The 56239-nt window shown below is 32.9% G+C and carries 72 protein-coding genes, 2 tRNA genes and 1 pseudogene (2 of these 75 only partly in view); 13 read left to right on the top strand and 62 right to left on the bottom strand.

Features of this window, described 5'->3' with window-relative positions:
* From ACF91D_RS20310 to ACF91D_RS20165, 30 genes and pseudogenes are all read right to left on the bottom strand, one after another.
* Window positions 1–329, bottom strand: partial view of a DUF2951 family protein gene (locus ACF91D_RS20310; protein WP_326034951.1) — the 5' portion only. 37 nt of this gene lie to the left of the window's left edge; the window shows 329 of its 366 coding nt (coding positions 1–329); the start codon lies at window positions 327–329; its stop codon lies off the left edge, out of view.
* A 43-nt stretch (window positions 330–372) separates the two neighbouring features.
* Complete coding sequence (locus ACF91D_RS20305; protein WP_107540944.1) at window positions 373–534, bottom strand: XkdX family protein; 162 nt, start codon at window positions 532–534, stop codon at window positions 373–375.
* Complete coding sequence (locus ACF91D_RS20300) at window positions 509–919, bottom strand: DUF2977 domain-containing protein (protein WP_196583746.1); 411 nt, start codon at window positions 917–919, stop codon at window positions 509–511. Before ACF91D_RS20300 ends, ACF91D_RS20305 begins: the two co-directional genes overlap by 26 nt.
* Window positions 919–2361, bottom strand: a complete 1443-nt coding sequence (locus ACF91D_RS20295; protein ID WP_327620653.1) for a BppU family phage baseplate upper protein — start codon at window positions 2359–2361, stop codon at window positions 919–921. The genes ACF91D_RS20300 and ACF91D_RS20295 overlap by 1 nt, the downstream gene beginning before the upstream one ends.
* 14 nt (window positions 2362–2375) lie before the next feature.
* Entirely contained in the window at window positions 2376–4313 is a 1938-nt protein-coding gene (locus ACF91D_RS20290; RefSeq protein ID WP_327620654.1) for a phage baseplate protein, read from the bottom strand.
* Window positions 4314–4329: 16 nt separating this feature from the next.
* Entirely contained in the window at window positions 4330–4869 is a 540-nt protein-coding gene (locus tag ACF91D_RS20285) for a hypothetical protein (RefSeq protein ID WP_196583749.1), read from the bottom strand.
* Between the two features lie 15 nt (window positions 4870–4884).
* Window positions 4885–6477: a phage tail protein gene (locus ACF91D_RS20280; protein WP_327620655.1), complete on the bottom strand. Its 1593-nt coding sequence runs from the start codon at window positions 6475–6477 to the stop codon at window positions 4885–4887.
* Window positions 6478–6485: 8 nt separating this feature from the next.
* Window positions 6486–7310: a phage tail domain-containing protein gene (locus tag ACF91D_RS20275; RefSeq protein WP_196583751.1), complete on the bottom strand. Its 825-nt coding sequence runs from the start codon at window positions 7308–7310 to the stop codon at window positions 6486–6488.
* Window positions 7310–11821 carry a peptidoglycan DD-metalloendopeptidase family protein gene (locus tag ACF91D_RS20270; RefSeq protein ID WP_392437617.1) on the bottom strand — a complete coding sequence of 1504 codons (4512 nt, stop codon included), beginning with the start codon at window positions 11819–11821 and terminating at the stop codon, window positions 7310–7312. Before ACF91D_RS20270 ends, ACF91D_RS20275 begins: the two co-directional genes overlap by 1 nt.
* 27 nt (window positions 11822–11848) lie before the next feature.
* The gene (gene gpGT / locus ACF91D_RS20265) at window positions 11849–11977 is read right to left on the bottom strand and encodes a phage tail assembly chaperone GT (RefSeq protein ID WP_392437627.1); all 129 of its coding nucleotides are present in this window, start codon (window positions 11975–11977) and stop codon (window positions 11849–11851) included.
* A 93-nt stretch (window positions 11978–12070) separates the two neighbouring features.
* Window positions 12071–12367 (bottom strand): annotated as a pseudogene (gene gpG, locus ACF91D_RS20260) (phage tail assembly chaperone G); the annotation flags it as partial.
* Window positions 12368–12382: 15 nt separating this feature from the next.
* The gene (gene gpG / locus ACF91D_RS20255; RefSeq protein ID WP_101049655.1) at window positions 12383–12742 is read right to left on the bottom strand and encodes a phage tail assembly chaperone G; all 360 of its coding nucleotides are present in this window, start codon (window positions 12740–12742) and stop codon (window positions 12383–12385) included.
* 76 nt (window positions 12743–12818) lie between these two features.
* The gene (locus ACF91D_RS20250) at window positions 12819–13004 is read right to left on the bottom strand and encodes a hypothetical protein (protein ID WP_029376956.1); all 186 of its coding nucleotides are present in this window, start codon (window positions 13002–13004) and stop codon (window positions 12819–12821) included.
* A gap of 18 nt (window positions 13005–13022) precedes the next feature.
* Window positions 13023–13652: a major tail protein gene (locus ACF91D_RS20245; protein WP_101049657.1), complete on the bottom strand. Its 630-nt coding sequence runs from the start codon at window positions 13650–13652 to the stop codon at window positions 13023–13025.
* Window positions 13653–13664: 12 nt separating this feature from the next.
* A complete protein-coding gene (locus ACF91D_RS20240; RefSeq protein ID WP_029376954.1) occupies window positions 13665–14069 on the bottom strand; it encodes a hypothetical protein in 405 nt (134 codons plus the stop codon).
* Between the two features lie 2 nt (window positions 14070–14071).
* On the bottom strand, window positions 14072–14476 hold the full coding sequence (locus tag ACF91D_RS20235) for an HK97-gp10 family putative phage morphogenesis protein (RefSeq protein ID WP_119603799.1): 405 nt from the start codon (window positions 14474–14476) through the stop codon (window positions 14072–14074).
* Window positions 14473–14802: a hypothetical protein gene (locus ACF91D_RS20230; RefSeq protein WP_327620657.1), complete on the bottom strand. Its 330-nt coding sequence runs from the start codon at window positions 14800–14802 to the stop codon at window positions 14473–14475. The genes ACF91D_RS20235 and ACF91D_RS20230 overlap by 4 nt, the downstream gene beginning before the upstream one ends.
* Window positions 14792–15133: a head-tail connector protein gene (locus ACF91D_RS20225; RefSeq protein ID WP_327620658.1), complete on the bottom strand. Its 342-nt coding sequence runs from the start codon at window positions 15131–15133 to the stop codon at window positions 14792–14794. The genes ACF91D_RS20230 and ACF91D_RS20225 overlap by 11 nt, the downstream gene beginning before the upstream one ends.
* An 18-nt stretch (window positions 15134–15151) precedes the next feature.
* Window positions 15152–16480, bottom strand: coding sequence for a phage major capsid protein (locus tag ACF91D_RS20220; protein ID WP_327620659.1), 1329 nt, complete (start codon window positions 16478–16480; stop codon window positions 15152–15154).
* A gap of 40 nt (window positions 16481–16520) precedes the next feature.
* Entirely contained in the window at window positions 16521–17084 is a 564-nt protein-coding gene (locus ACF91D_RS20215) for an HK97 family phage prohead protease (RefSeq protein WP_029376949.1), read from the bottom strand.
* Window positions 17077–18306, bottom strand: a complete 1230-nt coding sequence (locus ACF91D_RS20210) for a phage portal protein (RefSeq protein WP_029376948.1) — start codon at window positions 18304–18306, stop codon at window positions 17077–17079. The genes ACF91D_RS20215 and ACF91D_RS20210 overlap by 8 nt, the downstream gene beginning before the upstream one ends.
* On the bottom strand, window positions 18306–18497 hold the full coding sequence (locus ACF91D_RS20205; RefSeq protein ID WP_029376947.1) for a hypothetical protein: 192 nt from the start codon (window positions 18495–18497) through the stop codon (window positions 18306–18308). The genes ACF91D_RS20210 and ACF91D_RS20205 overlap by 1 nt, the downstream gene beginning before the upstream one ends.
* An 11-nt stretch (window positions 18498–18508) precedes the next feature.
* Window positions 18509–20260, bottom strand: coding sequence for a terminase large subunit (locus ACF91D_RS20200; RefSeq protein WP_327620660.1), 1752 nt, complete (start codon window positions 20258–20260; stop codon window positions 18509–18511).
* Complete coding sequence (locus ACF91D_RS20195) at window positions 20253–20738, bottom strand: phage terminase small subunit P27 family (RefSeq protein WP_204194837.1); 486 nt, start codon at window positions 20736–20738, stop codon at window positions 20253–20255. The genes ACF91D_RS20200 and ACF91D_RS20195 overlap by 8 nt, the downstream gene beginning before the upstream one ends.
* Before the next feature lie 160 nt (window positions 20739–20898).
* Entirely contained in the window at window positions 20899–21249 is a 351-nt protein-coding gene (locus ACF91D_RS20190; RefSeq protein WP_099089015.1) for an HNH endonuclease, read from the bottom strand.
* A 568-nt stretch (window positions 21250–21817) separates the two neighbouring features.
* Window positions 21818–22264, bottom strand: coding sequence for a transcriptional regulator (locus tag ACF91D_RS20185; RefSeq protein WP_029376943.1), 447 nt, complete (start codon window positions 22262–22264; stop codon window positions 21818–21820).
* A 13-nt stretch (window positions 22265–22277) separates the two neighbouring features.
* Window positions 22278–22505, bottom strand: coding sequence for a DUF1514 family protein (locus ACF91D_RS20180; protein ID WP_327620661.1), 228 nt, complete (start codon window positions 22503–22505; stop codon window positions 22278–22280).
* The gene (gene rinB, locus ACF91D_RS20175) at window positions 22505–22639 is read right to left on the bottom strand and encodes a transcriptional activator RinB (RefSeq protein ID WP_325999757.1); all 135 of its coding nucleotides are present in this window, start codon (window positions 22637–22639) and stop codon (window positions 22505–22507) included. Before rinB ends, ACF91D_RS20180 begins: the two co-directional genes overlap by 1 nt.
* 2 nt (window positions 22640–22641) lie before the next feature.
* Window positions 22642–22875, bottom strand: a complete 234-nt coding sequence (locus tag ACF91D_RS20170) for a hypothetical protein (protein WP_208145784.1) — start codon at window positions 22873–22875, stop codon at window positions 22642–22644.
* Between the two features lies 1 nt (window position 22876).
* Window positions 22877–23077 (bottom strand): DUF1381 domain-containing protein, encoded by a 201-nt coding sequence (locus ACF91D_RS20165; RefSeq protein ID WP_358246412.1) that lies wholly within the window; start codon window positions 23075–23077, stop codon window positions 22877–22879.
* Between the two features lie 118 nt (window positions 23078–23195).
* Between ACF91D_RS20165 and ACF91D_RS20160 the strand changes: the two genes are divergently transcribed.
* Window positions 23196–23531 carry a magnetosome magnetite crystal formation protein family gene (locus tag ACF91D_RS20160; protein WP_119603811.1) on the top strand — a complete coding sequence of 112 codons (336 nt, stop codon included), beginning with the start codon at window positions 23196–23198 and terminating at the stop codon, window positions 23529–23531.
* 66 nt (window positions 23532–23597) lie between these two features.
* Here the strand turns inward: ACF91D_RS20160 and ACF91D_RS20155 are convergent, their stop codons facing one another.
* The 18 genes from ACF91D_RS20155 to ACF91D_RS20070 all read right to left on the bottom strand — a co-directional run bounded on the left by ACF91D_RS20155 (window position 23598) and on the right by ACF91D_RS20070 (window position 31589).
* Window positions 23598–23909 carry a MazG-like family protein gene (locus ACF91D_RS20155; RefSeq protein ID WP_268559921.1) on the bottom strand — a complete coding sequence of 104 codons (312 nt, stop codon included), beginning with the start codon at window positions 23907–23909 and terminating at the stop codon, window positions 23598–23600.
* Window positions 23902–24258: a thermonuclease family protein gene (locus ACF91D_RS20150; protein ID WP_327620662.1), complete on the bottom strand. Its 357-nt coding sequence runs from the start codon at window positions 24256–24258 to the stop codon at window positions 23902–23904. Before ACF91D_RS20150 ends, ACF91D_RS20155 begins: the two co-directional genes overlap by 8 nt.
* 70 nt (window positions 24259–24328) lie before the next feature.
* Window positions 24329–25069, bottom strand: a complete 741-nt coding sequence (locus ACF91D_RS20145; protein ID WP_327620663.1) for a DUF3310 domain-containing protein — start codon at window positions 25067–25069, stop codon at window positions 24329–24331.
* Window positions 25070–25420, bottom strand: coding sequence for an SA1788 family PVL leukocidin-associated protein (locus tag ACF91D_RS20140; RefSeq protein WP_327620664.1), 351 nt, complete (start codon window positions 25418–25420; stop codon window positions 25070–25072).
* Window positions 25420–25608, bottom strand: coding sequence for a hypothetical protein (locus ACF91D_RS20135; RefSeq protein WP_327620665.1), 189 nt, complete (start codon window positions 25606–25608; stop codon window positions 25420–25422). The genes ACF91D_RS20140 and ACF91D_RS20135 overlap by 1 nt, the downstream gene beginning before the upstream one ends.
* Entirely contained in the window at window positions 25601–26011 is a 411-nt protein-coding gene (locus ACF91D_RS20130; protein WP_327620666.1) for a RusA family crossover junction endodeoxyribonuclease, read from the bottom strand. Before ACF91D_RS20130 ends, ACF91D_RS20135 begins: the two co-directional genes overlap by 8 nt.
* 10 nt (window positions 26012–26021) lie before the next feature.
* Window positions 26022–26240, bottom strand: coding sequence for a hypothetical protein (locus ACF91D_RS20125; protein WP_122062668.1), 219 nt, complete (start codon window positions 26238–26240; stop codon window positions 26022–26024).
* Complete coding sequence (locus tag ACF91D_RS20120) at window positions 26241–26402, bottom strand: hypothetical protein (protein ID WP_327620667.1); 162 nt, start codon at window positions 26400–26402, stop codon at window positions 26241–26243. It lies immediately after the preceding gene.
* Window positions 26399–27184, bottom strand: coding sequence for an ATP-binding protein (locus ACF91D_RS20115; protein WP_327620668.1), 786 nt, complete (start codon window positions 27182–27184; stop codon window positions 26399–26401). The genes ACF91D_RS20120 and ACF91D_RS20115 overlap by 4 nt, the downstream gene beginning before the upstream one ends.
* An 11-nt stretch (window positions 27185–27195) precedes the next feature.
* Complete coding sequence (locus ACF91D_RS20110) at window positions 27196–27972, bottom strand: conserved phage C-terminal domain-containing protein (RefSeq protein ID WP_327620669.1); 777 nt, start codon at window positions 27970–27972, stop codon at window positions 27196–27198.
* On the bottom strand, window positions 27965–28636 hold the full coding sequence (locus ACF91D_RS20105; protein ID WP_327620670.1) for a putative HNHc nuclease: 672 nt from the start codon (window positions 28634–28636) through the stop codon (window positions 27965–27967). The genes ACF91D_RS20110 and ACF91D_RS20105 overlap by 8 nt, the downstream gene beginning before the upstream one ends.
* 28 nt (window positions 28637–28664) lie before the next feature.
* Window positions 28665–29099, bottom strand: a complete 435-nt coding sequence (locus ACF91D_RS20100) for a single-stranded DNA-binding protein (RefSeq protein WP_327620671.1) — start codon at window positions 29097–29099, stop codon at window positions 28665–28667.
* The gene (locus tag ACF91D_RS20095; RefSeq protein ID WP_327620672.1) at window positions 29099–29761 is read right to left on the bottom strand and encodes an ERF family protein; all 663 of its coding nucleotides are present in this window, start codon (window positions 29759–29761) and stop codon (window positions 29099–29101) included. The genes ACF91D_RS20100 and ACF91D_RS20095 overlap by 1 nt, the downstream gene beginning before the upstream one ends.
* Window positions 29754–30008, bottom strand: coding sequence for a DUF2483 family protein (locus tag ACF91D_RS20090; protein ID WP_122063393.1), 255 nt, complete (start codon window positions 30006–30008; stop codon window positions 29754–29756). The genes ACF91D_RS20095 and ACF91D_RS20090 overlap by 8 nt, the downstream gene beginning before the upstream one ends.
* Before the next feature lie 64 nt (window positions 30009–30072).
* A complete protein-coding gene (locus ACF91D_RS20085; RefSeq protein WP_327620673.1) occupies window positions 30073–30252 on the bottom strand; it encodes a hypothetical protein in 180 nt (59 codons plus the stop codon).
* A 12-nt stretch (window positions 30253–30264) separates the two neighbouring features.
* The gene (locus ACF91D_RS20080; RefSeq protein ID WP_327620674.1) at window positions 30265–30588 is read right to left on the bottom strand and encodes a DUF771 domain-containing protein; all 324 of its coding nucleotides are present in this window, start codon (window positions 30586–30588) and stop codon (window positions 30265–30267) included.
* A gap of 11 nt (window positions 30589–30599) precedes the next feature.
* Window positions 30600–31340: a phage antirepressor KilAC domain-containing protein gene (locus ACF91D_RS20075; RefSeq protein ID WP_327620675.1), complete on the bottom strand. Its 741-nt coding sequence runs from the start codon at window positions 31338–31340 to the stop codon at window positions 30600–30602.
* Between the two features lie 18 nt (window positions 31341–31358).
* Entirely contained in the window at window positions 31359–31589 is a 231-nt protein-coding gene (locus tag ACF91D_RS20070; RefSeq protein ID WP_325996141.1) for a helix-turn-helix domain-containing protein, read from the bottom strand.
* 166 nt (window positions 31590–31755) lie between these two features.
* On the opposite strand from ACF91D_RS20070, the gene ACF91D_RS20065 reads away from it, so the two are divergent.
* The 5 genes from ACF91D_RS20065 to ACF91D_RS20045 all read left to right on the top strand — a co-directional run bounded on the left by ACF91D_RS20065 (window position 31756) and on the right by ACF91D_RS20045 (window position 35092).
* Window positions 31756–32088, top strand: coding sequence for a helix-turn-helix transcriptional regulator (locus tag ACF91D_RS20065; RefSeq protein ID WP_327620676.1), 333 nt, complete (start codon window positions 31756–31758; stop codon window positions 32086–32088).
* Between the two features lie 11 nt (window positions 32089–32099).
* Window positions 32100–32564 carry an ImmA/IrrE family metallo-endopeptidase gene (locus ACF91D_RS20060; RefSeq protein WP_327620677.1) on the top strand — a complete coding sequence of 155 codons (465 nt, stop codon included), beginning with the start codon at window positions 32100–32102 and terminating at the stop codon, window positions 32562–32564.
* A gap of 85 nt (window positions 32565–32649) precedes the next feature.
* The gene (locus ACF91D_RS20055; protein ID WP_327620678.1) at window positions 32650–33447 is read left to right on the top strand and encodes a hypothetical protein; all 798 of its coding nucleotides are present in this window, start codon (window positions 32650–32652) and stop codon (window positions 33445–33447) included.
* A 62-nt stretch (window positions 33448–33509) separates the two neighbouring features.
* Window positions 33510–33788 carry a hypothetical protein gene (locus ACF91D_RS20050; RefSeq protein ID WP_392437605.1) on the top strand — a complete coding sequence of 93 codons (279 nt, stop codon included), beginning with the start codon at window positions 33510–33512 and terminating at the stop codon, window positions 33786–33788.
* A 242-nt stretch (window positions 33789–34030) separates the two neighbouring features.
* Complete coding sequence (locus ACF91D_RS20045) at window positions 34031–35092, top strand: tyrosine-type recombinase/integrase (protein ID WP_069793884.1); 1062 nt, start codon at window positions 34031–34033, stop codon at window positions 35090–35092.
* A 173-nt stretch (window positions 35093–35265) separates the two neighbouring features.
* On the opposite strand, the gene ACF91D_RS20040 is transcribed toward ACF91D_RS20045, so the two are convergent.
* From ACF91D_RS20040 to ACF91D_RS20030, 3 genes are all read right to left on the bottom strand, one after another.
* Window positions 35266–35354: transfer RNA gene (locus ACF91D_RS20040), tRNA-Ser, on the bottom strand.
* A 2-nt stretch (window positions 35355–35356) separates the two neighbouring features.
* A tRNA-Asn gene (locus tag ACF91D_RS20035) sits at window positions 35357–35431 on the bottom strand.
* A 153-nt stretch (window positions 35432–35584) separates the two neighbouring features.
* On the bottom strand, window positions 35585–36148 hold the full coding sequence (locus tag ACF91D_RS20030; protein ID WP_101051341.1) for a competence protein ComK: 564 nt from the start codon (window positions 36146–36148) through the stop codon (window positions 35585–35587).
* Window positions 36149–36400: 252 nt separating this feature from the next.
* On the opposite strand from ACF91D_RS20030, the gene ACF91D_RS20025 reads away from it, so the two are divergent.
* Window positions 36401–36619 (top strand): IDEAL domain-containing protein, encoded by a 219-nt coding sequence (locus tag ACF91D_RS20025; RefSeq protein WP_017722274.1) that lies wholly within the window; start codon window positions 36401–36403, stop codon window positions 36617–36619.
* Window positions 36620–36719: 100 nt separating this feature from the next.
* On the opposite strand, the gene lplA is transcribed toward ACF91D_RS20025, so the two are convergent.
* A complete protein-coding gene (gene lplA, locus ACF91D_RS20020) occupies window positions 36720–37706 on the bottom strand; it encodes a lipoate--protein ligase (protein WP_318760207.1) in 987 nt (328 codons plus the stop codon).
* A 199-nt stretch (window positions 37707–37905) separates the two neighbouring features.
* Here lplA and ACF91D_RS20015 point away from each other — a divergent pair, with 199 nt between their 5' ends.
* Window positions 37906–38091: a YkvS family protein gene (locus ACF91D_RS20015; RefSeq protein ID WP_002483735.1), complete on the top strand. Its 186-nt coding sequence runs from the start codon at window positions 37906–37908 to the stop codon at window positions 38089–38091.
* Window positions 38092–38096: 5 nt separating this feature from the next.
* On the top strand, window positions 38097–38699 hold the full coding sequence (locus ACF91D_RS20010; protein WP_039067718.1) for a CPBP family glutamic-type intramembrane protease: 603 nt from the start codon (window positions 38097–38099) through the stop codon (window positions 38697–38699).
* Window positions 38700–38747: 48 nt separating this feature from the next.
* Here ACF91D_RS20010 and ACF91D_RS20005 read toward each other — a convergent pair whose 3' ends face one another.
* The 4 genes from ACF91D_RS20005 to ACF91D_RS19990 all read right to left on the bottom strand — a co-directional run bounded on the left by ACF91D_RS20005 (window position 38748) and on the right by ACF91D_RS19990 (window position 44988).
* Entirely contained in the window at window positions 38748–40256 is a 1509-nt protein-coding gene (locus ACF91D_RS20005; protein ID WP_327620680.1) for a bifunctional metallophosphatase/5'-nucleotidase, read from the bottom strand.
* Window positions 40257–40621: 365 nt separating this feature from the next.
* Entirely contained in the window at window positions 40622–41980 is a 1359-nt protein-coding gene (locus tag ACF91D_RS20000) for a TrkH family potassium uptake protein (protein WP_069792983.1), read from the bottom strand.
* An 18-nt stretch (window positions 41981–41998) separates the two neighbouring features.
* Window positions 41999–43780 carry a S1C family serine protease gene (locus ACF91D_RS19995; protein ID WP_069792989.1) on the bottom strand — a complete coding sequence of 594 codons (1782 nt, stop codon included), beginning with the start codon at window positions 43778–43780 and terminating at the stop codon, window positions 41999–42001.
* A gap of 584 nt (window positions 43781–44364) precedes the next feature.
* Window positions 44365–44988, bottom strand: a complete 624-nt coding sequence (locus ACF91D_RS19990; RefSeq protein ID WP_039067721.1) for a flavodoxin family protein — start codon at window positions 44986–44988, stop codon at window positions 44365–44367.
* A gap of 402 nt (window positions 44989–45390) precedes the next feature.
* On the opposite strand from ACF91D_RS19990, the gene ACF91D_RS19985 reads away from it, so the two are divergent.
* The gene (locus ACF91D_RS19985; protein WP_069792984.1) at window positions 45391–45717 is read left to right on the top strand and encodes a four-helix bundle copper-binding protein; all 327 of its coding nucleotides are present in this window, start codon (window positions 45391–45393) and stop codon (window positions 45715–45717) included.
* 142 nt (window positions 45718–45859) lie between these two features.
* On the top strand, window positions 45860–46132 hold the full coding sequence (locus tag ACF91D_RS19980; RefSeq protein WP_039067724.1) for a hypothetical protein: 273 nt from the start codon (window positions 45860–45862) through the stop codon (window positions 46130–46132).
* A gap of 248 nt (window positions 46133–46380) precedes the next feature.
* Here ACF91D_RS19980 and ACF91D_RS19975 read toward each other — a convergent pair whose 3' ends face one another.
* The 6 genes from ACF91D_RS19975 to ACF91D_RS19950 form a co-directional block, all read right to left on the bottom strand.
* Entirely contained in the window at window positions 46381–47808 is a 1428-nt protein-coding gene (locus ACF91D_RS19975; RefSeq protein WP_327620681.1) for an aldehyde dehydrogenase family protein, read from the bottom strand.
* A gap of 362 nt (window positions 47809–48170) precedes the next feature.
* Window positions 48171–49418, bottom strand: a complete 1248-nt coding sequence (locus ACF91D_RS19970; protein WP_327620682.1) for a cytochrome P450 — start codon at window positions 49416–49418, stop codon at window positions 48171–48173.
* 263 nt (window positions 49419–49681) lie between these two features.
* Window positions 49682–50479, bottom strand: coding sequence for a TerC family protein (locus tag ACF91D_RS19965; protein WP_327620683.1), 798 nt, complete (start codon window positions 50477–50479; stop codon window positions 49682–49684).
* Between the two features lie 363 nt (window positions 50480–50842).
* Entirely contained in the window at window positions 50843–52405 is a 1563-nt protein-coding gene (locus tag ACF91D_RS19960; RefSeq protein WP_069792986.1) for a peptide chain release factor 3, read from the bottom strand.
* Window positions 52406–52417: 12 nt separating this feature from the next.
* Window positions 52418–52657 carry a YueH family protein gene (locus ACF91D_RS19955; protein ID WP_327620684.1) on the bottom strand — a complete coding sequence of 80 codons (240 nt, stop codon included), beginning with the start codon at window positions 52655–52657 and terminating at the stop codon, window positions 52418–52420.
* Window positions 52647–54131, bottom strand: a complete 1485-nt coding sequence (locus ACF91D_RS19950; protein WP_327620707.1) for a UDP-N-acetylmuramoyl-L-alanyl-D-glutamate--L-lysine ligase — start codon at window positions 54129–54131, stop codon at window positions 52647–52649. The genes ACF91D_RS19955 and ACF91D_RS19950 overlap by 11 nt, the downstream gene beginning before the upstream one ends.
* Before the next feature lie 442 nt (window positions 54132–54573).
* Here ACF91D_RS19950 and ACF91D_RS19945 point away from each other — a divergent pair, with 442 nt between their 5' ends.
* Window positions 54574–55749 (top strand): diglucosyl diacylglycerol synthase, encoded by a 1176-nt coding sequence (locus ACF91D_RS19945; RefSeq protein ID WP_039067743.1) that lies wholly within the window; start codon window positions 54574–54576, stop codon window positions 55747–55749.
* Window positions 55727–56239 carry the 5' portion of a lipoteichoic acid biosynthesis MFS flippase LtaA gene (ltaA, locus tag ACF91D_RS19940; protein WP_039067745.1) on the top strand. The gene runs 675 nt beyond the window's last position, so the window shows 513 of its 1188 coding nt (coding positions 1–513); the start codon lies at window positions 55727–55729; the stop codon falls past the right edge of the window. Before ACF91D_RS19945 ends, ltaA begins: the two co-directional genes overlap by 23 nt.

Below are 56239 nucleotides of genomic sequence, written 5' to 3'. Positions count from 1 at the left end.
AAAGAACTAAACAATGTGAAAATTGTACCTATTATTAGCCATTTAAGTTGCTTAAACTCTTTACGACTTTCTTCTTTATGAAGCCTTTCAGATTCCCTCTCTTTATTTATGGAATCTAAGGTGAAATCCATTTTCTGATTTGTTAATTCTTGGGTGTGTTGACCTCTTTCGATTTCTCTTAACGAGTTATGAAGTTTTTCGATAGCGTTGTAAACTTCTTTTCTATCTTCTTTTATTGTCGTTTCTATATTCCTAAATCGTTTATCGTTATATCTGTCTTTGTCCTCTAAGATACCAACCCGTCGTTCAATATCTTTTGTTCCATCCACACTCAACATGCCACCCACTTTCTATAAAATAAAAACCACAAGTCTAAGCCTGTGGTTGTTCTGGATATTTTTCACCAGTGATCAATGCGTATTCTTCTTTGTCTATAACTTCCATATCTACAAACCATTTTATTTGGTCGTTTGTGTAACAACCCCAACCGTACATTGTTTTAATATCTTCATACTTCGGAAATAGCATTTTCATCTTTATCCACCTCTTTAATATCATCTATAGCTTGGTTTATTCTCACTAACTCCTGTGATAATTGAGAGTTTTGTTTAGACAATTGCATAACCATTGTATTAGCTTGTACAATTTGAACTTGCATAGTCGCGAACATTACACGTAGTTCCTCATCTGTACCAGGCGCGACAATTGTAGGCGGTACGGTCGGCAAATTTATTTCAGTGTCTTCTTCAAAATCACTATTCAATTCAATTGTCCCTTCATTGTATAAATAACGTGTAGGTTTGAAATACAACATAAAGCCTTGTGGTACTATAGAATCATCTATTTCAAAATCCCCATCTAAACTACCAACTATGGCGTAATCAATAATTTCATTCTTCTTATTAATTAATATTCTCATTATTTATACACCCCTATAATTTTCTGAATGGTAAATTTGTTCGCATTAGCTCCAGACCCTTCACCAGTTAAAATATTCACATAGTTGTCTGAATTGATTTCTAATTTTTGTCTGCTAATTTTCTTTAATGTACATTCATAACTTGTTGCGTCTGTTGCGTCCAAACCTACTACATTATCAGTGTTGATATTGATGTTACGTGTGCCAATAGGATTACCTAAAGCAGAAAACTCACCACCAGGAAAATCTCCAATAATATACAACATTATGAAATTGTCTAAATCTTCATCTAAATTAATGGCAGTACCAACACCACTTGCAGTACCTTCAAATAAAATTTTATTACGCTTACTATACTTTTCATCTGTATATTGTTTGGCGTTGTTTTCTGCTGTGTTGGCTTTAGATTGGGCATCTATAGTTTTCTCTAGCCCGTCCATTCTATTCTCCCATCCACTCCACTCATTGTAATATCTCATTACAAATTCTTTATTTACATTATATGGTCTGTATACTATGTGTTTTACTGTTCCAGGTGGTTTGACTGACACTTCAATAAAACCACTTGTACTGACCCCACTTATAGTTATAGGAGTACCTAATCCGTAATAGAAACCAGGAGGAAGCGCTTGTAATTTAGATAAATCATTATTCAAACTCACATTAGGATAATTTCCATCATCGTCAGTTAATTTGTACTTTTGCCAATTGCCTGTCTGTCCAGTCGTAATCAACCCACTACCATTTACTGATTCTTGGAAAGCTTGGAACTTATCATCCATATAAACTTTATCATCATCGAACTTAGCGCTATATTCTGAACCTTTATCATTTAATTCTTTCATCTTAGCTGTGTGATTAGCATTATAGGCATCTTGTTTTTGTTGAATAAGAGTTGTTAATGCTGCAATACCATCTTCGGTAGTTTGATTTACTTGTGAAACATAGTCGTTCATGTTTTCAAAATCGTTATTTAATTTAGTCATCATTTCTGCTACTTCTGCTCTCATATCGGCAAAGTATTTAATTTCTCTTATTTTATCTTCAGCTGGTAATGAAGCTATCAAATCATTGGTCACATCAAAAGTGAATTTTCGTTGTACAATTGTTTGCTCTTGATCTAAAGTAGTTACATATACTTGACCTACTACATTTTTAGCAACTCTCATAAAATCAGTAGGAATCGTGTATGTCACAACTCCATTTAATTCATCTACATAATTTAAGTTATCATCTACTAAAAAACTATCCCCAGATTCAAGTGCTATGAAAACTTTTACGTTCTCTTGGCTCAATGAGAGAGGATAGTTATTACGTGTAATATGAAATTGTAGTATTGCTGTATTAGTATCTTGATTCCAAAAACTAACACCAAGTTTACTTAAACTCTGATAATTAGCTGTTGTTTCTAATTTAACATTAGTTATTTTATCCATTGACATATTTTGTCATCCTCCTACAAATTAGTGCCTTTAAATTGAGTCCAACTTGAAATACGTTCTGGCTTACCTGATGAAGAAAAATAAGCGATTATTTGTTCAACTGGCGCAGTAGAAGCTACACGAGTTAATGTTACTCTGAAACGACTACTTGTCACGTTGTCTACATAGCAAGTCCAACCAGCAACACCAGGAAGTGGGAAGTCTTTTAATTTACTACTTGTTGCAGTATCGATGTACCATTCTTTGTTAGCGACAATGCCTAGTTGGTTCATATTTGTAATATGGTTAGGCACTGCTTCTGCTACACCACCAATACTTGCTAAACCAACATGACACCAACTAGAAGCTCCGTTTGTATCTGCAAAGTTATTCACCGAAACTAAACGAGTGAATTGCATTATGTCACGATCGAATGTATTTCTTGTTAACGTTTGTTTCATAACACCTTGAACATTAAAAGCACTGTTGTTTAAGAACCAACCACCATCTCGCATTTCTTTCGGCAATGGGAAATCTGATACTCTCATAGTATCAACAGTGTTCATATAATAATCCCCAGGTTCGAGTAAATCAGCCATTCTGTTGAAGTGTTCTACTGGGAAACTCTTAGTTCTCCCACCTGTTTCGTAAGTTGAAATTGGTGTTTTAGGTGCTTTCATTTTTTCAAACAATCCACGCATGAATATTCCATGTACTTCGTGTGCGCGATAGTTAGCTGCACCAACTGTTACACCGACAAGTAAAGCCTTCTTACCAGTTTCTTCATCGTAATAGATTTGGCAACCTTCTGCTTCTGCAAAGTCTCCAGGATATTCATTTCCAGATATACCAATATCGACTTCTTTTTGATATAATTGTTTTCCGTTTTTCAAATCAAATACGGTCATAAAATTTGGTATTTCTGGGTTGCTATCCCCTGTGTACCAATATAATTTACCGTCATCGTAAGCACACCCTTGCATTGGTTGAGTAATATCTCCAAATGATGTTAGATGCTTAGGTATATCCATACTGTATAAAACCTTATCGACTTTATTATCGATATCTTCTATTCGTCTAATTTCTACGTAGTTAGCAGTTTGTCGAGATTCCCATTCACTCTTAGGATATTCAATTCTTAACATGATTAATCCTTCATGTTCATTGATATATGGTGTCATATATGGACGTTCTGGATGACCAGTATATACTTCTTCCATATCATACTCACCATAACCTAAAGTAATATCTGGACGATAAGTGAACCTAACTAATGCACGATAACCATCTGGTCGTTTAATGTTAGAATAAATCCATGTCTTGTTTTCTACTTTGTCATGTCTTAAAGCAATTTGCGTTCCATGACCACCACCGTCAATTTCCATTTGCGAAAGGAATTGACCGTTAGCTTTCATTTTCGTTAATTTATAATTTTCTCTATAAGCCTGTGTTTGATATGCTATATCACAAGTTTCATCAATTAAGAATGATTGCATAACAGAGTTGGTCATTGGTGATAGGTTAGTAAGATATTGCCAAGAAGAATTCGGAATATCAAATTCAAACTCTTGTGCTAACATTTGATTTCTTGTTTCTTCTACAGTATTAGTTAATTCTTCTTTATCTATTTCATGTCTGTTAGAATCTGATAATAATCTATCAAACAATGTTTCGTGTCTTGTTCCTAACGTGTCCAACCTAGCGTCTTTAACTTCTTGTAAACTGTTTTTCCCTTTAGATAAGACTAAATTATCATAGCGCTTATTAATGATATTCAGTCCACGTTCAACAGTTTTAAATCTTTCATCTGTTATCTGTGCAGAGTGATGGGCTTCCTTTTCCTCTAATTTGTGATATCTGAACTTGTCTGCAAATTCATTAACAAAAGTTTCAGTTCTTAAAAAGTTAGTGTGCAATTCTTGTCTGAAACCTTGTCCAAGTGATGACGTTAAGCTTTTTTGTAGTTTTAACATTTATCTAAGCTCCTTTTTAAATCATTATTATTGTGTCTATAGGAAACCAATTACTAGCTGTTATTGTGGATTGTGTCGCACGTTCTAAATCTATATTACCTGTCGTTTGAACACGCCACCTTGCAAAATTAGGAGTGCCAGAAATAATGGAACTATTTTGTACAAACGGCCGACTTTCACTCAAAACCACATTTAAACTTTTTGGTAAATAACCGATAGTTCCTATTGCTGTTAAACCTTTAACCGCACCTTTGAGCGATAAAAAAGAAACACCACTGACTGAAATTACTTTAGCCTTCGGTGTTTCGTTTGCACTATATGGGGTTATACCGTTGTTCAATACAATGTCTTGCCAACCTGTATCATGAACTGTATTTTCAATAGCACTTTGTAGGTTAGCGATTTGAATTTTAATACTACTCAAATCTTCTATAACATCTGTACTGTTTAATTCTTCAATATTATCAGGTAAACCATTCACGCAACTTACATCGGTGAAAGGGAAATATTGATTGCCTTCTTTATCTATTAAGGGTCTAGCATCTATAACAGCCATTTAACCCCTCCTTTATTAATCATCGACTAATACGCTACCCATCACATCACCATAAAAGTCATAACTGTGATTATTATTAACATTCCAATTACCTTGTGCAATCGTACTGTTAGCACGTTTAATTCTTTCGTTTGTTCTTGTTTGTATATCGATAATATCTATTTTAGCATTACTAAATTCTATATCTACTGGTTTTTGTGTAAGGGGGTGATACTTAGTTAATTTGACTACTTTTAAATCTGTATTAAAATTTAAAGGTTTATGAATAAATCGAACAATATTATTCTCTTTAACATCTTCTTCACCTATATACATAATATCGTCGCCATTTGTTAAGTAGTTCGTTGCCAATTCTACTGTTGGTTCATCATTCAACTGTTCTTTCAACCCGTCAATTAGATCTGTTGTGTTTGTATATTTTTCATCAAACACAGTAGGCGCTTGCATGTGACCAAAAGCTTCATAATTCGGTGATTTATATTCACCGTATACGTGGTAAACGTCTTTGCCTTTTAATACAGCTGTTAAGTTGAGTATGGTTGTTTTTTCAGTCCCAACATACATGACTGGTGGTTTGTTTTTATAATCAACACCCGATTTACCACCTCTAAATACAACTTTAAAAGTATGTTTTCCTTTGCTTAGGTTTTTTGCAATCGTAACCGAATCTGTTTTAGCAGTTTTTCTGTATTGTTCAAAAGTATTTACTTTCTTATCATCAAGATAGATATCGACAATGCCACCTTTTGAGCCTTTCTTGCGCGTCCAATTCAAAGATTCGTTACCCCATTTACATGTAAAACTTACACTGTAACTTGCTCCTACTTTTTCTGTTGTCCAAGTTCCTGTTTTATCAAAAGTACCACTATATTTTAAATCTTTAGGTTTTATAGGTTTATAATTTTTCGTTTCTGATTTGGTTTTCTTTTTACCGTAACCCCGAATGATTGTTTTTAAATCCGTAGTTACAATTTCTAAACTAACATCATCAGAATTACCTCTATATATCAAAGGGAAATTCGCGCGTGTATAAAACTGGTCTGGACTATAAAAGTATATTTTTTTATTATCTGCAAAATAAATATAATTAAAATACTCTGCACCTTCGGTTATATATTCCAAACCATTTTTATTACCTAACTCTGAAACTTGTGCTAGACGCTTATTATCGCCGATTATTTCATATTTAAATCCTAGTGGTTCGTTATCAAATGCAAATTGAAGGAACTGTTCAAGTGTATAGTTTGGTGCATTATCATCTTCAACTGTTTCGGTATTCAATTCTTCATCTTCAATGTCTTTCTCAATGTAATGGTTTTGAAATTCCATAAAAATATGTTTTGCTTCTACTTCACATGTTATTACCTGTGTGTCAAAAGATAATGAAGTAGATTTAATTACATAATGTTGATTGTCATATATGATGTAATTTTCATTTACCAACATTTCAAATATATCTTCTGTTCCACTAACTTTTATAGCAGTAAATGATATTGAACGATCACCGTTTTTCTCATATTCATATTTAAAAGTATCTGGATCATAATCATGCAATACCTCCACAAAATTACCAGCTCTATTTTTTAATATCAATTCTTTGTTTCGCACAATATCACCTACCTGTATACAAAGTTAAATTCAAATTCAGTATAAACATTCGTTATATTGTTTCCTTCTATTGCTATGTTGTTCATACCTTCTGCTAGATTTATCCAATCCAAATTACTTTCAAAACCTACTCGTTTATTACCAATAATAGGATGCGTACCGTTCAACGTTAACGTTTGTGAACTCTTTAATGTTCCATAATATATAAAACGATCCCCAGTAGTGTGATTGACAAGTGATAAACCGTTTGGTGCATCTGCTTTTATTCTGATAATAAGTTTATGGTTTAACGGGTCTATAGTGTCATTACTACCGTTCCATATTTTAAATCCCTTTCTATTATGCCTATAACTTATATCTTGGTCTGTTATCAAACCACTCTCAAATTGCCAGTTATCAGATAAAAAATTAACATCCAGTGTATCTTTTAACGATTCTGAAAAACCTTTGATAACTACAAATGTAACTTCAAATTCTCCAAACTTAGTTCCTATATCTGTAATTGCATTTTCTTCACAATATACTGCGTACTTTATCGCTGGCATGTCAGAATGAACAATAAAAAAGGGGTCTCTCCTAAATAGGAGACCCCTCAATTTATGTTTAAATAACTTGTAATCTTGTGTATCTGTGCCACGATAGAAAAAACGTAGTACCAATTTGAATGTGCCAAATGATGCTCTACCTATCCTAATACCATCTCTACCTTTCGTTTCGACAGTGTTGGGTATAACTTCAACACCTTCTTCTTTGGCGTCTAAAAATTTCAAACCTTTTAAGTCAGTGAGAGTAGTAGAAAAATCATCGTTAAAAATTGTTACCGTTTTTACCATTAGAATACGACACCTCCTTTAGAATAAGCTGACATTCTAGCTCGTCTACCCTGTTCTTGGCTTACATTACGTTCATTAAACCCAGTTGGTTTATGTTCTAGGCGTTGATTACTAGCAACTAGTTGAGTAAGTAATTCAACTTGTTTTTGAGTAGCTTCTAGTTGTTTTGCCATGACATTAATCATTTCATTGTCGCTATTGCTAGTAGCCGACGGTGTGCGCATTTGATTAGGTCGTTTGTTTTTCTTATTACCTTCTATTCTTTGTCTAGCTATAGCAAGTAACTTCATTGCGTCAGATTGTCTACTTGGGTCTGTAGGTATTACAAATTCTGGATGTCCTTCTTCTGCTAAATTGTATAAACCAGACGAATTAATCAATCCACCAGTGGCAAAACGACGCCCACCAGATGGACCCCAACCACTCTTGCCATATGGTAAATCTCTACGCCAGTTTTTATTGTTGAAGAAAGCTAGCAACTGATCGTAACCAGATTTGATATTTCCATGTCCTTTCATGGCATATGATTTAAACGTACTAGGTACGTACTGTAATAAACCTTGTGCTGGAGTGCCACGTAAATTGTTAATATCTCCGATGTTACCTTGAGTTACTCCTGCATCACCATTTGACTCTCTAGATATTTGGGCAATGATACCTTTTCTTTCTGCACTTGAAAGATTCACTTTCATTTTCTTAGCGGCTTTGTCAATTGTACTTCCCCATGCCGAAGGTTTTTTCTTACCTCCTCCACCAAGACCTTTGAGCCATTCAAGTACATTGGATTGTGGTTTACCATTTTTATTAAGTTGGAAATGAAGATGTCCTGAACCTGCCGTAAATGCACCAGTGTTACCTGATTTAGCAATTAAATCACCAACACCGACCTTTTGGCCTTTGCTAACTAATTGTTTGCTTAAGTGCATATACCAGTTAGTTAATCCTTTACCTATATCAACTTCAATAGATTTACCGCCGCCATAGTCATTCCATACTTTTGATACTTTACCTCCAGCAACAGCTTTAACGTTTGTACCTGGCATCATACCAAAGTCCACACCATAGTGTTTACCACCGTTAAATCCTAATCCACCAGTGTAGTTACCGAATTTCTGCCAAATATCATGTTTTAACAACCATCCAGCGTCACCTTCGCCACCTTCTGCTTCTTCAAACCAAGATTTGATTAAGTCAGTAGCTGCTGATTTAAGTTTTTTAAACATACCCCCCATTAGATCATAAGGAACGTTGCCTTTTTCAATACCAAACGAACTCATACCGACACCCATACCATCTAATATTTTATTAAGTAATTTACCCGGCTTTTTAATCCAGTCCATTACATCACCAATATTTTTAGTAATCCAGTCTTTTGAAAACTTACCTGCACTAGTTAAAGCTTCGCCAGTCTTCTGCATACCTTTTGATATACCATGTTTGGCAGAATCGTAAGTACCATTTACTGCATCCCATCCTTGCTCTAATAAGTTCTTATCTTTCTTCTTGTTCTTACCTGTACCTTTAGAGAATTTAGGAATTTGTCCTGTTTTTTGTAACTTAGATGTAGTACGACCATTAATTACTCTATCGCCTTTATCTAACATTACTGTAGCGTCTTTTCCTTGTGGTGCAAATACCGAGCCGTTACTCTTCTGAACTAACTCTTGATAACCTCCAATTCCTCGAGCGTTACCTGGACCACTATCATTCACTGTAGCTAATGTAGGGCTACTTATTGCACCATTTGAAACTACATTACCAGAAGCACCTTCTGTACCCGTTGATAGTTTAACTGGTTTAATCATTTCTTTCCCCATGCCTAGCATAGAACCAACTTTATTAATACCTTTAATTAAACTATTCAGACCTTTTTCAACGCCACCCATCATGTCGTCGAAGAATCCAGTAATCTTGCCAATGATTTTCTTCAAGCTATCTCTCATTACTCCAAAAGCACCTGTTACTTTATCCTTGATGCCAGTAGCCATTCCAACCACTTTATCTTTAATATTCGTCCACTTATCAACTAAGTAATTACGGACTGCATTAAATATCTTACGTGTTCCTGTTGATAAAGAGTTAAATTTGTCTTTAACACCGTTCCATAGCGCTTTAGCAAGCGAAACTACTTTATTTTTTATAGCATTCCACACACTATATAAGAAGTTTCTTATTTTACTTGTAATTGAATTCACACTATTTCTCAAATTAGTAAACATACTTTTTACGCCGTTCCATAAAGATTTAGCTCTTGAAACAACGCCGTTTTTAATATTTGTCCATAGTTTTAAAGAGAAATTCTTAACTGCATTAAATATCGATATAATACCTTTTTTCAAAGCATTAAATGTGTTTGTAATTCTAGATTTTAATACTTTAACAATATTTATAATGCCATTTTTTATTGCGTTCCATACTTTGATAGAGAATGACTTTATAGAATTAAATATAGTCACTACTATACGTTTAACAAGATTGAAGTTAGTTCTAGCTTGATTTACATAAGCTTTAATAATTGCAACTACACCATTTTTTAATAATGTCCAAATTTTAATTGCTGCTGCTTTCATTCCATTCCATAAAGTGGACAACACATTTTTCAATGCCTTAATAGGATTTTGAATTGCGTATTTAATTCCATTCCATGTAGTAGTAGCAACCTTTTTGAGTGTATTCCAAACTGCTATTGATGATTTCTTAATAGCATTCCATATATTTATGATGTATGGTTTAATGAAACCAAATACAGAGATAGCAGCTCTCTTAATAGCGTTCCAAGCCGAAATAACTGCATTTCTAAATGTACTATTAGTTTTCCATAGATATATGATGCCACCAACTAATGCAGTAATAGCAGTTATAACTATACCTACTGGTCCAGTCATAAATCTTATTGCTAGTCCTAAACCTCTAGTCGCTACTGTTGCCGCTTTTGTAACACCTGTCCATACGACCGTTGCTGCTGCAGCCACTTTCGACTTAATAGCTTGTGCTGTTTGAGAAGTGGTTAAAGCTGCAACAGCATACCTATACGCGTTAGCTATACCTCTAGCAGTAGCAGTAACGTCATTCCACAATGCTTGCGAAGCAGTAGATATTTTAGCTGCTGTATTATGTCTTGCGAAGAATTTTATCAATCCCGAAAGACCGCTAAACATTCCACCAATCATACTTGTGAATTTACCAAATATAGTTAGTACGGGTCCCATTGTTACTAATGTGATACCTAGCCATTTTACTATTCCACCAAGTGTTTTTTGAGTGCCTCCATCTAAACTTTGCCACCACTTAATAACACTTGAAATACCACTTGTTAATTTACTAAAAGCACTACCTATTTTTTCTCCCGTTTCTTTTGCCCATTGTTGCGCACCAGGGGATTTAAGAAGGCTTTCAAATTCATGCAATGATCCTTTAGCTTGTTCAAATACGCCACCTAGTAAACTTTCACCAATTTGACCGATATAAGCCTTTGTATTCTGAACCATACCTGACCATGACTTAGAATATGCACCAGCCATTCCACCAGCAAAGTCATCCATTACAGCAAGGAAGTCTTTCGAACTTACTTCTCCTTCTGTAACCATTTTTCTAAATGCATCATAAGACACACCTAAATGTTTCGCCATTGCATTACTGAATCCTGGCATACCTTCTTCAACCATATTCAATTCTTCTGTCATTAATTTACCTTGCCCCTGAACACGGTTAAATATCATTGCCATTTCAGATACTGGTCTATTAGAACCAACTGCAGCATCACCAACTAATTTGATGTATTTCTGTAGCTCTTTACCTTCTTTAACTCCTGCTGCAAGCGCACCTGCTGCAACGTCAGTACCTTCGGCCATTGTAGTCATACCGCCTTGAATAGCTTTTGCTACTTGGTCTGTTATAGATCCAACTTCTTTAGTTGAATATCCTAACCCCTCCAATTTAGCTTTCGCACTATCCAAACCAACAAGCCTATCAAAACCTAATTTAGCTGTAATACCAGCCATTGCAGTTCCTGCAATCAACGCTGGTTTAGTTATACTACTTGTGAGTGAACTCCCCATGTCTTGCGCCTTTTGTCCAACACCAGTCATACTTTCGCCAATACTACTAAAACTGTTGGCCAATCTTCCACTTAGTGAAAATTTTTCTTTGTAATATTGATTTAAGCGACCGTATTCATCACGCATTGCGTTTATAGAGTTTGCTTGCTTGTTATATTCAGTTTGAAGTCTAACAGCCTTAGCACTATTAGAACCTTGAGCTTGCGATACTTCATTATATTGTTTTTCTAACTCATTTAAGTTTGTAGTACCAGATTTAATTGCACCATCTAAATCGTTCATTCTTGATTTATAAGATGCAGCACTTTTTTCGCCATATTTAAAGTTATTACTAGATAATTTTAAACTTGAATCTAATGATCTAAACTCACGTTTTATTCCAGCTAATGTTTTACTAACCCCCATGTCTTTCATGGATAAGTCAATTTGTAATCCTTTTATTCTTTCTGCCATTACTCCACCTCCTTCTTTTGAGATGTATTACATGAACGCATCAATCATTGACTCTGATTTCTTAACATTTTTCTTGTTAGATTCGTCAACAATTTCCATAAAAAAAGAAAAAGGCATATCCATTAAATTATTAATGTCTTTGCCTTCTTTCATCATGTCTTTTACGAATTTTTTTATATTGTTTTTACTATCTTCCCATGAATTAATTTTTCCTATTTTCGCGTTACTTGTGTCGCCACTCATTTCAAAACCTTGACCTGAGGCAACGAATGTTATTTGTTCAATTAATTCAACGTTTCTAGTTACCGCGTCTAAACCTTCTAGTAGTTCTTTTTTAGTAAATTGATTATTGTAGATTCTAACTACTAAATCAGTGACAGTATGTATATCACAGTTACTATCACCATTTTCAATCTTAGATAATGTGTCTAGGCATTCCCACACTATTTCTAACTTGGTATTTAAAGGGGATACATATATTTCAGAATCTAAAATATAACCATTTTCATCGTAATCTTTTACAAGTTCGATTTTATTAACCTTCATAAGAAACGCCGCCTATTATTTAAGTAATTCTTTTAATCTTCTTTCGTTTTCTTCATTAACAACACCATCAGAAATAAATTGGATTTGTTCTTTGATTTTGTCGTTAACTTCTGGTGCGTTCGTACCTTCTAAAAATTCATCTGCAGTAAATTGTTTTTTATAGAAGTCCACAATAATTTCAATCATGTAATACAATGCTTCTTTTTCAGATTTAAAATTGCTATTTTCCACTTTCATAACTCGGTCTTGTAAATCTAATAAAGCTGGTCCAGGTGTGAATGGTGGTGTTAAAAATGTATTTGATTTAGTGATTTCACCTTTATCGTTTACTTCTTGAATTAACTCTACGAAATTTCTTTTTGTTCTTTTAGCCATAGTTTGATTGCTCCCTTATATATATGTTTGTTTTTTATTTGCAAATAAAAAGAGGGCGTTAAGCCCTCGATAGTTGTTATTCTTCTTTTTCTTTGATTAATACCTTGCCACGCTTGTTATCACTTGTTGTAAGGTCTAATATGCGATCATGTGATACTTTTTTATTTGCTGGCTTAGGAAATGTATCGCCAGCATTATATACTTTGTTCTTATCTTCTAAATCAATGAACTTGTGTAAGACTTCATATCTTTTCTTAGCCATAATCAAACCTCCTGTATGTTATGCGCCTAATTCTTCTTCTGGAGTCGTTGAACCTGTATCTTCGTTACTACTTTCAGAAGATTGTCCAAACACTGCTTCCCAAATAGCGTCTTTCATAACTGTAGTTCCTTTTGCATCATGCCCCATTAACATAGCTTTTTCTTCTTCAAAGCCTTTTACTGGTGCTTGCATAAATTCTGCAGTAGTAGAGTCAGAACTGAACTCAACACCATCTTCTTTAGTGTTTCCTTCTACTTCTGGGAATGTAAATAAGCCTTTAGGCAAGCCAACATATTCACGTGACCCATCTTCCATAGTCTTAGCAAACATAACTGCTACGTACGGTGGTGTATCATTACCAACTGATACAATGCCTGATTCTGATTTTTCTAAACCAAATAGAGCTACTCTATCTTCTAATGGTAATTTATGGAAACCAGCTTCTACTTCAATAGTTCCATTAGCTACTGCCATTTCTGCTACTTGGTTATCACCATAAGCTTTTTCAATTTCTTGGTCTTTAGACACTGAAATTTCTTGTAAATATTTAATACGTTCTGGATCAGTTACTTGTTGCACATCTTCACCATGTACTTTGTAATAAAATTCAGTTAAACCTGTAAATGAACGGTAATTTTTCTCTGCCATATTAAAACACTCCTAAATTTTGTAATATTGTTTGCCTTCAAATCTTTTTGCTTGGTGGTACAATTTAAAATCCTTGATATACTCGGGTTTAATTGATGAAGTTTCGCCAAACCCCAATTGCTCCCACATAATTCTTTGCAATAAAAAAACGAGCCTATCTGATAGGACTCGTCCATTAATGCCTGTATTTTGTTTTACGAAGATATCTATTTGGAATAGGTATTCGTATGTCATATTGTCGTCATCTGCAAAATCAGAGGGCTTAGGTGTGTCTATTGGGTCTATGACAATACATGTCGTCTTGATTTCTTGTGCGTTTGGATAATCGTAAAATTTAATATCGTTTTTATTAACGTTGTTCATAATTTCTTGATTATCTGTAATCGCTTTGTATATCTTCATCATGATGTCTTCCACTCTTACACCCTCCTTCTGATTTCTTCTTTCACTGTTCTAAAATAAGTTTCTCTACCTTCACGCATAGCTCGTTCAATTACACCTTTACCAGCGGTATTAACCCACTTACCTGAACGGTCGTAATGACCAAATTCATTAAGGTGAATTATTCTGTAACGTTGCTTAGGACCACGCCAATGAATTTTAACTGTACGCACGCCACCAATAGTCATTGGTTTAGATAAAGAAGTTTCAGACACTGATTCACCAGTATCTTTAAATGAACCCATATCTCTTTTTATAATCTGTACAACCTTTTGACCGCCTTTAGTTAAAGCAAAATCAGTTATACGTTTAGTTGCAGATTTACCAAACTTCTTTTCCAAATAAGCGATAATTTCTTTATCACCTTTAACAGATATTGTCATTCTTCTTCACCAACCACCTTGATGTAATTAGGAGTCTTAGCAAGAGCCACATTTTTTATATTAAAAAACAACCCTTTATAAATACCGTTTTTTATTTCAAATGTTTGATTAACATTGGGTATAAATTGGGGTTGTGGGTTTCTAATATTTAATGTGACTGACCTTTTACTAAGTTCTAAGTTGCCTAATTGAACATCTTTTTGTGTAGGTTCATACAATCCTCCGAAACAACTATAAATTTCTACTGGCTCATTCATTCCAGCTTCTGGACCATCGCTCATGTTTTCATAAAACGAAACTCTGAAATCTAATTGATTAAGATTCATCGTCTATCACCTCTAAGTTATCTGAACGCCATTTAGCCAATTTAGCTCTTAATGTTTGTATTAGAGCCATAGATGATGCTGGTACTTCAAAGCTTTGTTCATTCGTTGTTATTGAACGGTTGTCGTTATGGTGCGCAACTATATTTAAAACTGCTAAATTAAAAAGAGGATTATCCTTATAAAAAGGGTCATCCTCCTTGTTCTGTGAAACTGCTGTTTTAACTTCATTTATAGCGCCAGGTAGATAAACTTCCATAATTAAGTCGTCATCAAAATCATGATCTACACGTATCGCTTTTTTTACTGATTCAACGCTATCTAATTTAAACATTGAATTCACCTACTTTTCTTATGCTCCTAGTTCGCCATCTGATTCTTGTGCAGCGTCTTCAAACGTCACAAAGAAACCAGCATTTTCATCAGCTTGTTTAACATCGAAACGGAAAGCGCCCATCAAGTATTTACCGTAGATTTGGTTTTCAATCCATTGAACTGACATGTCAGTACGGTCTGCGAAGAATACGCCACGCTTGATATCTCCAATAAATGCTTTTGCATCACCATTAACACCAAGTAAATCATCACGTACAACTGTCACATTCATACCTAACACAGTATTACCAGCTGTATTAATAATGCTATCTTGTAATAAATAACGACCGTTACCATCTTTCAAAGTATCTAGTTTTTGGTAGAAACTTTGTGTACAGATGATTTGACGGTCGTAGCCTGGGTCTAATTTGATGTTAATAATTGATTTTAAATCATCAACATTTGAAACTGTTGTTGGATTAAAAGCTTTTAATACAGTACCAATTCTTTCATTTAACGTATTGATTTTTTGCTCGTTGATATTTTCAGATACAATAGCAGTTAAGTTAGCAACTGAATCGTCCAATGCTTCTTGTGAGATTGGAATAGACCCACGATAAGTCTGTACTTTCCATTCAATTGATTTGAATTCTGGTTTAGCTAACTCTGGGTTTGCTTCTAATTCTGCAACTGTACTGAATTTAGCATTAGCACGTTTCAAAATTGGGTACTCTCCACTAGGTCCATTAACCTTTTCTTTTTGTACTAACTGTGATAAGTCTTGTACTGTGTTAACTTCTTTTTCTGGAATATATTTAATGTCATGTGGAATTGTTACGCCTGCATCATCAGATTTAACATTATCTCGTTTTGCCCCTTTAGATTTCATATATTGTTCGAAACCTAGGATTTCCTCGTTAGTTTCTTGATTTTGATTTAATTTCGCCATAGATCGTTTCGCTCCTTCTTTTTTCTTTTTGTCTTTTTCTTCTTCCAGTTCTTCTTCTGTAGGTTCTTCTACTTTCTCGATAGCTGGTGGTTCATCTTTCGCCTTATCATCAGACGATGGTTTGTCATCCTCTGTTTTCGGCTTATCTTCTTCATCTGACTTATCATCGGTTGGTTTATCCTCTGACTTGTTGTCGACTACCTCTGCACCTTCATCTTTTTGCGGTACTTCTTCTTGCTTAGGTGCTGATGATTCAATTTCTTGTGATAATTGTTCAAGTTCTTCATACTCTTTTTTCTGCGCATCGATATCAGCTTTTAAATTACGAGCTGTTTCAAGGTCGCCCTTGTCAATTGCTTCTTGCGCTTTAGTAACCAAACTCGATAACTCTTTTTTACGGTCATCTAAATTAGCCATTTATAATCCTCCTTCTTAAATTTGGGTATAAAAAATAGCCTTACGTATTAAAACGAAGGCCTTCCAGTTCAATTGCTATTTTTAATTTTTCTAGTTCTCTAACTTCGGTGAGATCTTGCGAACGTTGAGCTACTAACACGCCAGTGTCTTTATATGCTGGTGTAGTAACCACACTTACATCGAGTAACTTATCGAATTGTTCTACGTTTCTAACATACTCTCCTTGTTCAACCGTCCAAAAATAACCTGTATCTTTACCGTTGTTATCTTTTGGAAACCACGCATGGAAACTACATTCGTTAACATTACCAACGTCTATGTTTTCGTATATATCTTTAGCATACGAAGTATTAGGCAACTTACACTTGAACTTCAAACCTTTACTATCAAGCGTCAGTTCTAATGTTTCTGCTTTTGTTCTACCTATAACATATCTGTCTTCATGGTTTATTAAGCATTTAACGTCACTAATATCTACATCATCTAGTGCATGTGGTAACACCCGTTCTTTAAATCCACCTACATCGTTACTCAAAGAATTGAATATTAAAGCGTATCCTTCAATAACCATGTCTTGTGTAGTGTCAACGTTACTGTTAGTCATAATCATCACCCCCTTTAAGGGTGTTCTTTTCAACTTCTTTATCTATTTTAGAAGCCTGATAGTTTTTCAGTGTTGATAATGGCGCTCTGTTAAGGTCCACAAGTGGCTCGTCACCATGATCAATAGGTTGATAACCGAATACACTACGCGCTTCATCTGTAGATATAATCCCTTTACCATGCAACTCTGTGATACGTTGCAATTGTAGTTCGGGGTCAATATCAATTAATCGAGAAGAATCAAACTCTAATTCGTACCCAGAATCAACGAATTTAAATATTTTAGTTTCAAGTTCGGCAATCATCATTTTGAATATTGGGTCTAATGTACTTTGTAAATATTCAAGATTGGCTTGCGTTATTGAAGTATTAACAGTTTCAATACCTAATTTAGATACTGGCAATCCAAATGCTTTAGCAACCTGCGAAGTACTAAACTTATAACTGTTCAAGAAGTTCAAAACTTCGACAGGTATTTGTAATCGTTTGAAGTCCATCGTGTCATCAATAGCAACTAAACCACCATTGTTTTTTAACTGACTTTCAGAGAAATTCTTTTTCAAATCTCTTAATTGTTCCGAGTTTATTTGACCCTTCTTGTATTGCAACACTGATGTCGATGTACCACCGTTATCAAAGAAGTTACGCAAGAAACCTTTCGACCCTTGTGATATACCTATTTCATGTGCCAATGCATATAACGGACTGTAACCCACATAACCATCTAACGTGATATATCTAAAGTGCAATATATCTTCGCTAGTTATCTTAACTGCATTTCCTTCATAATCTTCACTAACGTTGTAAATAATTTCTCCGTCTTTTTCTTCAATTCCTACTAAGTCGTTATGTAAGAAATTAAAGCCTGTAGGGAAATCGTTTTTATCTCTTATGATTTCAACGAATGATTGTCCATTGAGTAACATGTTTGCGATGATGATGAATTTGAAGTGCCAACCTGGTAAATCTGAATGTGGATTATTATTAAATAGATTTAATATTTGATTCATCACTGTGTTAGTTTCGTGACCTTTAACTTTTAACTTAGTGCTTGCAATGTCTGCAGATATAATTCTTGTAGCAGTGAATACATCGCTATTCTTTAAAGCATTTATCCCTGTGTAACTTGCATGTGTACCATGTTCTTGAAAGTACAATAAGCGCTCTAGATCCTTACTCATTCTTTCTTCTTTATTGCTAAACCCTAAATCTAGTAATGGCATTAATTTTCACCTCCTTTACCATTCGAGGTATTATCATATGATTGGTTAAGTATTCCTGCCATACCAATAAAAATAAAACCACCAACGATATACGCTAACGGTTTCCAAAATATATATAATCCGTAAAATATGCCTGCTATACCTACGATAAATAATAAAAGTATTAATAACGCATAAAGAATTTTGCTCATAGCCACACCTCCTATAAGAACATCGGCATAAATGTTTCAGTATCCCATTCATGTTCACTCGCAATTACATAACCGAATATTGTAGCCATGAGTGGGTCAATCTTATGTCTGTTCATTTTCTTTTCAATCATTATTGAGTCATTAACATTTTTAGCAATTGCATTTTTAACTGCTGTATCAAGTAAAGGGTTTTTATGATGCTTAACATCACCATTTATCACATTCAATCTAAAATCTAAGTTAGGATTCGATAGTGTTTGTGGACCTTGTCTAATTTCATACAAATCATAAAACCATTCTCTACGCTCTATCTCTGCTAATACTCCATGTATTGAATACGGGTCATAACAAATCGCTTGTACATCTAAGTTGTACCTATTTACATAGGTTTCGATGTAATCTAATACTTGGTTAGTATTTATAATGCCACTAGACAAGTCTGTAATGGTGCAGTATCCTTCTTCTGATAATTGCCTATAGTCTATAAGGTCACGCTCAATCTTGCCTTGTAACCCACCCTTTGTGCCTACAAACGAATGTGAAGTAATATAATACTGTTTGTTTTCTTCGTCTAAATGTATAAAGGAAACTGCAGTTAAATCATCTGCACGCGATAAATCAAGCCCGATGTATACTTTCGAATTGTTTATATCGAATTCGGTTTCATTCTTTTTCCAATCATTGAAATCTAAGTAAGACTCTGCACTTGCTTGCATCCAATAGTTAAAGTTTTTTACTAAAACTCTAAACATAGAGCCTTTCTTAGTAGCTTCTGCAACACGTTTTTCAAGGAAATCGTCAATTTGTTCTTTGAGTTCATCCGTTTCATTTATAAGTGGATTAGATTTTGCCCACATTGTACTGTCTTGCCATTCATCTTCTGAATCTTGTTCAAATATGACTGCAAAGTATTCATCATCCGTATATACTTCTGATAAAATATCTTTCGCATATGGCCATTCATCTGTGTACATTGGTGCGTTTAGATCAAAACCAGCTGTAGAAATGATAAATATTAATGATTGTAGTAAGTTACCTTGTCCTGATTGAATAAGCTCTAACATTTCATTAGTCTTTGCTGCATGGTATTCATCTATTACTGCTAAGAATGGTTCGAAACCATCAACTGCTCCAGTGTCACGTGACAAAGGTCTAATGTATGAACCGTCTTTAGTATGTGTAAGTAATTCTCTTACTTTCTTAACGTCTTTTTTTAATTCTGGTACTTTAGAAATAAAATACATAAGTTGTTTAGATACCATGTTAAAGACAATGCTTGCTTGTGACTTATCATTGGCAGCAGTAAACATCTGTCTACCTTCTTTAGGCTCTCTATCAAATAAGAAAGCGTATAGAACTAGTCCAGAAACTAAAATTGATTTACCTTGTTTCCTAGACATAGAGATAAAAGCTTTTTTAAATCTCAACATGTCATTATCTTTAGTAAACCAACCACGTACACTAGCAATAATGAATTTTTGAAACAATCCAAGTTTATTGATATTGCCTTTAGTATCGGGTAGCGCTTCAACGAATTTAATAACCTTTTTAGCACGTTTAGGCTTGTAGATATAATTCCAACTATCGTCATTAATTGACCGTTGTATGTCCTTTAAATGACGAATACAAGCTAATCTAGTATCTTTGCACGTTATATATGTTCCGGATAGTACCATAACGCAATATTTGTAGGCATCATCTCTGTATTCATTAGGTACATTCAACAATTCTTCATATGCTTTAGGTATCTTTACGCTAGTCATCGTCATCAACACCAAATTCATCATACACAGATTGCTTAACTTCACTTTCAGTAGGTACAACTATTCTCATACGAGAGTCAATAGTCATTCCTAATTGACCACAAATAGAACGTAACTCTTTCAATGACTCCATATATGCCATGAAAGCGCCAGTTTTACGATTAGTTTCTGGGTCAACCATACCTTCAATACCATCTTTCTGACTTATTGCACGATATAGCGTGTCGTTTTGGTCTAACACTTCGCAATACTTCTTGATAAGCGAGTAATCTAAATCTGCAATTGGTAATTGTTCAAGTAACGGGACAACCCTCAACCACTCTTTAGCAGCATTTTCAGTTAATCCTTCTGGAACATAATCAACATTAATTTTCTTAAACTGTTTAAGTCCATTCTCTTTTAATTCAGCTTGTTCCAATTCTTCTTTATTATGATTTCCTATCTTTGTAGCATTCAATTTAGGCTTTCTTCCTGCCATTCCAGCACCTCCTAACAATATATGGCTTATGAAAAGTTTTCATTTCTAGAATTTGGTTGCAAAAAAGGTCGGCTCGTTGTTCGCTCGTCTCAGAAGTGACGGGGGTTTTATTTCGCCCCAAAAATATTTTCAAATTTATTTTTCAAAAATTATCACGAAATTATTTCTCGTGAATTTTGTTATGGCATGAAATACATACCGCCTCTAAATTTTCCATATCCAGTCTTTTCGACCAATCCCGTTTCAATTCAATCTTGTGATGGACAATTAAGTCTTTGTCATTCACTACACCTTGAGCCAAACAATGTTGGCATAAGTAGTTATCACGTGTAAGCACTTGTATACGTAACTTGCGCCACTGTGTACTGTTGTAGAACGTTGTATACTCCTTATTACGTGAGTCATGTCTAACCTGTTGGTTATACCTTTGTGTATTGGCTTTCCTATAGTCTTGCAACTCGGTTTGAGTATATGACTTATTACCAAGTCGAACCTTTGGTTGAACAAACAAATGAATCAACTTCTTTCATTTGAATTTTATATTTATAATTAATATTTAATTTTGTTTTGTTAATAAGAAAAGATAAAACGAAATCAATTTGAAATCATTTTATCTTTGAGTTTAGAAATTGTTTCATTAATCAAATGCAAATTAATCTAATAAAGTTTATGATCAATAAAACATTTCTTTTGATATCCAATTGTTAAACAACAATCATCAATTAGTTTTTATTATTCAATGTTTCAATCAATCTCTTAAACTGATTAAACCTTTTAATATAATCAAATGAATGTTGTCTGTATAACTACACACAATGACATTACTGTGCATATCATTATTAAAGGGTATCCAAAGTGTATGACACCTTAACTCCCTCACCTTAATAAGTAGTGTCCTTTAATATATGTGTCCTTATTAGGTGGGTCGATTAAATAGCTGCATACAAAAAGACACACCTGCGGAATAGGTGTGCCTAAATATAATATAGTATCTTTATTTATAACGCCTTAACTGAATACCCTATGTTATCATAATAACCTGTTGACACTGCGCACTTCCACACCATTAGAAGTGCGGTTTATTCAAAGTTAATCCAACCAATTCGTTCAGCTGTATCTCTCATAATCTTATTACGCATTCTTAATACTGCGTCCCTACTTATAATCTTGTCGTCTGCTCTACGCTTAGTTAACTCATGTGCTATATCTGGCCATTCATATATAGCTAAATCCTTTTCCCAGTATCTGTATTCAATAACAGCCTTCTGTTCATCAGTCGCTCTATTATAAACATCTTCTACTGCTTGTAATGTTGCTTGTAAATTACGATACTTGTTATCTTTATGTAGCTTGATAACTTCATTCTCTACTGGACTACTAACAATGTTTGATTTGCCACCACCTATATTAGTATCTTGCGGTTGGTATAACAGTTCATATCTTCTATATGCTAACTGTCCTTTTAAATCATTGTAGTTAATCCAATATTCTTCTAACTTAGGTAAATCAGCTCTGCCAAGTTTCATATAATACCTCCAGTTATTTAATACGTTTATCCCATGCGTCTTTTATCTCTCTAATATCTTCATCTGTTAATTCGTTTTCTTTTAATCTCAATACAGCATCGCCATGATCATTGAATATAATATCTAATAAGTATGCCACCTCATATTCCAGTGCATCTATCTTAGTATCTTTGACTGCGTTGTATATAAGTGAAACGATTGCGATTGCACCTAGTAGAATAGTTGCTATAATCCAGAACATTACTTCTCCTCCTCATAATCTTTCGGCTGATCTATATCATCATGCGCCTGTTTTCTAATTATTATTTGATTTGTAACGTATTTACTTAGTTCATAAAGTGATATGATCATTAGTGTTTTTAATATTGGTAACATATTCATCGACTCCCCAATCCTAAAATGTCTGCCCTTATTTTTTTAACTTGCAAGTTGTATCTTTCTGCTAAATTCAATGCTTCTTTATACTCTTCATACAACCTTGCTTTCGTTAAGTCTTTTGTAGTTTCTAACACTTTCTCCACGACTACTGTATCAGCATAAAAACTCACAATAGAACCTGTAGCCATTTGATTATTTCGTGTTACAACGTAATAGTATTTACCTATTTCCATCTCACTCACTGTCCTTTCTTATAGCCTGCAGTAATTTATTATTTTTAGATGCTTTATTTATATTATTAATAGCTTTGTTAAATCTGTATCTTTTCAACGCCTCTTCCTTACTCTCTGCCTCGATCACAGTAAACGTTTCATTCTCTCGTGCTTGTGTAACATGAGTGAAAGGGTGACCAGTTGAATCTGTTAATGTGCGTATTAGGTATTGAATGGTATCACCGTCCTTATAACAAATTTGTTATATTATTTAATTAATATTTACGAAAATACATTTATTTGATATTGTTCTTATTAATAACTAACAAGGAGACATTTATATGAGCAATCAATCAACACAATCAGAAAAAATACTAGCTGCATTATCATATTTTAGTGTGTTTTTTGCGCCAATCCTATTCCCTATTATTGTATGGATATTAGCCAACAAACCTGTTTCTACTCACGCTAAAAAGTCTTTAGCTTATCACATCTTGCCTTATATCCTAATTTTTGTAGGTGCAGGTTTAATTGGTTTAAGCGAATCTAATTCTAACAACGCATTAGGAATCACTTTAATTGTTATTGCTGTAATTGCCTTTATAGGCGCAGTTTATTACGTAATATATAATTTATACTGTGGTATCAAAGTTTTATTGAAAGATAATTTATATTAAATAGTCCCTTTTTTGGGGCTTTTTTATTTCCTCAACATTTCCTTAACCCTCTGTACTATGTCTTTCTTACAAGTCTGATTCTTTGATGAACGTTCCATTGATTGTCTTTCCTTTTCTTCCTTTGATTTCGTCATACGCGTACTGTAAACACTCCTCTAATGTCATCCCATGTTGTTGTGCCAATATAATTAATGTAACGACTGTATCGCCTATACCATCTTTTAAGTCGTCTAGTTTGTTACGTGATAAAGCTGCACCAACTTCTCCAGCTTCTTCATAAAATTTCAATGCTTGTCTATCTGGATTACCTTTATCTAAGTTTTTATCTATACTCCATTGTTCTACTTGTTTAACTAATTGATCTAGTGTGTTAGTCATTTTGTTCGCCCTCATTCCATTTAGAGTTAGGTTTAATTAATCCACTTTCTTTTATCGCATCACTTAGTGACACTTCATCTTCTCCGAAATAAACATTTGCTAAGTATCTTCCAAAATTATCATCTTTATATGTTTGTACTAGCACTTCATTGTTGTATACCTTATCTTTTACAAACTCAGTAGCTTCTTTGTAATTCTCTTGTCCTCGTTCTGGTATATCGACATTCAATAAACGCAATCGTCTATCTGCAGAAATATCGAAACGGAAATCTAATATCACGTCTATTGTGTCTCCATCTACAACGTTGTAGCAGTTTGCTTTGAATGTATATAATTGTTCTTTAATCATTATTGTTGTCCTCCTATAATAGATATCACTAATCATTAAACTCTATAATATATTTATATCTATAACTGAATTAATCCCAATTCTCATATGCACGCTCGATATACCATTTAGCTTTTTCCACATCTTCTTTACCATTCTTGTGTGGTGATCTACTAAGATACTTAATCGCATTACCAATGTGATAAGCTACGTTAGCGTTGTAATGTTGTGTTACCTGCTCAATAAAATCTATCACTTCTATCTCACCGTAGTTATAATGTGATGGGTGATTTACTGTGTCCTCTGCATACTCTGGTACTGCATTCCACTCTATTATTGTGAAATCATAATTATCGTTTATAACTCTATACACACCATTATCTACTTTTATTTCGGCAGATTTACCGTTATCAGCTATTTCACAAACTTCGCCTATCATATCGTCTTTTAATATTTGTACTTTATAACCGACTTTTAAATCTTTAATTTTAAATAACGCTGTATTTTCTTCCTTACGCTTACGTTGTTGCACGTCGTTGAATTGTTTATATTCAGTAGCAGGTTTACTAACTCCTAACCCTACTTTTAAAATACTCTTATCACTCAAACGCTCCGTCTTACTCTCTATATAGTTACTCCACAAATCAAAGTTGTTAGTGTCTGTTAAAAAATATTCATTCCCTAATGAATTCACAATTGCCATGTTGTCATCATCTCCTCTGAACTCTAATTCAGACACTTTCCCAACAACTGTCATACCTTCGCTATACTCACTTTTGCCTATGTCATAAACGATAACGTAATCATCTAAATTTAAATCTCTAATCTTCATTTACTTAACCACCTTCGGGAATATATCGTTTTCCATTAAATCAGCTACATATTTACTACGTGGATGTACTTGCGGTGTTCCATCGTACAACCACGGGTGTTTGTCTCTGTGCTTCTCCTCTTTAACTTTGGCTCTTATACGTCTAACTTGTGATTCCATTTGTTTAATTTTCTTCTCTTCTCTATAATCTTCTAGGCGTGTTCCTTTAGGTGTTTTACATGCTTCGTGTAATGTCCAACCGTTTCTTAACCTCGTAGCTAAATAGTCCTTATAAAAACCGTTTGCTTCCATATTTTTTAAATTCTTACCTAGAATTGTGTACTCTTTGCCGTTTACACATAGCCTTTCCATTAATCTTTCACCTCTGGTTCGCTAAATTCTATGAATGTACCATCTAAGTAATCGTTAACGTGCTTATCCATGTCTTGACCAATCCACTCTAAAACTTCTTGTTCTTCTTCGTTTGGTCGTTGGATATATGGCACTACCTTTTCGAATTTAGCGTAGTATTTAATTTTCATTGTTCCTGGTTCATTCATTTAAATCACTCCAATACTCTAATTCCATAATTACTTTCGGAGTTTCTGCATACTTCTTAAAACTTCTTATATCTACTATTTGATTGTCATCTTGCCAAACACGACCATTTGCAGCGTCTAATACAGTTTTAATTAGATTATCTATATCTGGTTTAGTTCTCTTGTACTGACCTACCATTGCTACATGTTTCTTTTTACTCCATGATTTAAGTAGTGGAAAATGAAACTCAATTGTTAATCTGATTGGTTTATCTATCATCATGTATGGCATCTGTTGCCTTATCATCTTCTTATGATTTGTATACTTAGCAGGCATATAAGTTTGTACATATTTACCTACATTTCTAAATCTAGGTCTAGGTGATGCCATAGGTGCATCTACCGTTAGCTCTATACGTTTCATTTAGTCACTCCTACAGATAATCAAAAATATTATTTTGATGCGCTCGTTCTACTTTATAGTTTTTAATAAACGTTTCTAGTTCTTCATCATCCAAGAACCAACGTTGACCCTCATAAAATGTTTTAACGATTCCAGATACTCTATGACGTCCGTCTTTACAATTAGGTATTACTGAAAATTGTTTATTACCTTTTGAATCGAACAACCCATAACGCTCTCTAATTCCCATTTAGCACACCTCACGAATAGCGGGACGTGTATGACGTTCATTTAACTTTTGAATAAATAGGTCGTACGCTTTATTTTCGTCTCCATTTGCCCACTCTATGAATTTTTGAGCGTATATATCTGAACACTCAAGATTTTGTTTAACAAACTCTACAGTTATCAAAATTTGATACCTCTCATTCTGTAATCTTCACCGTCCATTTTGACTAATGTTGTATTCGACATCATTCGACTAAATATACGTTGTGCATCTTTGTTTTTACTTAACTCTTGTGCGTTTAAATTTGTCGTATAAATATTATGTTTGCCTACTCTTGATTCAATCAGTTCAAACATCTTACTTGTCGCAAATTCATTCATATTAATACCGAAATCATCGAATACCATTAGGTCAACGTCACTGATCACTTGATTTAATTCTTGTTCTGTTAGGTTACTGTCTTTGTTGTATGTCCCTTTTATTGTTGAAATCAGTTGTGGTACATTCATGTAAAGTACTGAATAACCTTTTTCTTTCACTGTATTTACTATCGACATGCTTAAATGTGATTTACCTGTACCGAATGCTCCTTGCAACAATAATGATTGTTTGTTCTCTAACGTGAAATTATTTGCATATCTCACACATAATACTTTCGCTCTTGCTAAATCATCATTTGTTGCGTTGTAGTTATCAAAATCGCAGTTAGCTAAATCGTCATTAATAATTGATTTCTTAAATATACTATTAGCTTTTTGTGATTTATGGCGTTGTTCAAACTCTGCTTTTCTTTCTTTAGCTAGCTTTATCATTTCGCAATCACAACCATCTTTAACTGCATATCCTGTATCGAATTCATAGTAGTCATAAGCACGGCCGCATTTATCGCACTTCAGTCCATATTCTTGCTTAACTAATTCATTTTTAAATCCTACTTTACTTGCGATGCTTTCAAATGTATTCATTTAATCACTCCCTAAAATAAGTTGGCATATGGGTTATTGCATGGTTCTTTATTACTTGTTTGTTGATTAAGGTAACTTTCAAACTTAGTTCCAAATAGTGTTTCTGGTCTGAGATACTTCTCCATATCTGTACCTTTCCATTCGGCTACTTTATTATTAATAACAGTTAGGAATTCCTGTTCGTTAAACCCTTCGTTAAATCTAGCTTTAATTAAGTCCTTCGTTTTCCTAGTTGTCGATTTATAATGCTTACCTGTATTTTGATTAAGATGTTCTATAATTGATTCGTAAGGATGCGTAGTCGAGGAATTCGACATATTATTATCTGTAGAAGTCTCTGAAGTAATCTCTGTGTTAGTCTCTGGTATAGGTTTGCTCATTTTGACCATATCCACTTGCTCATTTTGAGCAACTCCATTTGCTCTTTTTGACCACATCGTTTGCTCATTTTGAGCAACTCGTTTGCTCATACCTTCTAAGCCTTCATAGTCAATCGAATACCACTTTGTTTTATCGAATCCAGCTTTATTATAATTACCTACATATAATAAATTTTGCTTTTCTAAACTAGATATAGTCCTTCTTATAGTTACATTACTCCAAAAAGGAAACTGTTCTTCCCAATTTTTGTAGCTGTTATAAATCCATTTACGCCCATCGTAAAAATGATTGCTATTACTTAGCCAATAATGCATTTGTTGTAAAACTATAGCTTCATTCAATCCAATTTGTTCTGCTAATTTAGGCAAAACAAGTATTGGATAATCATCAATCAACAGCTTACTCATGTTTCTCACCTCTCAACATCTTATTCAACGTTTCGTCTACATCCACCCAACTATCTTGTAAGTGGTATTTACTATTAAATGTCTCCATGCCTATTTGATGTTGTTCTGTATGATGTTTTCTGCATAAGGCTAATACTTTATTGTTATAGTGATTAATCGTCTTTCTATTCCTGCCACGTCCCACTGTTTCGTAATGTGCTAAATCGCTATTTGGAACGCCACATATGACACATGTACGATTTATGGTAGATTTATATAGGAAATACTTATCGTTGCTCATAAGGTCGCTAGTAGCCTTGTTCATAGGTACGTTGTGAATGAATACAAAATCAAGTATTAACTCGATTAATTCACTTGCTTGTTTCCTACTGCAATCACTTAACGATATAGGCTCATATCCTTTAAGAAACTCTAATTGTTTTTGGAACATATACCTTAAGTAATCCATTGGCTGTCCGTAGTGATTGAATATATCTCGTACCATTGCGAAAACCTTTTTCCGTTGTTTATCTGTTATCTTGTATGGATCACTCACGATTACATCGCATTCTACTTCTAGTCCGTTATCTAACAGTAAGAAGTCTTTGTTTTCTAAAGTTAATCCAGTGATGACGGCAGATATTGTGCCATCATCTTGCTGAATATAGTTTTTAATAATTGGCATTACATCACCTTATTTAAATTGTGAACAATCAAAATGGTAAGTCATCATCTTGGATATCAATAGGTCCGTTTGTATTGGCAAAAGGATTATCATTTGTTGGTTTCTGCGTTTGTGACTGGCTGTTTTGTTTTTGTGATTGATTATTTTGTTGTTTGCGTTCTACAAAAGTCACTTGGTTGACTGCAATATCTGTTGTGAATACACGATTTCCTTCTTTATTCTCATAACTTCCAGTTTGCACTGAACCAGTAATGCCTATTTTCTGACCTTTACTAAAGTTGTTAGCGATGATTTCTGCTGTTTTACCAAATGCTACGCAAGTTAGAAAATCTGATTCATACTCTCCTGTTTGCTTATTCTTAAATGCTCGTTGTATTGCTACTCTGAAATTAACTACATTGTTGTTTTGTCCTTTTAATTCTGGATCTGATACTAAGTTTCCTACTCCGTTAAATTGATTCATTATTCATTCTCCTTTAATTTTGACTGCTTACTCCATTTATCTAATGTTGTAATCATCATCGCTATTTGATTATTTGATAGTTGGTTAATATTTGTAATTTTTAATTGTTTTTTTACTTGGTCTGTAGAAACTTCTTTACCTAATGACTTCATCAATTCACTAAACATAGTTATTTCGTTTTCCAAGGTTTCAATATTCTTTGGATCTACTTTTGAATATCTATCTTGTTTTTCTTTCGCGTCTGCATCGTCTTCATCGGTTGGTATATTGAAAAATTTCATCAAGAAGTAACGTTCCGCATAAGTCAAAGCAGTACCATGAGCTTGTGAAATATCACTTTGTTGTCCAAACGCGTGGTAACTTATATCCAATTGTTCTTCTGGTTTATCAGCATTTATCCATTTGTAATTCAAGTCCATCTCTATTACAAAATCCACGATTTCATTACCTTTTTTGTTTTTATATGTGTGAGTCGTCCATTTCTCGTTAGTAGTGCTAGGTACTAATAATAAGTTATGCTCAATCATCTTAGTTCTAATACGATGCAATATTTGTGAGCCTGACACGTATGAAAAGTTGTATCCTTTTGTATCTTTAGTAAAACCGTCTATATTAGCTTTTACATCAGCTATTTTCTGATATAAGTTTAATTTCTCACTCATTTACTTCAACCCTTTCACTTCTGTGTATTCTTATATGAGTTGATTCACATATAATTTTGTCGTGTTTATTCCAATCAATTTGTAATATTTCAAAGTCTTCATCAAAGAATCTTCGCGCTGTTTCCATATCGTCAGAATATTCAACTTTAGGTGCGCGTTCTGTTGGTCTATTGTCTACATAGTGATCTACATTCTTATGGACGATATAGTAATATTGTTTTTTATACATAGTCTTTTCTTTTTGCATTTGACTAATCCTCCTAAGATTGTGTATATTTAAAATACATTTAATTAATAAATCTCTTTGACTGTTAAGCGTTGGCGCGCTTAGCGGTCTTTTTTATTGCCTTGAAAAACTCTGGCCAGAACCAACAGTATGTTATGAAGAATGTTGCAAAGTAGATTACTGTTAGATAAATGAAATCATTTGTAATTATGAATGAAAGTGACATTACAAAGATTGATATTGAAACTGATAAAATACCGTTCATGAAATCACCTCCTTAAAATTTTCTTTTAGCTCTCTTTTTAATTTCTTCATCATAATCCTCTAAGAATTGGCGCATTTTCTTTCTGTTAAATAAATATTTACCTTTACCATCTGGGTTTGGAAATTGTGAAAATGGCGCTATTTTTCTTTTGAAATAATCATCTTTAATGATGTTGTCCACTATCCATGCTTTTGTAGTAAGATATGTTTCTGCAACTTCTGTTAATGTCATGTTGATAGGTTTATTGTCGATAAGCTCTTGGTATTCAACTTTAGGAATAATGATGTGTGTTTCTGGTATTGGTACAGTAACGTTAATCGTTTGTAAATCGTTCATTCCGTTCCCTCCTACTCTGATAAAAATTTATTGATAAAGTATTGCTGACCTTTACCAGTAATTTTTGTTGTTCTAGTGATTTGGCTTGAACCATCTGGATTGTTAATGGTGCGCTTTTTAATATCCATAATTTCTAAATCTGCACTGCGTTGTGTGGGTAAATTGTAGTTCTCACCTTTTTGTTTGATCAGATAGCCATTCTCTCTCATCCATTCAAATAATCTGTTTTGACCTATATCCACTCCGTTTTGCTTAAGGAGTTTTGCTAACTCACCTATTAAAATTGAGCTTTGACTACCGATTACAGAATCTGCAAATATTACTTTAGGTTTGTTTTCTTCAACTTGTACTTCTAACTTTTCCACTTTGTTAGTTTGAATTTGTAAAGCTCGCTCAACTATCATTTCTGGACTGTTCCAAGCATCCTCAATTCTTATGAAGTGTTGTCTAACTGCTCGACCAATCTCATTACGTTGAATCATTGCAATTTCTTTTGCAGTATCTATTGTTAGTGCATGGTCAATATAGGCAGTGACATTCCCTTGAGCTGTTACTCTTTTTTGAGTAATAGCTACAAAATCAACATTTTCTTGATATCCATAACTTTGCATTCTTTCAAACCAATCGTTATATCTCGTTTTAATTTCTAGCGCTTCATGTAATTCACGACCACTAATTGCAATTTCACCATTTTCTTTTTCTTGAATATTGAACATTTGAGATATGTTCGGTTTGTTTTGTAATTCTTGCATTTAATTTCCTCCTTCATCTTATTTCGGTTTTTCCGAATCAAATTCTAAAAAAATATTAGCAACTTTAATGTCTAAAGCATCTGCTAATTTCTTAATAGTTTTAAAGTTTGCATTTTGAATGTTGTTAACATCTTTTTCGAACAAATAAATTGTTCGTTCGTTAACACCTGACTTTGATGCTAATGCAACTTTAGTATAACCTTTAAGTCCGCGCCACTCTTTTAAAGTTAGGACCGTATTGTCATTCATTTTCAACCCCCCTCTCGAAAAGGTTAATCACATTGTATCATTACGGTTTTTCCGAAGTCAAGTATTATATTTCATTTTTACCGAAAATATATTTCGGTTTTCCTGTTGTAAATATCCGATTATAATGTATAATATAAGTACAAATTAATTTTAGGAGGTAGCAAAAATGTTTAGCCAAAACTTAAAATACTTAAGAAATAAACATAATATGGAACAAATCGATCTTGCACACAAACTTGGAAGAAAGAGCGCATCTAGTATAAGTGAATGGGAAAAAGGCAAATACACTCCTAAAATGAAAACATTATTAGAAATAGCGTCAATATTTAATGTTAATATAGATGATTTAATGGGAGATGATTTGGCAACGCCGAAAAAAGAAAAACCAAAATCATCCTTTGAAACCATCGCTGCTCATTTAGATGGTGATTTAACAGAAGAAGAATGGCAAGAGATATTGGATTATGCAGAATTCGTTAAAAGCAAGCGTAAAAAATAAGGAGTGTTTCCATGAGAAATTATGAAAATTTATTGGCAGAATATGATGACGAAATCATTATTGAGGAAACCAATTTGAAGAAAGGTCTTGCTGGTTTATATTTAGGTGAAGTCATCCTTATTGAAAAACGCATGAATTCTGTAAATAAACTCGAAACTTTGTATGAGGAAATTGGACATCATTTAGTTACATATGGAGATATTCGAGATCAATCCAAAATGCTGAATCGAAAATATGAATTAAAAGCAAGACGTTTAGGCTCTGAATTAGCTATTTCGCTTGATGGAATTATAGATGCTTTCTATCATGGAGTACATAACTTGTTTGAGATGTCAGAATATTTTAACGTTTCAGAGGAATATGTATTAAATACGTTACATCATTATAGGATGAAATATGGCTTAGATGTATATTACAAGGGTTATGTAATTAAATTCGAACCTTTACAAATATTTAAACATGAGAATTGGGAGTGACTAACCTGCCCTCACACGTCATACACGTGTATACAAATGTAGGTTGATTAATATAGATCAATTTTATTATTAAGGAGAATGCAGAATGGGAAAGCAAGACACACTTACCTTTAAGGAAACTATGGTGGAAGGAGATTATTTAAGAACTCTATCAAAAGAAGAAAAACGAGAGTACAAGAAAAAATCAGTGGAAGAAAAAAGAAAAATCATTCATGAGTTTAATCCCCAAAAATTTGAACCATCTGATAATGAAGGTAATAAAATCCTGAATTGGCTTAAGAAACACAAAATTTGGAGTGGTATTATAATATTGTTACTTATCGGTGGCTTTGGAAGCATTTTTACTGATTCAGAAAATACAGAATCAGAAGAACCTAAAAAAGAAACTACAAGCAAAGAGAACGCAAAAAACACGTCTAATACAAACGATAATAAAAAAGAACAGGAATCAAAAGTAAAATCCCAAGATAAAAAAGATAATGATATAACAAATATAAAACAAGATGGATATGACGTTTATGAGAGAGATGCTGGGATGCCACTCAGTGAAAATTCATCTGTAAAGCATTTCTCAATGGAAATGAGCAATAAACTGAAAGAAGATCACCAAAATATTGAACAAGGTGCAATCTTTAAAGATATTATGAAATTTGAAGATAAAAAAGGTAATGAAACTAAAATGGTAGCTGCAATTGTTTATGTTTCAAATGAATCAATAAACGAAATAAACTACAAAAATTGGCCTAAAAATCCAGAATCATTATATGATGTTGCAGATGGTATAGTATTTCACGCTTACATCAATAACAATGATGTTGCTAAAACAAGAAACCAAGATGAAATACCACAACAATTTTACGACATGTTAGGTGAAGAAAAATAATCCAACAATTATTTAACTCTACCTTGTATATTTTTAAAGTTTATTATTAAGGAGAATATAGAATGAAAAAGTTTTTATTTTTATTACTAGCTAGTTTTTTAGTTTTGGCAGCGTGCGGACAAGAAAAAAGTAAATCTGAAGACAAAAAGGAAACCAAGTCTTCAGATAAAGATAGCAAGAAAGAAAACGATAAAAAGCATAATGATGAAGATGAGGAAAAATCTGATAATAAAAAAGATACTTCTGAAGAAGTATCAAGTAACGAAGAAGAACAAAATCATCAAGCACAAAACGAACCATCTCAAGAACAACAGCAACAAGTACAGCAAGAACCTGTTTAATCTCAAGAACAACAATATCAAGAGCCACAAACGCAAGAAGAAGTTATAGATAATCCAGCAAGAGATCAAGTAATTAACGAAGGTATTGATATGGATAATCCTACAAATGAAGAAATTGAACGTATGAGAGAGTTAAGCAAAGATTCACCACATGGACTACAAAACTCTCCATCTTAAATTTCATTCTACGGGCGCCTCACCGTGCCCTATATATTTTTATCTTTTTTAGGAGGAATTAGGATATGAACGTTAAAAAAGTTGGAAAAACATGGGAATATGACTTTAGGCATAATAAAAAGCGTTATCGTAAAAGAGGATATAAAACTAAAAAAGAAGCAACTGTTGCTATGAATGCAATTTATAATGAAGTTACAAATGGTATGAACATAAATGATGAAATGCCTTTTGTTGAGTATTTCGACAACTGGATAAAAGTAAATAAAGAAGGTACTGTATCTCAATCAACCGTAAACAGATATTATAACGCTAAGACAATATTCGATGAAAAGTTTGGAAATATAGCAATTAAAAATGTATCACAGCTTAAATATAGAGAAATGTTAAAAGAATATGCTGAAGGATATTTTGTTGGCGGACGAAAAGAAGGACGTACGAAACAAAGCGTTAGTAAACTGAATAATTGTTTTTCACAAGCGTTTAAGGATGCATTGAACGAAAGATTAATATATCGTGACCCCACATGGAACGCACCTATTTATGAGAAGAAACCTGGAAAACAAGAAGAAAGTAAATTTATGAATATAGATACTTTTAAAAAGCTCAAACAATTTTCAACTACTAAAGATGAATTATCTTATCTCGCCCTATTCATATTAATCTCTACAGGTGGGCGTTTCGGAGAAATACAAAGACTTAAGTATTCAGATTTAAACAAAAAAGACAATGTAATACATCTTCCAGGAACGAAAACAGAATCAGCAGATCGTTACATTACAATTACAAAACAAGATATGAAACATATACAAAATGTTTTAAACAATCGCCCTACTCCTATCGATAAAGATGCCGATATATTTAATACTGGAGTCACATTAATTAGTAATAAAGCAGTAACAAATACACTGAGAAAATTTTTACTAGAGAATAGTGCTGGCAATTATACCTTGCACGCATTAAGACATACGCACGCTTCTTTATTATTAGGTAATGGCTTTACCATACAATATGTTAGTAAACGTTTAGGACATGCTAATATTGAAATCACTTGGCGTGTGTATAGTCATCTACTGGAAGAATTAAAATCAGAAGAAGATGATAAGCTTGATAATGTCCTTAATTTTTAGTTGACCAAACAAACGGACAACATTTAAAAATAAGTGGACACTTTGTCCAAATGTCGCCCCAAAATTTTAAAACATACTTTTACAAACAATTACGCAAAATAAAAAGAACGCTGTCACAACAACGTTCTTAGTGGATTCTGTACAACAGAATTTCATGTATTTTTAACTATTAACGGAAACGGAGGGATTCGAACCCTCGCGCCGCTCTCGCGACCTACACCCTTAGCAGGGGCGCCTCTTCAGCCAACTTGAGTACGTTTCCAATGGCTCCACAGGTAGGACTCGAACCTACGACCGATCGGTTAACAGCCGATAGCTCTACCACTGAGCTACTGTGGAATAATTAATGCCTTTAATCAAGCACAAATACTATTATATCAACTATCTTTTATTTTTCAAGAGGTATGTAAAAAAAATATGCGGAATATTTACACTAAATTAATATAATATTCCACATATGCCTTTTTTACATTTTTTATTTGCTGATTTTCACTATTTTGGTTCAAATAATGAATATTTTGCTAATGCTTCATATATATTTAATTGCGGTTTAGTATAATCAATTGGTGAATCAGGGTCAAATGTAGCGACTCTAGCTGCCCTATCCATCATATAATAATAGTATATACCATTTAAATATTGGTGATGCATACTATGAGCTGAAATATTAGCTACGATGCTTTGATTGTCTACAAAAGTAACCTTACATTTCCTTTCTTTAAGTGGTCTAATATTATGGACATAATGGATGTTGATCCAAGTATTATCTGCTTTACGATCAGAGTGTGTGGGGAAGAAATATGTGGGAAATAGTGGAGTGAATAAAATTGGCGGCTTACTACTTATACCAGTGATACGCATGGTATCTTCCTTTTTAAACACATAACTGCTACCATAAAACCTACAGGAACGGTCGATAATCTTAGCTACGCGTTCTTTAATGATTTGACTATCGCCCTTATACCTTAATAAGTAGCTACCTTCATATTGTCCAGTTGCTAAATTACATGGCTGCAAAACCATATCACCTTTTTTAATAATATATGGTTGAATCATTGTTGTTACCTCCTTTATAAGTTTTGGTGATAATCAAATAATATATCATTAACATCTTAAAATCAATATATATTATAAATACTTTTATAGATTTCCTGCAATTAATTTTCAGTGTAAAGTCTTTTTCGATTTCTTATTTTTAGTAAACTTGCAATTAACACTATTTTTTCGGAAAAGTCAGAATATTCATTGATTTAAAAATTAAAACCTTGTATACTATATGTAAATAAAGATAGAGAGGTTGTGACGTTTATGAAACACAATACACATGTAAAATACAATACATTAGAATCATTTGTATCAACAATTAATGACTTAGGTATTGAACTAATCATCGATGAATCTTTACGTAATGTCCGCAAGCAACAGTTGGAACAGCTTATCGATAATGCACTTAAAAATAAAAACGAGAATGATTTCAAACGTTATACAGAAGAATACAGAAACTTGGAGGAATTTCTCGTTGGCTAATTTAACTTCTTGTTATTTAAAATAAGGTCTATTCCCTACTTATCAATTAAGTTAGTGAATAGACCTTTTTACATTTCCAAAATAACATTTATTTAAAATTTTATGACATAAGCCTTATCAATTCATGTCTATCGATGTCTCCAAAATAATGATAAATATCATAATTTGAAAGTGCTTCTTCAATACTATCAAATTCATGTAGTGTGCCTTCCAACGCATTTTCTAATTCCGTAATATCCCCTTCACCGAAGAAATCACCGAAAATTTTTGCATGTTCAATGCGTCCTTTTTTCACATCTAATTTAATCTGCACAAAACCTTTTTCAAATTTTTCTTCTCTTTCAAAATTATATTTAGGATTTCTACCATAATTCCATTCCCAAGTACGATATTTTTCATTGCTTAACTTTTCTATTTTTTCCCAATCTTTATCCGTAAGTTTATATTCTTCTACTTGAGTTTCTCCAAAAATAGTTTTTAGAATTATTTCTTTAAATTTATCTATATCTATAGGCTCATCTAAGAATTCAGAAATATTCGCAACTCTACTTCTTACAGATTTAATACCTTTAGATTTAATTTTTGCTGGATTCACTCTTAAAGCATTCTGAACTTCATCAAGTTCACTATTCAACATTAAAGTACCATGGCTAAACATGCGATCTTTTACTTTTACCATAGCATTTCCTGATATTTTAGCTTCACCAACTTGAATATCATTTCTTCCGCTTAAGTTTGCATCAACCCCAAGCGATTTCAATGCTTCAACAATTGGTTCAGTAAATTTTTGGAAATTATGGAAACTATTACCATCATCATCTGTAATAAAACTAAAGTTTAAATTACCTGTATCATGGTAGACTGCGCCCCCGCCAGATATACGTCTTACAACATCGATACCTTGTTCATCAATATATAATTGGTTCACTTCTTCAATAGTATTTTGGTTTTTCCCAATTATGATGGATGGTCTATTTATATAAAATAAAAAATAACTATCATCTTTTGGCATGTTTTTTAATACATACTCCTCCATTGCTAAATTAAGCGTTGGATCTGTAATATTATTATTACTAATAAACTTCATTTACTGCACTCCTTTTCCATATTATATACCCTTACCTTATTTATGCTATATTTTCACGAAAATTGCCAATCATTCACTTTGAGAATAAAGTAAAATTTATAAATTGTCTTATATCAAGCAATTTAATGGTTATTTGTTTATTTGTATGCTGATTTTTTGTATAATACTATCTAGTTAGCATTTCTAGGGAGGACTAAAAATGACTGTTGCAGAAGTTGGAAATATCGTAGAATTTTATGACGGCTTAAAAGGTCGAGTAGAAAAAATTAATGACAACTCAGTAATTGTTGATTTAACAATTATGGAGAACTTCGAAGAACTAGACTTGCCTGAAAAGACTGTCATTAATCATAAACGGTATACAATCGTTGAACAAGAAGGATAGTTAAAATGAATAGACTTTCTAAGGCATTAATATGGTTTATCGTTAGCTTTCTTGCATTTCACGCTATCTTATATGTTATGTGGGGTGAAAAACAAGAATACTGGTACCTCTATACCGGTATTATGTTAATCGCAGGCGTTAGTTATGTTTTTTATCAAAGAGATATCGAATCCAAACGGCTATTGACATCTTTAGGTATAGGAATCATTACAGGTATAGTATTAATCATTATTCAGCTTATTATCGCTGCTATAGCTACTGATATTAAGTATGCTGAATTAATTAAAGAACTGACACGTACAGGTGTGTATTATAAATGGCAAATGTTAGTTACATTAGTTTTTGTAATACCTTGTCACGAGTTATATATGCGTACGGTATTACAAAAGGAATTGCTTAAATTAAAATTACCTAGTTGGTTAGGTATTATAATTACAGCCTTTTGTTCAGCTTCTTTATTTTATTACCTAGATAATTTGTGGATTGTGTTCTTTGTATTTGTTGTACAAATCGTACTTTCATTAAGTTATTTTTATACACGTCGAATTGCCACAACGGTTATTGCACAAATTGTAGCTGTTGTAATTCTATTAATATTTAACGCATAAACCTTAAAAAGCTGGGAGACTCATTCTAAAATGAATCTCCCAGTTTTTTTATATTATGACTTCAAATGTTTGTTTTTGCTGAATTTGATAGTCTTGATTTTTCAAATTACGCGAAATTAATTCTACCATAGTGATTTCACCGGTTTCATGGATGACAGCATCTTCTAAATATTGTCTATAATTTCTATAACAGTAATCTGTCATACTTACACGATACATATGATCTAGTCTAATATTATTTAGTGTAACGCGGTTAAATGGCTTTTTATTCATATCTATAATGTAATCTATACCTTGCCAGAACGTACATAATGTTTCATCTACAATAGTTAGACTAAGCTCCCCTTGGCTAAATTCAATATGACCATAACAATATTCTAAAATATCTTTAATTTGTTGACCTTTAATTGTTAAATCAATTGGTATGTCAGGATGGGGATGTGCGTTATATAGTTCCTCATTCGTAATGGTGCCTGACAATCCCTTTTCACCACTTATAGGTAAATGAATACACGAAATATCGTAGTCGTATGCTAATCGTATACTGTCATGTAATAGCTGTGTAAACTTATGAGGTTTAGTGATAACATCCGTCAATCCTCCAACTTTAGCATCAATATCTGTGGTAGTTAAAACTTCTTTACTCCAATGTTCAACTGTTTTCCTATCATAAAAAGTTAAATCTAATAAATCTTCATCTTCTTGATACTCGTTCAAATCAATAATTTGGGATTGAATATCTTCTAATTCATATGAAGTGGTGCGTTTTTTAAAATCAATTTTCACATGAATTAACTGTTCGGCATTTTGCCCTGCTTGAACATAAACTGTTTTATCATTTCGTCCTATAAATGTTTGGTGTTGATGTCCAGTAATCAATAAATCTATAACACCCAATGTCTGCATTAATTTTTCCGCTTCATTTACGTTTTGTTCATGTTCATTTGCTGACTTATTTAACTGATTGAGACCACCGTGATAAATTACTATAAGAAATTCTGGTTTTTCTGTTTCATGTATAAAACGAATCCAACGTTTAGAAGATAATAAAGTCTTTTCAATTTGAACATCTTTTTCCATTTCAAAGTGTTCTCTTTCCATTAATCCATCAGAGGTCAAACCTACTATAGCAATTTTCACACCTTCAATTTCTTTAATTGTATATGGTGTAGAAAAATAAGGCTCACGTGTACGCTTATATTCAATATTTGCCGATAACCATGGAAATCTAGATAGCGACACTGCTCTTGAAAAGAATGACAAACCAAATTTAAATTCATTGGGACTAATACCACTTGCATCATATTGCATCGCATTCATCAATTTTATCATTGGATGACGTTTATATGGTGCAACTATAGCATAATAAAATGCTGCTAAAGAACCTGCTAAACTACCGCCACTATCTAATAGAATGACATGGTCGTTTTCTTCTCTCACCTTTTTAACATAAGTACCAGCTCTATAAATATTTGAGCTGTAATCTCCATTAAGAAAATAACTATGCATATCTGAAGTTGTGATAACGTCTATTGCAATCTTTTCACTTTTTTTCATATGCCTCTCTCCTCATTAATCACAGTTTAACATGTTTTGAAAAGACCATGATACTAAAATACCATTTTTATAACTTCAAATAGTTTATTTTCAACTGTGGGATTTTATTTTTTAAAAGACCTTATTTCCATATCAAATATTAATCTCATTTCAGTATTAAATATACAAAATCTTAATTAAAGTATGAAAGACTAACTCAATAAATTGAGAGTGATAGTTTCGTTCACCTGAGCTTTTGCTCATGTGTAAGAGTCACTAACTCAATAAATTGAGAGTGACTCTTTAAAAAAAAGCCCGAAGCATATATCTATGCCCCGGACTCTCATACTAATGACTATTATATTACGCTATTTATCACACTACCATTAACCAATCTGTACGCGCTCTTTTGGATAATGATATTTATCTGGTTCGCGTCGTCCACCAATCATTATGATGAAACTAATTAATCCAACTCGACCAATAAACATCAATATCATAAGTGCCGTTTTTGACATATCATTAACATCACCTGTTACGCCTAAAGATAAGCCACAAGTACCAAATGCTGACATTACTTCGAAAAATGCTTGTAGAAATGTTATTTTTCCATTCTCTACAACAAGTATAAATATCATACTTGCAAAGGTTATAATACCAGCCATCGTAAATACAGCAAATGAACGTTGAACATCTGTAGTATGTATTTCACGATTAAATGCTTTAATAGATAATTTTTCGGTATTATTACTAAAGTTAAATAGGAATAGGATTAAAATAGCGAACGTAGTTGTTCTAATCCCTCCGCCCACTGAACTTGGAGATGATCCTATGAACATCAAAATGCTCATAATTACATTAGTGCCTTCACCAAAATGGCTTACGTCAATGGTCTGCAATCCAGCACTTCTGGTCGTTGCAGATTGGAATAGTGCATAAAACAACGACTTATGCCAACTCATATTTTGAAATGCATGATTATATTCTAACAATAAAATCATAATCACACCGAACACAAATAAAACTAAATATGTCACGGTTGTAATTTTCGCAAATAATGAAAATCTAAAATTAGGGATTCTATTTTTAATATAAGCCTTCACTTCAATCAAAACTGGAAAACCAATTGAACCTAAAATAATTAAAAACATTACAATCGTTTGTACAAAGTAATCATTTGCATACGGTATTAATGATTGACCCGTTATATCCAAACCACCATTTGTCGTGGCAGATACTGCAACGAAGAATCCTTGCATAATCGCATATTGTAAATCTGGCGTATCTCTATAGAAATAAAAAGCTAAAAGAGCTGCTCCCACAACTTCAATAATTAAAATTGTACGAACAATATCTAAAATGAGTTTAACAGTACCACTCATAGTATCTTTGTTATTATCCAACATAATCAATTGGCGTTCGCGCATACCAATATGTTTACCTAATACAACCCATAACATGGTGCCTATTGCCATTACGCCAATACCACCAATATTAAGTATAATCATGATAATGATTTGTCCAAATGTTGTATAAGTTTCAACTATATTTATTGGAGAAAGACCTGTAACACTTACACCCGAAACAGCAACAAATAGTGAATCTATTGGATCTACATTTATACCTGGTTTATGAACAAAGGGTAGATTCAGCAATAAAAACGCTACAATAATTGCTATAATATAATACATCACAATACCTTGTTGAGGGCTTGATTTTTTAAATAATTGATTGAAAATGGACAACGTTTATTCACCCCAACGCTACTTCAATTTAATATTAATATCCTGTACTTTTCCATCTCTATATACTTTAGCAGTTAGTGTCTTTAAATCATCTTTATGACTAAATATGATTTGTCTATATCTGAGGTTATCTTCTACTTCTTTATCATCTAATTCTACTATTACATCATTTTTTTGCAACCCAGATTTTTCTCCAATTGAATCTGATTTGACTTCTCCAACTAATACACCATTGTTTACATCATCAGGCAATTTGATAGATTGTCTGGTCGCATTATCAATGTCTGCAATATTAGCAAGCTCTACGCCTGTATTAGGATATATTACTTCACCTTTAGCTTCAAGTTGTTTTGCAATAGATTCTGCATCATTGACTGGGATTGCAAAGGCGATTCCTTCAACATTATCCATGTCGATTTTCAATGATGCAATTCCTACTAATTTACCGTTCTTATCGATAACGCCGCCACCAGAATTACCCGGGTTTACAGGCGCATCCATCTGAAATGCGCTCATCAACACATCAAACTTATCATCTTTATCAATATCTACTGGTACATGGCGGTTTAATCCTGAAACAATACCTTCTGAGACACTGCCTTTAAAATCAACACCTAAAGGATTACCTACAACAATGATAGGTTCACCTAGTACTAAAGTACTTGAATCTCCCATTTTAATTGCTTTTACATCACTATTAGATTTCACTTTCGCTTTGATGACCGCAATATCTGAAAATTTATCTGCGCCAATTACTTTACCTATTGAACTGTCATTGTTACCGTATGTAATCTTTTGTTCTTTTTTATCACCAACAACATGTGCGTTCGTCATAATAAAAATAGAGTCGCCTACTTTTTTGTAGACGACACCTGAACCTAATTCATTTTCTTTACCTGCTTCTTGTGTCTCTTTCTCTGCAGATGATGAATCGTTACTTGTATCATTTTCTACTGTTACAACTGAATGAACTGCACTATTTGCACTTTTCATTGTAGCAGTGTAAGTTTTGTCTTTATCACTATTGTTTTGAAATACATGATCCCTTGTATTTCCATTATTATCTACATTACTAAATATTGCTTGAATTAGGATAAGCAATAATATAACTGCAATGACGATTAAAATCTGTGCCCATTGTTCTATGAAAAAGTACTTAACTCTGTCCATAAATGACTGCGGTCGACCATCATTTTGTTGTGAAGCCATTTTTCTTTGGTGTTTTGATTCATTACTTGTTCCAATACTATTTAGTGTTTTACTTTCATTTTCATCTTCTATATAGTCATTTACACGCGATTGTTGCGCTTCTTCAGAATAAAAATGGTCGTCATGTATATTTTTCGGTTCATCTTTTCTTTCTGAGTGACTATGTTTTGCTTCTTTATTATGTTGTCCTTTATCGTTCTGATAATCTGTAGTTGATGCAAGAGGTTCATTTAAATTTGTTTCGGGCGTTTTTTCTGATTCAACTGCAGCCTTTGTTTCTTTCTGCTGGCTATCTTTAGGTGTTTCATTAATTTGATTTTGGTCACTCGTCTTACCATTGTTACGTTCTTTCATAACTTGTTGTTGCTGTTGAATCTCTTCTTGAGTCAATTTCTCAATACGTGCTTTTCTCAAATTTTCTTTCACACGTTCTTCATTATTTTTGGCTAATTCTTCTGCTTTTTCAGCGCGTTGTTTTCTTGCTTTACGCTCAAGTTGTACACGTTGTTCCCGCTCTTCATTATGAAAATACTCACGTCTTTTACGGCCGTATTTTTCTTTTGGGATTACATGTTTTTTATTATCTTTCACCATAATTCCCCCTAAAACTACATGTTTCTTTAATTTCTATTATGACATATCACATAAAATATTTCTGCTTTATTTTTATTTTATTGCTATATATATAAATGATTATAAGCACTTTCAGCATATATTTCTATCTCTAACATTATTTTTTCCATTTTTAAAGCTATAAAAGCTAGTAAGAGCGTTGCTTTTTAGCGTATCTACAAAGAAAATTTCAACCTTCTCTCTATTGTTCAGACTCGCTATTAAATTAGTTTGGGAAAATAAGTCTCTTAGTATTATTAAAATGCAATAGTTTATATAAGGAATTTTACTGCATAAAAAAAGACGAAATAGAAATCATATTTTTCTAAAAATGATTTCATGATTTCGCCCCACTAACTACGGATAAAAAATTGTTCAAACTAGTGATTATTTTTGATCATTCTATAAATTATTCATCCTAACTAACGTCCACATTTCTATACTTTTGTTATAAGAGAATTATAAACATAATTAACATTATTTTAGCTATATTTTTCATCTTCGTTTGTTTATCTAGTACCTCATCACTATTGCATTATAAAGCATTTTATAAATTTATTTTTCTAATTATTTAATTGATTCCCTTCATTTGGTATTGGGTTTTTATTAAACATTCTTGCTAAATGTATAGTATTGTACGCTAACAACTCTACATGTTTTTTCGTAAATTCATTTTCATAATTAATATCCATATACGAAGGCCCAGGACCAGCTTCGCCCACCCAATATGCATCGACATTAGGAGGTATAGTAAAACCAATATGAGATAATGAATACAATATTGAAGTTGCAGCATGTTTTGCACCATCCTCATTACCTGTCACTACAGCGCCCCCAACTTTATTATAAAAAATTGATTGCCCCTGGTCATTCGTTATACTACTACTACCGTACAATCTTTCTATAGCAAGCGTAGCAATGCTACTTTTTTCTCCTAACCATAGAGGCGTGCCTATAATTAAAATATCGGCATTGATAATTTTATCTAATATTTGTGGCCATTCATCCCCTTTGCCCATATCATCAGCAATTCCGTATGAAATATTATAATCACTCAATCTAAGAATTTCAGCGTTTACGTTTTCTTTTTTATAAATTTCAATAACTTCGTTAACTAAAGCTTCAGTATTAGACCCCTCATCTCCATGTTTCAAAGAACCATTTAAAATAATTGCATTTAATTTCATCACATACACTCCTTCTAGTAATATCATTTACCCTATAATTGTAAATTTACTACTGAAATTATAAAGTAAATAGTTTTAATAAAATTTCTGTGAATATAAGACGATATATGAAAAATAGTATGTATATGTTGATAATATAAATATAATATTCTCAAAGACATTTATGTATTAAAGAAGTGCGTCTTGTATTTTATTATATTACCTACTAGAAAGAGAGGCTCAGTAATATTTAAGAATTTTAGTCTCTAATATTTAACTTCCTAAAATATTAATATCTATATTTTATTACCTTAAATTTGGTTAATTTTAAACAGTTTTGTAGTATTTATCAAAAACAGTTTGAGTATGAAAATTATAGGGAAATTATTATATAGAATAATTTAATTAATTGGAGGTTTTATTATGGCTTATGAAAAAAATAGATTGTTAATCCAAACATTACGTGAGTGTGTTGAAGCATGTAACTACTGTTTCCAAGCCTGTTTGAAAGAAGAAAATGTAAAAATGATGGTTGAATGTATTCGATTAGACCGTGAATGTGCTGATATGTGTGCTTTTCTAGAGCGCGAATTAACAATAGATTCATCATTTGCACACGATTTGGCAGAAATATGTTCCAAGATTTGTGAAGCATGTGGAAATGAATGCCAAAAGCATGAGCACGATCATTGCCAAAAATGTGCAGAATCTTGTTTCAAGTGCGCAAAAGCTTGTAAAGATATCGCTTAAAACATAACTATTCGAAGAATAATATTTTGCCAAAGTAGGCTATCTAGGTATAATATATTTTCGATTATTCTATTTTCCTAATAACCTATATTTAAAAAATTATCAACAAAATTTGAAAGTGCTTTATTACTGGAGGGATTAAATGGATTTTATTATCATAATATTAATAGGTTTAATCGTTGGAGTGACATTTTCATTCTGGTTAACTAACAATAAAATTACTAGCCTTATTATTAGCACGCTTTCATCATTAATTGGCGCATTTATTGGCGTAACAATGTTAAATTCTTCAGGTAAGACATTGTCAAATTCAACAGGGTTATTCTTTATAATTCCAACGTTTGTCGGTTCTGTGTGCCTCACTTTATTAATTTTATTTATTATTAAAACAAGTAAAGATATTGTGAAAAATTAAACCAATTTAATTAATATATCACTTAGGCAGTGTATTAATTTTATTTATAGCCATATTAAATTGTTATAATTTATTAGTGTAACAAAATAAAGACAGCGTGACGCCACTAGCTGTAACTTTATAATTATTCGATGAACAAAAATTATTATATTCAAAATAAATAAAAATTAGTTATAAATGACTAAAGAAGTAAAAGCACGGAACCCTCAATTTTTGGGTTCCGTGCTTTTTGCTTACGGTATTAATTTTTATTCATAATAACCTGCAATTGATTTAACTTCTAAAAATTCTTCAATACCATAATCGCCCCATTCTCTTCCTATGCCTGATTGTTTATAGCCGCCAAATGGTAAATTGTATGCCTGTCCAACTTCATTAATTTCTATAATACCAGCTTCAATAGAACGGGCAACTTTATGGAGGGTCTCTTTGTCTTTTCCATATACGTACCCTGCTAATCCATATTTTGTATCATTTCCAATTTCAATAGCTTTTTCTATATCTTGATAAGTTATAACAGACATCACAGGACCAAATATTTCTTCTTGAGCGATAGTCATTTTATTATTAACATCACTAAAAATCGTAGGTTTAACAAAGTAGCCTTTTTCAAGTTGTTCTGGCTTTCCTGTACCTCCATAGATCAAAGTAGCACCTTCTTCGATGCCTTTTTCTATATAACTTTGTACACCTTCATATTGCTTTTTATTAATGAGCGGACCTAAGTCTGTTTCTTCAGACTGTGGATCGCCAACTTTCAAGTTTGACATTTTCTCTTTTGCCGCTGCTAAGAATTGTTCTTTCATAGACTCTGGAATAATTGTACGACTTCCTGCTGTGCATTCTTGACCTGTATTATTTACAATTTTTCTTACAGCTCCTTCTGCTGCACTTTCTATATCAGCATCTTCTAAAATAATGTATGGTGATTTTCCACCAAGTTCAAGAGATACTTTTTTGAAATCTTCACTGGCTTTTTCCATAATTTTAGCACCAACGCCTCCAGAACCAGTAAATGACATCATACGTACTTTAGGATGCTCAGTTAAAGGATTACCAACGTTTTCTCCATCTCCATTTACTAAATTAAAAACACCTTTAGGGACGCCAACCTTTTCAAATATCTCTGCTAGAATTATCGCGGCGTATGGCGTTTCTTCAGAAGGTTTTAACACAACTGGACAACCAGCTGCAAATGCCGCAGCGAGTTTAAGTGACGTTTGATTAGTGGGGAAATTCCAAGGTGTGATTAATCCAGCAACCCCAATACCTTCTTTTATAACTAGGTTGTTATCACGACGTTCTTCGAATTCAAAATCATCTAGCGCATCTCTCGCTGCCGCAAAATGATTGAGTCCCATCTGATAATGTACTTTTTCCGACACTTTTAAGGGAGCACCTAATTCTTCTGTCATTGCTTGGATTAAGTCTTCTTTACGATTTTCATACTCTTCGACGATTTTCGTTAACAAATCTTGGCGTTCTTTGACTGAAGTATGGCGAAAACTAAGATAAACATTATGTGCAGATTCCACTGCTTTATCTACATCTTGTTTGTTACCTTTAGCTATTTCACCGATTTTTTCTTCAGTTGCTGGGTTAATGACATTGATAGTTTCTCCACTTGTACTTTCAATCCAATCGCCATCTATATACTGTTTAACTTGCATTCTCATCTTTCAACACATCCTTTTTAAAATTTATTTCACAATTTCTTGGGTGTTGACCTTAAATGCTCAGTATTTTTTCTAATGTTTATATTCTCGTATGCCTTATTACTGAGCATTCCTTTTTGTTAATAAGTTAAACATACAATCGTGATTTTAAGCGCTATTTGTAAGATCTAATTTACATGTTATATTACTATCTTTCATATCTACATCAATTTTAAAAGCTTAATAAACTTTTTAGAAGTGTCTTTAATATAAATAATAATTACGTAGCGTCATTATGGAATTATAAGGTTTTCTAGTAACTATCTACTCCTACAACTAATTAGAAAATTTAACGTTTCTGTAAATGTTTTTGAAAAATAAATTTATATAAACCTAACATTATTAATTATGAAACCATCGTTGGGTACAGCTGGTATATCATTAAAATTAAAATCAAAGCTTTGTTCTGGTATATCATAAGTAATATGTTTAATTAAAATGTCCATCGTAGCTTTCAACATGGCCATTGTTACAAATTCTCCAGCACAGCGATGACCAAAATCATAACTGCCACCACCTTGAGGTATAAAATTAAAAGGCGTTTGTTCCCAATGTTCAAATCTTTCGGGTATGAATTGTTGAGGGTTGGACCAGTCTTCTGGATGTTTATTAGTTCCATACAAATCTAGAAGTGTGATTGTGCCTTTCTTAAATTTAAAACCATTATATTCAAAATCTTTCTTTACTTTAGCTACTGTAAAAGGAAAAAAAGGATAATATCTTCTTGTTTCTTGTAAAAACATCATAATTTTTTTCTCCTCGCCATTTTGTAGCTTTTTTGCTTCTTCTGGGAATTGGTACATTGCAAGCCCAATGTTAGCCACCCATACAGATACCGCTGTCATCGGTCTTAATAAGTTTAATATTTCAACGGCAACTACTTTTTCTCCTAACAGTTTTCCATCGATATCATGGAACCAAGAAAACTTATATAAAGCTTTATCTTTGTCTAAATTGAAATTTCCATTTCTTATATCATGAACTAATTCTTCTATCCATTTTTCAGCTTTTATTCGTTCTCTTCTACTTTTCCAATGTTTTAATCCAACTGATGCGGCATTTTCAAATAAATTTGATAATTGTGAAGCGCGTTTATCACTTTCATTTTCTTTTAAAGGGACTCCTGTCCATTCACACGCAGTTTGTAAAAAAACTTTCTTTGAAGCTTCATACATATTAACGTTTTTCCTATTAGATATATGGTCGAAATAAGCTAACCAATATTTATAGATTAATTTGCTAATTTCGACCATTTCCTGATTACCCATTAATTCCATAAACATACCTTTTCTTTTGTAATGAGCACCTTCATCTAATCCTTGTACACCCCCCTCTCCAAAAAGTGTTTTATTAACTCGAGACGGGGCTGCACCTTGTCTTTTAAATAATTCATTATCATAAAAAAGTTCTGCTTGCTTACGCCCACTCAAGCAATACATTTTTTTACCTATCAATTTTGTTTGGAATATATTAGTATTCAATGCTTCACGCCTATTAATTATAAAATAGTACCCTTCTTTTAATAACTTTAGAGTATGATCAAAATTTTTATCTTTTGGTGCCTCTTTCATTTTATCCCCCCTATTCCTTTCTATTATTGCCATATATATAATTTTAAAACAGAAACTATTTTAATTGGTTAGATATAAAATTTAAAATTATAATTTTCCAAATTATTAATATAAAGCTAACAACGTTAAATTATAGTTATAACTTTATATTAATATTTAAAACTGGATAAATAAGAGCAAAATTAAAAGGCCTGTTCCCTTAAATGTATAGGAACAAGCCTTAGTATTTATGAACTAACTTCGAAAATTTAAAATTTATATATTTATTTTTTCTCTTTTTTATTTTTACGAACAGAACCTAACCAACCAATGATGACTAACAAAATCATAACAGACCAGAAGATTGACTGCCAAACAACGCTGTGTGGGAAATGTTCATCTAAAACTCCGATATCTGGGTGAGCAAGCACCATAACAACTAATTTGATACCAACCCAACCAACAATTGCAAAAGCTGCACCTTCTAAACCTGGATATTTATTTAATAGGTTTACAAACCAAGTTGCAGCAAAACGCATTATAACAACACCTAGCATGCCGCCTAAGAACATAACAACAAATTGGCCTAAATCCATTCCACCAAAATGGATACCTACTGTTGGTAAGGTAACCGCTATAGCAAGTGCCGCAAGCATTGAATCAATCGCAAAAGCGATATCGGCAAATTCTACTTTTAACACTGTACCCCAAAATGTTTTAGCACTAGCATGTATCTCTTCTCCAGATTCATCAAAATGATGATCATCACTACCATCGTTCTTATCATGGTCTTTTTCCTTAAAGAAGGATATCAAATTCCGGATAGACATATATAGCAAGTATAAAGCACCTAGTGCTTGTATCCACCAGAAATGTGCAATAACACTAATTAAGAATAAAGATAAGAAACGGAATACAAAAGCACCAAGCAACCCATAGAACAGCGCTTTTTTACGTTGTTCAGGCGGTAAATGTTTAACCATTACTGCCATTACAACTGCATTATCTGCAGCTAATAAACCTTCTAAAAATACGAGTACTACTAACACCCATAGGTAAGGTAAAATCAAACTCGGATCCATATAGGACATCTCCTTTAGTTTTTTTACATAAAAATAGAGACCTAAGCTAAGTCAGTGCATATGTTATCCTTTTATCGTATTTTAATAAACGTATAGTAAATTAAATACAATTCACAGACAATATACACTGTTAGCAAAGGTCTCACTCGACAGTTTTATTCTGCCCATCTTACCGGAAGTATTATACTTCGTAATGACGATAAAAATGACTAAGTTAAAAAGAATATATCAATATACATTTACCTATATCTAGGTATTACTTGCATGCTTCATATATCAATTTAACTTTAGTTAAGTTACTCCCCTCTGACTACATAGTCATAGGTATTCTATTAATATGGTTATTATACACAAAAACAAAATTTATAACAATCCATATAATTTAATTTCTGGGAATTTTTCTTCAAACCATCTTGTAGCAAACTCATTTTCAAATAAAAATACGTAGTTATCATATACATCTTTAACTAAAATAGAACGTGTAGAGCTCATCTTATCTTTGATGTCTTCTTCATTTTCTATCCAACGTGCAATTTTTTGACCAACTGGCTCCATAACAACGTCTACATTATATTCATTCTTCAAACGATGTTCGAATACTTCGAATTGTAACTGACCTACAGCACCAATAATAATCTGGTTTGTGTGTAATGCCTTATAATATTGGATTGCACCTTCTTGAACTAATTGTTCGATACCTTTATGGAAATGTTTTTGCTTCATCACATTTTTGGCTGATACTTTCATAAATAATTCTGGTGTAAATTGTGGTAGTTCTTGGAAACTAAATTTTTGATTACCACCAACTAGTGTATCACCAATTTGATAATTACCTGTATCATATAGACCAATAATATCACCAGCAACCGCATGATTTACAGTTTCTTTATCATCTGCCATAAACGAAGTTGAACGAGTGATTTTTTGTTTTTTGTTTGTTCGTTGCAAGTTAACATCCATACCACGTTCAAATGCACCACTAACAACACGCATAAAAGCGATTCTATCTCTATGTTTCGGGTCCATATTTGCTTGGATTTTAAATATGAAACCTGAAAAATCTAAATCAAAAGGACTTACTTCTATGTCTTCTTTTGTTTGACGTGCATTTGGCATTGGCGCATGGTCCACGTATGCATTTAAGAAATTTTGTACACCGAAGTTTGCTAATGCCGAGCCAAAGAATACAGGCGTTAACTCACCATTCAATAGTGCTTCATTATCAAAGTTTTCACCTGCTTCTTCAACTAACATAAGTTCATCAATTGCTTGTGCAAATGCGCTATCATTTTTCATTTCGTGGTCTTCTTTAAGTTCATAGTCATCGTCTAAGTGTAAGATATTTTCTTCATCTCTAAATGGTTCAATTGTATGCGACTCTCTGTCAATAATACCGAAAAAGTTTTGCCCCATTCCAATTGGCCAATTCATAGGATATGTTTCTATATCTAATGTAGATTCTATTTCATCTAATAATTCAAATGGTTCTTTCCCTACTCTATCTAATTTATTGATAAACGTAAAAATAGGAATACCTCTCATTTTACAAACTTTGAATAGTTTTAACGTTTGAGGTTCAATACCCTTTGCGCAGTCAATAACCATAACTGCACTATCTACAGCCATCAAGGTTCTGTAAGTGTCTTCAGAAAAATCTTCGTGGCCTGGCGTATCTAAAATATTAATTTTATAATGGTCGTAGTCAAATTGCATTACTGAACTGGTAACAGAAATACCACGCTCTTGTTCAACTTTCATCCAGTCACTTGTAGCGAATTTCCCGCTTTTTTTACCTTTAACTGTACCTGCTTCTCTAATTGCACCACCAAACAGTAATAATTTTTCTGTTAGTGTTGTTTTACCAGCATCTGGGTGAGAAATAATTGCAAAGGTTTTTCTTGATTCTACTTCTTCCTTTATATTCATTTATAATCTCCTTTAATTCTCCAATATCCATTTAACGATATCATCAGCAAAACGTGTCGCTGTTGACTCATCAAGTAATGTAAATAAGTGTATCACAAGTTCCTCTTTCATATCATCTTCATTTAACGTTGATTCTACTTCTAACGACCAATTTATTTCAGGAATTGCTATAAGAAATAATTGATTTACTACATTTTCATATATATACACATTAGCCTGGATGTCATTGAAGTTGATTTTTTTAACTTTCATGAGAACCTCCGTCAAATTTTTTATAAGCCGCTTCTAATCCAATAAGATCGTCACGATGCGGTACTTTGATGTGACCAGGCATAATTTGATATGGTTCTCGACCTTTTGAAGCTAATACCACAGTATCCCCTGGCTCAGCAATATCTATAGCATGTCTTATGCCATCTGCACGATTATAAAATTCAATATAGTTATCATGTGTTGCACCTTTAGCTAATTCTTGTGTTAATTTTTTAGGATCATCATCCGCAGGGTTGTCAGGTGTAAAGATAACATAGTCTGCTCGGCATGCTACACGTCCCATTTCAGGCGTTTTAGTTAAATCACGTTCACCTGCCATACCACATAAGAAAATTAATTTTTGTTTGGCGAATGGCTTAACGGCATCAATTAATTTATCCATTCCATCTGCTGTATGTGCATAGTCTATAATTAGATCGATTGGTAGTGAAGGATCTAATACTTCTAATCTTCCTTCTACAGGTTCTAAATTTTCAACAGCTTTTATAATTTCATTAAACTCAATACCTTTACTCCACACTGCAATCATTGCAGCCATAATGTTAGAAACATTAAACAGACCAACATAAGGTGATTTTACATAGAATTTTCCTTCAGGTGTATTAAAATTAAATTTAACTCCTTGCAAGGATTCTTCAATCTGTTCCGCTGTAAACTGCGCATCATTATTGACCCCATAAGTGAACACTTCATATGGTGTTACTGAGCTAAGATATTCTGAAAAAGGATCATCATTATTCAACACAACATATTTATCTTGTGATAAATCTTCACCTAATTGGCTAAACAATAGTGATTTAGCGTGACCATAAGACTCCATTGTACCGTGAAAATCTAAATGATCTTGTGTTAAATTTGAAAAAATGGCTACATCGAAATCCACGCCACGAAGACGACCTAAAGATAAACCATGACTAGATACTTCTAATGTCATTGCTTCAGCACCTGCTTCAACTGCTTCATTCACTTTCTTTGTTAATGATACAGTTTCTGGCGTTGTATTTGCTCCTTTTGATTTAACTTCATTTATTTGAAACCCATTTGTGCCTAAGTAAGCACTACCTTTATTTAATTTTCTATGAATATGATGTATCATCGTGGCGATTGAAGTTTTCCCATTCGTTCCTGTCACCCCATATGTTACGAGTTGCTTACTAGGATAATTAAATAACGTATTAGCTAACAAACTTGCTACACGTAAAGTATCTGGGACAATGACTTGCGTTACATCTCCTATAATTTGTTGTTTTTGGTTAACAATAATAACCTCACAGCCCTGATTTACCACTTCTTGGCAAAATCTATGGCTGTCTACTGTATAACCTTTTGATGCTACGAATATACTGCCGTGTTGAGCAGTACGAGAGTCAGTTGTTATATCTGTTATATTTCTATCTAACGTGCCGAAAACTTGTTTCACTTTAATTTTTTCAAACAACACATTTGCTTCCAACATATATCGCTCCTTTATTTCCAATACTTCTATTATACACATTTCCCGATGTTTTTATAGAATCTAACTATTTGATATTTATAATTTCTTCCTATTATATTAAGCTGCTTGAACGCTTAAATATACTCAAGTACCATCTATTTAAGTATTGTAATCTTTATATTGTAAGAATATTAACTACATGTTATCAAAATGTTAAAACTTTCTATATATTTTGTTATTTACAGAATATAAGCTTATTGTTTTAACAAAAGTGGTAATATATACATATATAACAACTTTATTTTATTAGATTTTAATTTCCCAATTTAGTATGAATCATTTCACAAGCGTTTGTAAAATGATATAATTTAAATTAATTGTGTGTTTTTTCTTTCACACCTCAAGTAAATACGTTAAAATTACCTTGAGCTAAATATAAACTATTGGAGGGTGGCTTTTAATGGTTACTCAAAATAAAAAAATACTGATAATTACTGGATCTTTTGGTAACGGGCATTTACAAGTTACGCAAAGCGTAGTAAACCAATTTAACGAAATGAATCTAGACAATTTAACAGTTATTGAACATGATTTATTTTTAGAAGCTCACCCGATTCTGACTTCTATCTGTAAAAAATGGTACATTAATAGTTTTAAATATTTCAGAAATATGTATAAAGCTTTTTACTATAGTCAACCAGACCAATTAGATAAGTGTTTCTACAAATACTATGGACTTAATAAATTAATGAATTTACTTTTAAAAGAAAAGCCAGATCTTATTTTACTAACTTTTCCAACGCCGGTTATGTCTGTATTAACTGAACAATTTGATATGAACATACCTATTGCAACAGTAATGACAGACTACCGCATGCAAAAAAACTGGATTACACCACATTCACATAAATATTATCTTGCTACAGAAGAATTAAAAGACGAATTTGCAAGTATCGGTATACCAAGGAATAAATTGAAGGTAACAGGCATTCCAATTTCTGATAAATTCGAAGCGGATATCAACCAAGGAGATTGGTTACGCCAAAACAAATTAGATCCCAACAAACCAACTATATTAATGTCTGCAGGTGCATTTGGTGTTTCAAAAGGCTTTGGCCAAATGATTCAAGAAATCTTAAATCGAAGTCCTCATGCGCAAGTAGTTATGATATGTGGTAAAAACAAAGACTTAAAACGTTCGTTATCTAGTCAATTCAAAGCTAATAATAACGTTCTTATTTTAGGTTATACAACAAATATGAATGAGTGGATGGCTTCCAGTCACTTGATGATTACGAAACCTGGCGGCATCACCATATCAGAAGCATTAACGCGTCAAATACCAATGATTTTCTTAGACCCCGCACCAGGGCAAGAACTTGAAAATGCAGTCTACTTCGAAGAAAAAGGATTTGGTAGTATTGCAAGTACACCTGAAGCAGCAATAGATCAAGTTGCTACATTAACAAATGAGCCAGATAGATTAGCTGCAATGTCACAAGCAATGGATGCTTCTAGAATTCCATATTCAACATACAAATTATGTAAAGATTTATTAGACTTACTTAATCATTCATCTCGATATGAGGAAGTTTACGGAAAGGTTCCTTTATATGCAAAGCTCTTCGTTAAATAATTATGGCACAAATAAAAATTTTATAATCATGCTAATCATCTTATTCTTAATGGAATTTGCTCGAGGAATGTATATTTTAAGTTATTTATCATTGCTTCCAACAGCAACCTCAATTGCTGTTGGTATAACATCTATTGCTATTTCTATACATTTTATTTCAGATGCAGCTACAAATTTTGTGATTGGTTTCTTACTTAAACGCTTAGGTACAAAATTAGTACTAACTTTAGGGTTTTTACTTGCTTTTGCCAGTCTATTTTTAGTTATTTGGTTCCCTACTTCACCTATAGTATTAATCATCAGTGCCGTCTTATTAGGTATTGCGGTAAGTCCTATATGGGTAATCATGTTAGCAAGTGTCGATGAAAAGAACCGTGGTAAACAAATGGGTTATGTGTACTTCTCTTGGTTACTAGGTCTACTAGTAGGTATGGTTGGCATGAATATTATATTTAAATTTCATCCGACGCAATTTGCGTTTTTAATGTCA

This window comes from Staphylococcus sp. 231237_7MaSpsaltlick (genome assembly GCF_043107035.1).
The sequence above is the reverse complement of the archived record's forward strand: the minus strand, read 5'-3'. Positions and strand labels throughout refer to the sequence as shown.

Bases quoted from the DNA above. Each gene is read 5' to 3' on its own strand.
- ACF91D_RS20305 (WP_107540944.1), bottom strand. From the start codon at position 534: ATGAAAATGCTATTTCCGAAGTATGAAGATATTAAAACAATGTACGGT.
- ACF91D_RS20300 (WP_196583746.1), bottom strand. From the start codon at position 919: ATGAGAATATTAATTAATAAGAAGAATGAAATTATTGATTACGCCATA.
- ACF91D_RS20295 (WP_327620653.1), bottom strand. From the start codon at position 2,361: ATGTCAATGGATAAAATAACTAATGTTAAATTAGAAACAACAGCTAAT.
- ACF91D_RS20290 (WP_327620654.1), bottom strand. From the start codon at position 4,313: ATGTTAAAACTACAAAAAAGCTTAACGTCATCACTTGGACAAGGTTTC.
- ACF91D_RS20285 (WP_196583749.1), bottom strand. From the start codon at position 4,869: ATGGCTGTTATAGATGCTAGACCCTTAATAGATAAAGAAGGCAATCAA.
- ACF91D_RS20275 (WP_196583751.1), bottom strand. From the start codon at position 7,310: ATGGTAAAAACGGTAACAATTTTTAACGATGATTTTTCTACTACTCTC.
- ACF91D_RS20270 (WP_392437617.1), bottom strand. From the start codon at position 11,821: ATGGCAGAAAGAATAAAAGGATTACAAATTGACTTATCCATGAAAGAC.
- gpGT (WP_392437627.1), bottom strand. From the start codon at position 11,977: ATGATGAAAGAAGGCAAAGACATTAATAATTTAATGGATATGCCTTTT.
- gpG (WP_101049655.1), bottom strand. From the start codon at position 12,742: ATGGCTAAAAGAACAAAAAGAAATTTCGTAGAGTTAATTCAAGAAGTA.
- ACF91D_RS20250 (WP_029376956.1), bottom strand. From the start codon at position 13,004: ATGGCTAAGAAAAGATATGAAGTCTTACACAAGTTCATTGATTTAGAA.
- ACF91D_RS20245 (WP_101049657.1), bottom strand. From the start codon at position 13,652: ATGGCAGAGAAAAATTACCGTTCATTTACAGGTTTAACTGAATTTTAT.
- ACF91D_RS20235 (WP_119603799.1), bottom strand. From the start codon at position 14,476: ATGACAATATCTGTTAAAGGTGATAAAGAAATTATCGCTTATTTGGAA.
- ACF91D_RS20230 (WP_327620657.1), bottom strand. From the start codon at position 14,802: ATGAATCTTAATCAATTAGATTTCAGAGTTTCGTTTTATGAAAACATG.
- ACF91D_RS20225 (WP_327620658.1), bottom strand. From the start codon at position 15,133: ATGTTTAAATTAGATAGCGTTGAATCAGTAAAAAAAGCGATACGTGTA.
- ACF91D_RS20220 (WP_327620659.1), bottom strand. From the start codon at position 16,480: ATGGCTAATTTAGATGACCGTAAAAAAGAGTTATCGAGTTTGGTTACT.
- ACF91D_RS20215 (WP_029376949.1), bottom strand. From the start codon at position 17,084: ATGACTAACAGTAACGTTGACACTACACAAGACATGGTTATTGAAGGA.
- ACF91D_RS20210 (WP_029376948.1), bottom strand. From the start codon at position 18,306: ATGCCATTACTAGATTTAGGGTTTAGCAATAAAGAAGAAAGAATGAGT.
- ACF91D_RS20205 (WP_029376947.1), bottom strand. From the start codon at position 18,497: ATGAGCAAAATTCTTTATGCGTTATTAATACTTTTATTATTTATCGTA.
- ACF91D_RS20200 (WP_327620660.1), bottom strand. From the start codon at position 20,260: ATGACTAGCGTAAAGATACCTAAAGCATATGAAGAATTGTTGAATGTA.
- ACF91D_RS20195 (WP_204194837.1), bottom strand. From the start codon at position 20,738: ATGGCAGGAAGAAAGCCTAAATTGAATGCTACAAAGATAGGAAATCAT.
- ACF91D_RS20185 (WP_029376943.1), bottom strand. From the start codon at position 22,264: ATGAAACTTGGCAGAGCTGATTTACCTAAGTTAGAAGAATATTGGATT.
- ACF91D_RS20180 (WP_327620661.1), bottom strand. From the start codon at position 22,505: ATGTTCTGGATTATAGCAACTATTCTACTAGGTGCAATCGCAATCGTT.
- rinB (WP_325999757.1), bottom strand. From the start codon at position 22,639: ATGTTACCAATATTAAAAACACTAATGATCATATCACTTTATGAACTA.
- ACF91D_RS20170 (WP_208145784.1), bottom strand. From the start codon at position 22,875: ATGGAAATAGGTAAATACTATTACGTTGTAACACGAAATAATCAAATG.
- ACF91D_RS20160 (WP_119603811.1), top strand. From the start codon at position 23,196: ATGAGCAATCAATCAACACAATCAGAAAAAATACTAGCTGCATTATCA.
- ACF91D_RS20155 (WP_268559921.1), bottom strand. From the start codon at position 23,909: ATGACTAACACACTAGATCAATTAGTTAAACAAGTAGAACAATGGAGT.
- ACF91D_RS20150 (WP_327620662.1), bottom strand. From the start codon at position 24,258: ATGATTAAAGAACAATTATATACATTCAAAGCAAACTGCTACAACGTT.
- ACF91D_RS20145 (WP_327620663.1), bottom strand. From the start codon at position 25,069: ATGAAGATTAGAGATTTAAATTTAGATGATTACGTTATCGTTTATGAC.
- ACF91D_RS20140 (WP_327620664.1), bottom strand. From the start codon at position 25,420: ATGGAAAGGCTATGTGTAAACGGCAAAGAGTACACAATTCTAGGTAAG.
- ACF91D_RS20135 (WP_327620665.1), bottom strand. From the start codon at position 25,608: ATGAATGAACCAGGAACAATGAAAATTAAATACTACGCTAAATTCGAA.
- ACF91D_RS20130 (WP_327620666.1), bottom strand. From the start codon at position 26,011: ATGAAACGTATAGAGCTAACGGTAGATGCACCTATGGCATCACCTAGA.
- ACF91D_RS20125 (WP_122062668.1), bottom strand. From the start codon at position 26,240: ATGGGAATTAGAGAGCGTTATGGGTTGTTCGATTCAAAAGGTAATAAA.
- ACF91D_RS20115 (WP_327620668.1), bottom strand. From the start codon at position 27,184: ATGAATACATTTGAAAGCATCGCAAGTAAAGTAGGATTTAAAAATGAA.
- ACF91D_RS20110 (WP_327620669.1), bottom strand. From the start codon at position 27,972: ATGAGTAAGCTGTTGATTGATGATTATCCAATACTTGTTTTGCCTAAA.
- ACF91D_RS20105 (WP_327620670.1), bottom strand. From the start codon at position 28,636: ATGCCAATTATTAAAAACTATATTCAGCAAGATGATGGCACAATATCT.
- ACF91D_RS20100 (WP_327620671.1), bottom strand. From the start codon at position 29,099: ATGAATCAATTTAACGGAGTAGGAAACTTAGTATCAGATCCAGAATTA.
- ACF91D_RS20095 (WP_327620672.1), bottom strand. From the start codon at position 29,761: ATGAGTGAGAAATTAAACTTATATCAGAAAATAGCTGATGTAAAAGCT.
- ACF91D_RS20090 (WP_122063393.1), bottom strand. From the start codon at position 30,008: ATGCAAAAAGAAAAGACTATGTATAAAAAACAATATTACTATATCGTC.
- ACF91D_RS20085 (WP_327620673.1), bottom strand. From the start codon at position 30,252: ATGAACGGTATTTTATCAGTTTCAATATCAATCTTTGTAATGTCACTT.
- ACF91D_RS20080 (WP_327620674.1), bottom strand. From the start codon at position 30,588: ATGAACGATTTACAAACGATTAACGTTACTGTACCAATACCAGAAACA.
- ACF91D_RS20075 (WP_327620675.1), bottom strand. From the start codon at position 31,340: ATGCAAGAATTACAAAACAAACCGAACATATCTCAAATGTTCAATATT.
- ACF91D_RS20070 (WP_325996141.1), bottom strand. From the start codon at position 31,589: ATGAATGACAATACGGTCCTAACTTTAAAAGAGTGGCGCGGACTTAAA.
- ACF91D_RS20065 (WP_327620676.1), top strand. From the start codon at position 31,756: ATGTTTAGCCAAAACTTAAAATACTTAAGAAATAAACATAATATGGAA.
- ACF91D_RS20060 (WP_327620677.1), top strand. From the start codon at position 32,100: ATGAGAAATTATGAAAATTTATTGGCAGAATATGATGACGAAATCATT.
- ACF91D_RS20055 (WP_327620678.1), top strand. From the start codon at position 32,650: ATGGGAAAGCAAGACACACTTACCTTTAAGGAAACTATGGTGGAAGGA.
- ACF91D_RS20050 (WP_392437605.1), top strand. From the start codon at position 33,510: ATGAAAAAGTTTTTATTTTTATTACTAGCTAGTTTTTTAGTTTTGGCA.
- ACF91D_RS20045 (WP_069793884.1), top strand. From the start codon at position 34,031: ATGAACGTTAAAAAAGTTGGAAAAACATGGGAATATGACTTTAGGCAT.
- ACF91D_RS20030 (WP_101051341.1), bottom strand. From the start codon at position 36,148: ATGATTCAACCATATATTATTAAAAAAGGTGATATGGTTTTGCAGCCA.
- ACF91D_RS20025 (WP_017722274.1), top strand. From the start codon at position 36,401: ATGAAACACAATACACATGTAAAATACAATACATTAGAATCATTTGTA.
- lplA (WP_318760207.1), bottom strand. From the start codon at position 37,706: ATGAAGTTTATTAGTAATAATAATATTACAGATCCAACGCTTAATTTA.
- ACF91D_RS20015 (WP_002483735.1), top strand. From the start codon at position 37,906: ATGACTGTTGCAGAAGTTGGAAATATCGTAGAATTTTATGACGGCTTA.
- ACF91D_RS20010 (WP_039067718.1), top strand. From the start codon at position 38,097: ATGAATAGACTTTCTAAGGCATTAATATGGTTTATCGTTAGCTTTCTT.
- ACF91D_RS20005 (WP_327620680.1), bottom strand. From the start codon at position 40,256: ATGAAAAAAAGTGAAAAGATTGCAATAGACGTTATCACAACTTCAGAT.
- ACF91D_RS19990 (WP_039067721.1), bottom strand. From the start codon at position 44,988: ATGAAATTAAATGCAATTATTTTAAATGGTTCTTTGAAACATGGAGAT.
- ACF91D_RS19985 (WP_069792984.1), top strand. From the start codon at position 45,391: ATGGCTTATGAAAAAAATAGATTGTTAATCCAAACATTACGTGAGTGT.
- ACF91D_RS19980 (WP_039067724.1), top strand. From the start codon at position 45,860: ATGGATTTTATTATCATAATATTAATAGGTTTAATCGTTGGAGTGACA.
- ACF91D_RS19975 (WP_327620681.1), bottom strand. From the start codon at position 47,808: ATGAGAATGCAAGTTAAACAGTATATAGATGGCGATTGGATTGAAAGT.
- ACF91D_RS19970 (WP_327620682.1), bottom strand. From the start codon at position 49,418: ATGAAAGAGGCACCAAAAGATAAAAATTTTGATCATACTCTAAAGTTA.
- ACF91D_RS19965 (WP_327620683.1), bottom strand. From the start codon at position 50,479: ATGGATCCGAGTTTGATTTTACCTTACCTATGGGTGTTAGTAGTACTC.
- ACF91D_RS19960 (WP_069792986.1), bottom strand. From the start codon at position 52,405: ATGAATATAAAGGAAGAAGTAGAATCAAGAAAAACCTTTGCAATTATT.
- ACF91D_RS19955 (WP_327620684.1), bottom strand. From the start codon at position 52,657: ATGAAAGTTAAAAAAATCAACTTCAATGACATCCAGGCTAATGTGTAT.
- ACF91D_RS19945 (WP_039067743.1), top strand. From the start codon at position 54,574: ATGGTTACTCAAAATAAAAAAATACTGATAATTACTGGATCTTTTGGT.